This window comes from Virgisporangium aliadipatigenens, from assembly GCF_016863615.1.
In the GTDB taxonomy this organism is placed as follows: Bacteria; Actinomycetota; Actinomycetes; order Mycobacteriales; family Micromonosporaceae; genus Virgisporangium; species Virgisporangium aliadipatigenens.
This window is the reverse complement of record NZ_BOPF01000010.1, coordinates 1-56,092: the sequence shown is the minus strand read 5'-3', so window position 1 is coordinate 56,092 and position 56,092 is coordinate 1. Positions and strand designations below refer to the sequence as shown.

The 56,092-nt window shown below is 72.5% G+C and carries 52 protein-coding genes and 4 tRNA genes (1 of these 56 cut by a window edge); 29 read left to right on the top strand and 27 right to left on the bottom strand.

The window, feature by feature from the left end; translation table 11 throughout:
- From Val02_RS16070 to Val02_RS16060, 3 genes are all read right to left on the bottom strand, one after another.
- Nucleotides 1–621, bottom strand: partial view of a beta strand repeat-containing protein gene (locus Val02_RS16070; protein WP_203899879.1) — the start only. 2,484 nt of this gene lie to the left of the window's left edge; only the first 621 of its 3,105 coding nucleotides appear in the window; its start codon is at nucleotides 619–621; its stop codon lies off the left edge, out of view.
- A 51-nt stretch (nucleotides 622–672) separates the two neighbouring features.
- Nucleotides 673–1,485 (bottom strand): glycosyltransferase family 2 protein, encoded by an 813-nt coding sequence (locus Val02_RS16065; protein WP_203899878.1) that lies wholly within the window; start codon nucleotides 1,483–1,485, stop codon nucleotides 673–675.
- 283 nt (nucleotides 1,486–1,768) lie between these two features.
- Nucleotides 1,769–3,265: a non-reducing end alpha-L-arabinofuranosidase family hydrolase gene (locus tag Val02_RS16060; protein WP_203900077.1), complete on the bottom strand. Its 1,497-nt coding sequence runs from the start codon at nucleotides 3,263–3,265 to the stop codon at nucleotides 1,769–1,771.
- Nucleotides 3,266–3,675: 410 nt separating this feature from the next.
- Between Val02_RS16060 and lhgD the strand changes: the two genes are divergently transcribed.
- The gene (gene lhgD / locus Val02_RS16055) at nucleotides 3,676–4,869 is read left to right on the top strand and encodes an L-2-hydroxyglutarate dehydrogenase (protein ID WP_203899877.1); all 1,194 of its coding nucleotides are present in this window, start codon (nucleotides 3,676–3,678) and stop codon (nucleotides 4,867–4,869) included.
- 138 nt (nucleotides 4,870–5,007) lie between these two features.
- Nucleotides 5,008–5,487 (top strand): hypothetical protein, encoded by a 480-nt coding sequence (locus Val02_RS16050; protein ID WP_203899876.1) that lies wholly within the window; start codon nucleotides 5,008–5,010, stop codon nucleotides 5,485–5,487.
- A 37-nt stretch (nucleotides 5,488–5,524) separates the two neighbouring features.
- Here the strand turns inward: Val02_RS16050 and Val02_RS16045 are convergent, their stop codons facing one another.
- Nucleotides 5,525–6,412: a phytanoyl-CoA dioxygenase family protein gene (locus Val02_RS16045; RefSeq protein ID WP_203899875.1), complete on the bottom strand. Its 888-nt coding sequence runs from the start codon at nucleotides 6,410–6,412 to the stop codon at nucleotides 5,525–5,527.
- Nucleotides 6,413–6,626: 214 nt separating this feature from the next.
- Here Val02_RS16045 and Val02_RS16040 point away from each other — a divergent pair, with 214 nt between their 5' ends.
- Nucleotides 6,627–7,448, top strand: a complete 822-nt coding sequence (locus Val02_RS16040) for a discoidin domain-containing protein (RefSeq protein WP_203899874.1) — start codon at nucleotides 6,627–6,629, stop codon at nucleotides 7,446–7,448.
- On the opposite strand, the gene Val02_RS16035 is transcribed toward Val02_RS16040, so the two are convergent.
- Nucleotides 7,438–8,643: a TerD family protein gene (locus Val02_RS16035; protein ID WP_203899873.1), complete on the bottom strand. Its 1,206-nt coding sequence runs from the start codon at nucleotides 8,641–8,643 to the stop codon at nucleotides 7,438–7,440. The two genes, Val02_RS16040 and Val02_RS16035, sit on opposite strands and share 11 nt — an antisense overlap.
- A 41-nt stretch (nucleotides 8,644–8,684) precedes the next feature.
- Here Val02_RS16035 and Val02_RS16030 point away from each other — a divergent pair, with 41 nt between their 5' ends.
- Nucleotides 8,685–9,230, top strand: a complete 546-nt coding sequence (locus Val02_RS16030) for a SigE family RNA polymerase sigma factor (RefSeq protein WP_308440006.1) — start codon at nucleotides 8,685–8,687, stop codon at nucleotides 9,228–9,230.
- Nucleotides 9,227–10,396: a hypothetical protein gene (locus Val02_RS16025; protein WP_203899872.1), complete on the top strand. Its 1,170-nt coding sequence runs from the start codon at nucleotides 9,227–9,229 to the stop codon at nucleotides 10,394–10,396. Before Val02_RS16030 ends, Val02_RS16025 begins: the two co-directional genes overlap by 4 nt.
- Nucleotides 10,397–10,405: 9 nt before the next feature.
- Here Val02_RS16025 and Val02_RS16020 read toward each other — a convergent pair whose 3' ends face one another.
- Entirely contained in the window at nucleotides 10,406–10,921 is a 516-nt protein-coding gene (locus tag Val02_RS16020) for an ArsR/SmtB family transcription factor (protein WP_203899871.1), read from the bottom strand.
- Nucleotides 10,922–10,930: 9 nt separating this feature from the next.
- Entirely contained in the window at nucleotides 10,931–11,536 is a 606-nt protein-coding gene (locus Val02_RS16015; RefSeq protein ID WP_203899870.1) for a flavodoxin family protein, read from the bottom strand.
- Nucleotides 11,537–11,689: 153 nt separating this feature from the next.
- Between Val02_RS16015 and Val02_RS16010 the strand changes: the two genes are divergently transcribed.
- Genes Val02_RS16010 through Val02_RS16000 form a run of 3 tightly spaced genes read left to right on the top strand, consistent with a single transcriptional unit; the run spans nucleotide 11,690 to nucleotide 15,158 of the window.
- Nucleotides 11,690–13,156, top strand: a complete 1,467-nt coding sequence (locus tag Val02_RS16010) for a polysaccharide deacetylase family protein (RefSeq protein WP_203899869.1) — start codon at nucleotides 11,690–11,692, stop codon at nucleotides 13,154–13,156.
- Nucleotides 13,153–14,346, top strand: coding sequence for a twitch domain-containing radical SAM protein (locus Val02_RS16005; protein ID WP_203899868.1), 1,194 nt, complete (start codon nucleotides 13,153–13,155; stop codon nucleotides 14,344–14,346). Before Val02_RS16010 ends, Val02_RS16005 begins: the two co-directional genes overlap by 4 nt.
- Nucleotides 14,347–14,369: 23 nt before the next feature.
- Nucleotides 14,370–15,158: a phytanoyl-CoA dioxygenase family protein gene (locus Val02_RS16000; protein WP_203899867.1), complete on the top strand. Its 789-nt coding sequence runs from the start codon at nucleotides 14,370–14,372 to the stop codon at nucleotides 15,156–15,158.
- Here Val02_RS16000 and Val02_RS15995 read toward each other — a convergent pair.
- From Val02_RS15995 to Val02_RS15985, 3 genes are read right to left on the bottom strand one after another with little or no spacing between them, the layout of a single operon-like run.
- Complete coding sequence (locus Val02_RS15995) at nucleotides 15,155–15,760, bottom strand: hypothetical protein (protein ID WP_203899866.1); 606 nt, start codon at nucleotides 15,758–15,760, stop codon at nucleotides 15,155–15,157. The two genes, Val02_RS16000 and Val02_RS15995, sit on opposite strands and share 4 nt — an antisense overlap.
- 5 nt (nucleotides 15,761–15,765) lie before the next feature.
- Nucleotides 15,766–16,137, bottom strand: a complete 372-nt coding sequence (locus Val02_RS15990) for a VOC family protein (protein WP_203899865.1) — start codon at nucleotides 16,135–16,137, stop codon at nucleotides 15,766–15,768.
- The gene (locus Val02_RS15985) at nucleotides 16,134–16,952 is read right to left on the bottom strand and encodes a helix-turn-helix domain-containing protein (protein ID WP_239152982.1); all 819 of its coding nucleotides are present in this window, start codon (nucleotides 16,950–16,952) and stop codon (nucleotides 16,134–16,136) included. The genes Val02_RS15990 and Val02_RS15985 overlap by 4 nt, the downstream gene beginning before the upstream one ends.
- An 18-nt stretch (nucleotides 16,953–16,970) precedes the next feature.
- On the opposite strand from Val02_RS15985, the gene Val02_RS15980 reads away from it, so the two are divergent.
- Nucleotides 16,971–17,795 (top strand): aminoglycoside phosphotransferase family protein, encoded by an 825-nt coding sequence (locus tag Val02_RS15980; RefSeq protein ID WP_239152980.1) that lies wholly within the window; start codon nucleotides 16,971–16,973, stop codon nucleotides 17,793–17,795.
- 29 nt (nucleotides 17,796–17,824) lie between these two features.
- On the top strand, nucleotides 17,825–18,715 hold the full coding sequence (locus Val02_RS15975) for an ATP-grasp domain-containing protein (RefSeq protein WP_203899862.1): 891 nt from the start codon (nucleotides 17,825–17,827) through the stop codon (nucleotides 18,713–18,715).
- Between the two features lie 151 nt (nucleotides 18,716–18,866).
- On the opposite strand, the gene Val02_RS15970 is transcribed toward Val02_RS15975, so the two are convergent.
- Nucleotides 18,867–20,039 (bottom strand): hypothetical protein, encoded by a 1,173-nt coding sequence (locus Val02_RS15970; RefSeq protein ID WP_203899861.1) that lies wholly within the window; start codon nucleotides 20,037–20,039, stop codon nucleotides 18,867–18,869.
- 102 nt (nucleotides 20,040–20,141) lie between these two features.
- Between Val02_RS15970 and Val02_RS15965 the strand changes: the two genes are divergently transcribed.
- Nucleotides 20,142–20,912 carry a bestrophin-like domain gene (locus Val02_RS15965; protein WP_203899860.1) on the top strand — a complete coding sequence of 257 codons (771 nt, stop codon included), beginning with the start codon at nucleotides 20,142–20,144 and terminating at the stop codon, nucleotides 20,910–20,912.
- On the opposite strand, the gene Val02_RS15960 is transcribed toward Val02_RS15965, so the two are convergent.
- From Val02_RS15960 to Val02_RS15945, 4 genes are all read right to left on the bottom strand, one after another.
- A tRNA-Tyr gene (locus Val02_RS15960) sits at nucleotides 20,913–20,995 on the bottom strand. It abuts the gene before it with no gap.
- 5 nt (nucleotides 20,996–21,000) lie between these two features.
- A tRNA-His gene (locus Val02_RS15955) sits at nucleotides 21,001–21,070 on the bottom strand.
- Between the two features lie 14 nt (nucleotides 21,071–21,084).
- Nucleotides 21,085–21,170 (bottom strand) — tRNA-Ser (locus Val02_RS15950).
- 137 nt (nucleotides 21,171–21,307) lie between these two features.
- A tRNA-Trp gene (locus Val02_RS15945) sits at nucleotides 21,308–21,379 on the bottom strand.
- Between the two features lie 232 nt (nucleotides 21,380–21,611).
- Here Val02_RS15945 and Val02_RS15940 point away from each other — a divergent pair.
- Both Val02_RS15940 and Val02_RS15935 read left to right on the top strand, forming a co-directional pair.
- Entirely contained in the window at nucleotides 21,612–22,778 is a 1,167-nt protein-coding gene (locus tag Val02_RS15940) for a PP2C family protein-serine/threonine phosphatase (protein ID WP_203899859.1), read from the top strand.
- 70 nt (nucleotides 22,779–22,848) lie between these two features.
- Nucleotides 22,849–23,586 (top strand): HAD family hydrolase, encoded by a 738-nt coding sequence (locus tag Val02_RS15935; RefSeq protein WP_239152979.1) that lies wholly within the window; start codon nucleotides 22,849–22,851, stop codon nucleotides 23,584–23,586.
- 21 nt (nucleotides 23,587–23,607) lie between these two features.
- Here Val02_RS15935 and Val02_RS15930 read toward each other — a convergent pair whose 3' ends face one another.
- From Val02_RS15930 to Val02_RS15910, 5 genes are all read right to left on the bottom strand, one after another.
- Complete coding sequence (locus Val02_RS15930) at nucleotides 23,608–24,159, bottom strand: type 1 glutamine amidotransferase domain-containing protein (RefSeq protein WP_203899857.1); 552 nt, start codon at nucleotides 24,157–24,159, stop codon at nucleotides 23,608–23,610.
- 75 nt (nucleotides 24,160–24,234) lie between these two features.
- On the bottom strand, nucleotides 24,235–26,754 hold the full coding sequence (locus tag Val02_RS15925) for a Tex family protein (RefSeq protein WP_239152977.1): 2,520 nt from the start codon (nucleotides 26,752–26,754) through the stop codon (nucleotides 24,235–24,237).
- A gap of 298 nt (nucleotides 26,755–27,052) precedes the next feature.
- The gene (locus Val02_RS15920; RefSeq protein ID WP_203899855.1) at nucleotides 27,053–27,805 is read right to left on the bottom strand and encodes a LamB/YcsF family protein; all 753 of its coding nucleotides are present in this window, start codon (nucleotides 27,803–27,805) and stop codon (nucleotides 27,053–27,055) included.
- Complete coding sequence (locus tag Val02_RS15915) at nucleotides 27,796–28,641, bottom strand: 5-oxoprolinase subunit C family protein (RefSeq protein WP_203899854.1); 846 nt, start codon at nucleotides 28,639–28,641, stop codon at nucleotides 27,796–27,798. The genes Val02_RS15920 and Val02_RS15915 overlap by 10 nt, the downstream gene beginning before the upstream one ends.
- A 13-nt stretch (nucleotides 28,642–28,654) precedes the next feature.
- Nucleotides 28,655–29,275: a 5-oxoprolinase subunit B family protein gene (locus tag Val02_RS15910; RefSeq protein ID WP_203899853.1), complete on the bottom strand. Its 621-nt coding sequence runs from the start codon at nucleotides 29,273–29,275 to the stop codon at nucleotides 28,655–28,657.
- A gap of 95 nt (nucleotides 29,276–29,370) precedes the next feature.
- Here Val02_RS15910 and Val02_RS15905 point away from each other — a divergent pair, with 95 nt between their 5' ends.
- Complete coding sequence (locus tag Val02_RS15905) at nucleotides 29,371–30,144, top strand: putative hydro-lyase (RefSeq protein WP_203899852.1); 774 nt, start codon at nucleotides 29,371–29,373, stop codon at nucleotides 30,142–30,144.
- 65 nt (nucleotides 30,145–30,209) lie between these two features.
- Here Val02_RS15905 and Val02_RS15900 read toward each other — a convergent pair whose 3' ends face one another.
- Complete coding sequence (locus Val02_RS15900) at nucleotides 30,210–31,313, bottom strand: cellulose binding domain-containing protein (protein ID WP_203899851.1); 1,104 nt, start codon at nucleotides 31,311–31,313, stop codon at nucleotides 30,210–30,212.
- A 192-nt stretch (nucleotides 31,314–31,505) separates the two neighbouring features.
- On the opposite strand from Val02_RS15900, the gene Val02_RS15895 reads away from it, so the two are divergent.
- From Val02_RS15895 to Val02_RS15885, 3 genes are all read left to right on the top strand, one after another.
- Nucleotides 31,506–32,108 carry a hypothetical protein gene (locus Val02_RS15895; RefSeq protein WP_203899850.1) on the top strand — a complete coding sequence of 201 codons (603 nt, stop codon included), beginning with the start codon at nucleotides 31,506–31,508 and terminating at the stop codon, nucleotides 32,106–32,108.
- A gap of 119 nt (nucleotides 32,109–32,227) precedes the next feature.
- The gene (locus Val02_RS15890) at nucleotides 32,228–33,358 is read left to right on the top strand and encodes a lytic polysaccharide monooxygenase (RefSeq protein WP_203899849.1); all 1,131 of its coding nucleotides are present in this window, start codon (nucleotides 32,228–32,230) and stop codon (nucleotides 33,356–33,358) included.
- 117 nt (nucleotides 33,359–33,475) lie between these two features.
- Nucleotides 33,476–35,722: a helix-turn-helix domain-containing protein gene (locus Val02_RS15885; RefSeq protein ID WP_203899848.1), complete on the top strand. Its 2,247-nt coding sequence runs from the start codon at nucleotides 33,476–33,478 to the stop codon at nucleotides 35,720–35,722.
- A 36-nt stretch (nucleotides 35,723–35,758) separates the two neighbouring features.
- Here Val02_RS15885 and Val02_RS15880 read toward each other — a convergent pair whose 3' ends face one another.
- The 3 genes from Val02_RS15880 to Val02_RS15870 form a co-directional block, all read right to left on the bottom strand.
- Nucleotides 35,759–36,580, bottom strand: coding sequence for a helix-turn-helix transcriptional regulator (locus tag Val02_RS15880; RefSeq protein WP_203899847.1), 822 nt, complete (start codon nucleotides 36,578–36,580; stop codon nucleotides 35,759–35,761).
- 225 nt (nucleotides 36,581–36,805) lie between these two features.
- Nucleotides 36,806–38,587: a serine/threonine-protein kinase gene (locus Val02_RS15875; RefSeq protein ID WP_203899846.1), complete on the bottom strand. Its 1,782-nt coding sequence runs from the start codon at nucleotides 38,585–38,587 to the stop codon at nucleotides 36,806–36,808.
- 39 nt (nucleotides 38,588–38,626) lie between these two features.
- On the bottom strand, nucleotides 38,627–40,075 hold the full coding sequence (locus Val02_RS15870; protein WP_239152975.1) for a hypothetical protein: 1,449 nt from the start codon (nucleotides 40,073–40,075) through the stop codon (nucleotides 38,627–38,629).
- A 289-nt stretch (nucleotides 40,076–40,364) separates the two neighbouring features.
- Between Val02_RS15870 and Val02_RS15865 the strand changes: the two genes are divergently transcribed.
- From Val02_RS15865 to Val02_RS15820, 10 genes are all read left to right on the top strand, one after another.
- Entirely contained in the window at nucleotides 40,365–42,524 is a 2,160-nt protein-coding gene (locus Val02_RS15865; RefSeq protein WP_239152974.1) for a TRAP transporter permease, read from the top strand.
- A complete protein-coding gene (locus tag Val02_RS15860) occupies nucleotides 42,521–43,519 on the top strand; it encodes a TAXI family TRAP transporter solute-binding subunit (protein WP_203899845.1) in 999 nt (332 codons plus the stop codon). Before Val02_RS15865 ends, Val02_RS15860 begins: the two co-directional genes overlap by 4 nt.
- 93 nt (nucleotides 43,520–43,612) lie before the next feature.
- A complete protein-coding gene (locus tag Val02_RS15855) occupies nucleotides 43,613–46,159 on the top strand; it encodes a sensor histidine kinase (protein ID WP_203899844.1) in 2,547 nt (848 codons plus the stop codon).
- Nucleotides 46,160–46,189: 30 nt separating this feature from the next.
- Nucleotides 46,190–46,597 (top strand): roadblock/LC7 domain-containing protein, encoded by a 408-nt coding sequence (locus Val02_RS15850; protein WP_203899843.1) that lies wholly within the window; start codon nucleotides 46,190–46,192, stop codon nucleotides 46,595–46,597.
- On the top strand, nucleotides 46,594–47,562 hold the full coding sequence (locus tag Val02_RS15845) for a TAXI family TRAP transporter solute-binding subunit (RefSeq protein WP_203899842.1): 969 nt from the start codon (nucleotides 46,594–46,596) through the stop codon (nucleotides 47,560–47,562). The genes Val02_RS15850 and Val02_RS15845 overlap by 4 nt, the downstream gene beginning before the upstream one ends.
- Before the next feature lie 93 nt (nucleotides 47,563–47,655).
- On the top strand, nucleotides 47,656–48,825 hold the full coding sequence (locus tag Val02_RS15840) for an acyl-CoA dehydrogenase family protein (RefSeq protein ID WP_203899841.1): 1,170 nt from the start codon (nucleotides 47,656–47,658) through the stop codon (nucleotides 48,823–48,825).
- 11 nt (nucleotides 48,826–48,836) lie between these two features.
- Nucleotides 48,837–49,466, top strand: coding sequence for a TetR/AcrR family transcriptional regulator (locus Val02_RS15835; RefSeq protein ID WP_203899840.1), 630 nt, complete (start codon nucleotides 48,837–48,839; stop codon nucleotides 49,464–49,466).
- A gap of 142 nt (nucleotides 49,467–49,608) precedes the next feature.
- Nucleotides 49,609–51,090, top strand: coding sequence for a TIGR03560 family F420-dependent LLM class oxidoreductase (locus Val02_RS15830; RefSeq protein ID WP_203899839.1), 1,482 nt, complete (start codon nucleotides 49,609–49,611; stop codon nucleotides 51,088–51,090).
- A gap of 67 nt (nucleotides 51,091–51,157) precedes the next feature.
- On the top strand, nucleotides 51,158–52,552 hold the full coding sequence (locus Val02_RS15825) for a cation:dicarboxylate symporter family transporter (RefSeq protein ID WP_203899838.1): 1,395 nt from the start codon (nucleotides 51,158–51,160) through the stop codon (nucleotides 52,550–52,552).
- Between the two features lie 9 nt (nucleotides 52,553–52,561).
- Nucleotides 52,562–53,236 (top strand): 4'-phosphopantetheinyl transferase family protein, encoded by a 675-nt coding sequence (locus tag Val02_RS15820; RefSeq protein ID WP_203899837.1) that lies wholly within the window; start codon nucleotides 52,562–52,564, stop codon nucleotides 53,234–53,236.
- Here Val02_RS15820 and Val02_RS15815 read toward each other — a convergent pair.
- The gene (locus Val02_RS15815; protein ID WP_203899836.1) at nucleotides 53,222–53,605 is read right to left on the bottom strand and encodes a hypothetical protein; all 384 of its coding nucleotides are present in this window, start codon (nucleotides 53,603–53,605) and stop codon (nucleotides 53,222–53,224) included. The genes Val02_RS15820 and Val02_RS15815 overlap by 15 nt on opposite strands.
- Nucleotides 53,606–53,693: 88 nt before the next feature.
- Here Val02_RS15815 and Val02_RS15810 point away from each other — a divergent pair, with 88 nt between their 5' ends.
- Nucleotides 53,694–54,485 (top strand): helix-turn-helix domain-containing protein, encoded by a 792-nt coding sequence (locus Val02_RS15810; protein WP_203899835.1) that lies wholly within the window; start codon nucleotides 53,694–53,696, stop codon nucleotides 54,483–54,485.
- Here Val02_RS15810 and Val02_RS15805 read toward each other — a convergent pair.
- A complete protein-coding gene (locus Val02_RS15805) occupies nucleotides 54,470–55,096 on the bottom strand; it encodes an SRPBCC family protein (protein WP_203899834.1) in 627 nt (208 codons plus the stop codon). The two genes, Val02_RS15810 and Val02_RS15805, sit on opposite strands and share 16 nt — an antisense overlap.
- Before the next feature lie 131 nt (nucleotides 55,097–55,227).
- Between Val02_RS15805 and Val02_RS15800 the strand changes: the two genes are divergently transcribed.
- Nucleotides 55,228–55,788 (top strand): hypothetical protein, encoded by a 561-nt coding sequence (locus Val02_RS15800; RefSeq protein WP_203899833.1) that lies wholly within the window; start codon nucleotides 55,228–55,230, stop codon nucleotides 55,786–55,788.
- Between the two features lie 24 nt (nucleotides 55,789–55,812).
- Here the strand turns inward: Val02_RS15800 and Val02_RS15795 are convergent, their stop codons facing one another.
- A complete protein-coding gene (locus Val02_RS15795) occupies nucleotides 55,813–55,974 on the bottom strand; it encodes a hypothetical protein (RefSeq protein ID WP_203899832.1) in 162 nt (53 codons plus the stop codon).
- Nucleotides 55,975–56,092 lie beyond the last annotated feature (118 nt).

Below are 56,092 nucleotides of genomic sequence, written 5' to 3'. Positions count from 1 at the left end.
CGGCAGCACCGGCACCAGGTTGGTGGTCGGGCCGGGAACCTCGGTGAGGGTGCCGAAGTTGGTGCCGCCCACGCCGCGCGTGACGCCCGAGACGGTGACCGCGCCGGTGCTGCCGTCCAGGTAGAGCTGCCCGCTCGCGAGCGGCGTGTTGGCGGTCGGCCGCACGCCGACGGTGCCACCGGTCGCGCCGATCGTGACGATGCTCTCCGAGGTGGACAGGTCGCAGATGTAGAACGTGATCGCGGTCGCGGTCGGCGTGACCGACAACGACGACGAGCTCTTGCTGGTGCACGACGCGGACGCCGACAGCGTCGGCCGGCGGCTGCTGGTCGGGCCGCTCGACGTGACGGTCACGCTCGACGTCGTCCGGAACTCGAACCCGGCCGGCGCGTTGATCTGGAACCGGCCCTTGGAGATCTCTCCCGGGTTGTCCTCGTCGACGACCATGTTGCCCAGGGTGGTGTAGGTGCCGGTGGGGCCGGCGGTCGTGGCCGATATCGCGGTGCCCCCCGACGCCGCTGTCACAACGGCCGCGGCGAACGCCGGCGACGCCAGCGCGCCCGCGGCCAATGCCCCGGAGGCACCGGCGGCGAGCAGCCGCAGGAACGAACTTTTCTGCACGGGACCTTCTCTCATTCCGGATTCGTCGAAGGGTTTGCTGAGGGGCCGGGCTCAGGCCCAGGCGCGGATGCGACGGTCGGTGGAGTTGCGCACGCGGCGGCGGTCGGCCATGGCGGTGCGGCGTTCGACGTGCTTGGGGCGCAGCCGCTCGCGGGCGATGCTGCGCAGCACGCGCAGGCCGTCGGTGACGGCGTTCAGGTTGCTCTCGCCGTGCAGGCGGTCGCGTTCGTAGCTGGGCACCTCGGCGACGGAGAGGCCGGCCCGCGCGACGCGCACGTTGATGATGGTCTCGATCTCGAAGCCGTCGCCCCAGCGCATCTCGTCACCGGATGTTCCGGGAGTGAGGCCCAGGACGTCGAGGGTGCTGCGCCAGAAGGCGTTGTAGCCGTAGCAGAGGTCGGTGAAGCGGGTCCCGTTGAGGATGTTCGTGAGGACGTTGAGGCCCTTGTTGCCGGCCCGCCGCACACGGGTGATGTCGCTGCTGCCGCCGCCCTCGACGAAACGCGAGCCCTTGGCGAAGTCGGCGCCGGCCACCAGCGCGGCCACGAACGCCGGAATCTCGGCCGGATCCGTGGAGCCGTCCGCGTCGATCATCACGATGATGTCGCCGGTGCACGCGGCGAACCCGCACGCGAGGGCGTTCCCCTTGCCACGCCTGGTCTGGAGGACGACCTTGACGTCCGGGCGGAGCGCCCGCGCGACGGCGACCGTGTCGTCCGTCGAACGCCCGTCGACGAGCACCACCTCGTACAGGTCCTCGGGGAGACGGCCGAAGACGTGCGGCAGGTTGCGCGCCTCGTTGAGGGTGGGGATGACGACGCTGACGCGGGGACGCAGCGGCGCGGCGTTCAACGGTCCGGGCATACGGGGGCTCCAAGCCTCGAACTGATTCGGGCTCGGTTTCGCCTCTCGCTCCCCGCCGGGGCGGGTCCCTGTCCGGGGGACCCTGGGCGACCAGCATTCGCCCGGCGGTTCATCGCATCCCGGCAGCCCGGTCGGGCTGCTGCAACCACTTTGCGACCCGGACGGCAACCGTGCTGTCAGGCGGTCGGACCGAGAGTGACCACCTGACAGCAGGGCTTGCGTTTTCGTCGGATGCCTACCGCGCCACGGCTACCGCGGCGCGTCGTGCGTCAACCGGCGTCCGTCACCGCTGCCGGGTGAGCAGCCCGGGCCGGTACGGCAGCAGGCCGTAGTCGCCGCCGGAATTCGGCGAACGCCCCTGGTAGAGCAGCTGGAGGTTGCAGGGGTCCACGGTCATCGTCTGGTCCGGGCCGGTGCGCAGCAGCTCCCCGTGGCTGATGTCGTTGGTCCAGGTGGCGCCGCTGTTGGCCTTGCCGGCGAACGGGTTGCTCTCGGTGGCGGCGTTCGGGGTCCACGAGCCGTTCAGGCTGCTGGCCGTGAACGAGCGGAAGTAGCGCCCGTTCGCGCCGATCGCCTCGACGATCATCAGGTACTGGTTCTGCCCCTGCACCTTGTAGACCTGGGGCGCCTCGAACAGGTTGTTGGTGGAGTCGCTCATGACCACCGTCGAGGAGGTGCCGAAGTTACCGGGGAAGTTGCCGATGGGCATGCTGGCCCGGTAGATCTTGCCGTTGTCGCCGGCGAAGAAGAGGTACATGTTGGTGCCGTCGCCGATGAGGGTCTGGTCGATCGGGCCGGTGCTGGAGCCCGTGATGGTGCCGGAGAAGAGCGGTTGGGCCGCCGACCACCCGTTGGGGTTGGTGGGGTCGGTGGAGGTCCGGTAGGAGAACGCGGTCGCACCCCACTGGTAGGCCAGCACCCACAGGCTTCTCGGCGCGAAGTAGAACAGCGTCGGCGCGACGGCGGCGGAGGACATCGCGTTCTGGCTCGCCGATGCCATCTCCGACCAGTTGGTGAACGGGCTGAAGTTCATCGAGCCCCAGCGCGTTCCGGTGTCGTGGGTCGTCGCGTAGACGAGCTGCCGGCCGTTGTACGGAGCGACGGTGAAGTCCTTGAGCGAGACCCAGCCCGAGCGCGGATTGGCCAGCGACCCCGTCGAACTCCAGCGGTACGTCGACGGCAGCGTGCAGGCGCCGGGGTTGCCCGGGTTGGAGGAGCCGACCGGGACGAGTTGCCACTGCTGGTTTGCGCCGTTCCAGTCGGCGTACTGCACGACGTTTCCACCGTCGGCGGTGGAGGCGCCCTGAACCTCGACGGCCTTACCGCTGTTGCGGTTGATCAGCTGGATGTAGCCGTCGATGTCCTGGATGCTGAACTGCTGGTTGGCGGCATTGTTGTCGGTCCACTGCACGATCGCCGCACCGTCGGCGGTCGACCAGTTGTAGACGTCGAGGACCTTGCCGGACAACCGCGACTTGAGCCGGTAGTAGCCGCCGCCGGAGTCGACGAACTGCCACTGTTGCTGAAGCCCGTCGTTTCGGGTCCACTGCGTGATCCGCGCCCCGTCGCCGGTGGCGAGGTTGTAGACGTCGAGGGCCTTGCCGCTGTTGCGATTGACCAGGATGTACGACGCGTTGGGGTCGATCGTCGCCGCGGATGCCGCCGTCACGGTGGTCGCGACGGCGACGCCGGCGCCCAGGACGGTCAGGACCGCCAGGACGGCCGCCGACCACCGACGGCGGGCGGGCCGGCGGGGAGTCGAATCGGGATGGTCACCCATGAGGTGCACGGGATGCTCCTTAACGGACTGCTGGGGGTGCGCTCTCGTCCGATCCATCGGCGCCAAAGTCGAATGCAAATGTGAGCGTTAACATCAACTGGCGGAAGGCGTCGACGGCGAGGGCGGGAATGCGTTTGGGTCTGGCCATATTGGCAGACCGTTCGCGACCTTTCAAGGCCCCGAATTCACTTCCGGAAACGACTGAGATGGTCCCGGGAAAAGTGTTATCCGCCGCGATTCCGGCGGGTCGTTGCCGCGCATCACTGCGCTCGGCACCAATAGATTGTCCGACGTGAACGTCGAAACATAAAGCCGCCCTGCCGCCCGGCGGGAGCGACCGATTGAGCGACGCGGCCGTTCCGGGGCACTGTTAGGCTCCCGCCGCAGCCCATCTCCGAAAGGTCACCTTCATGTTGCCCAACGTGGTCGTCGGGGGCGGCATCGTCGGTCTCGCCACCGCTCGCGCGCTCCAGGAGCGGGAGCCGGACCGGCCGGTCGTGGTGCTGGAGAAGGAGGCGACGCTCGCCGCCCACCAGACCGGACGCAACTCCGGAGTGATCCACTCGGGGCTGTACTACGCGCCCGGTTCGCTCAAGGCCACGCTCGCCGTGCGCGGGGCGGAGGCGATGAAGGAGTGGTGCGCCGCGCGGGGCGTTCCCTACGACGTGCCGGGCAAGCTGGTCGTCGCGACGTCACCGGCCGAGCTTCCCCGCCTCCAGGCTCTGCGGGAACGCGGTAAGCGAAACGGCGTGCCCGTCCGGGAGGCCTCGCCCGACGAGATCCGCGAGCGGGAGCCGGCGCTGCGCGCCGTCGCCGGGCTGGTCGTGGAGTCCACCGGGCGAGTCGACTACAGCCGGGTCTGCGCCGTCCTCGGCGAGGAACTGACCGCCGCCGGCGGCACCATCCGGCTGAGCGAAGCGGTCAGCGGCATCGCCGCACGGGCCGGCGAGGTGCGGCTGACGACCGCGAAGGAGACGTTCGCCGCGCACCGGGTCGCGGTCTGCGGCGGCCTGCAGTCCGACCGGCTCGCCCGGATGACCGGCGCCGACCCGGGTGTGCGCATCATGCCGTTCCGCGGCGAGTACCGCGAGCTGGTCCCCGAACGCGAGCACCTGGTGCGCGGCCTCGTCTACCCGGTGCCCGACCCGGACCTGCCGTTCCTCGGCGTGCACCTGACGCGCGGGCTCGACGGCCACGTGCACCTCGGCCCGAACGCCGTTCCGGCCTTCGCCCGGGAGGGCTACCGGCGGCGCGACATCTCCCCCCGGGACCTCGCCGACTCGCTGCGCTACCCCGGCGCCTGGCGGATGGCCCGCAGGTACGGCAGGGTCGGCGCCGGCGAACTGTTGCGCTCCTTCGTGGCGCGGTCGTTCGTGGCGGCGGTGCGGCGCATGCTGCCCGACGTGCGGGCCGAGGATCTGCGGCCGGCGCCGGCGGGAGTGCGCGCGCAGGCCGTCGGACGGGACGGCAGGCTGGTCGACGACTTCCTGTTCCGGCGCACCGGTGCGGTCCTGCACGTGCTCAACGCGCCGTCCCCCGCCGCGACGGCGTCGCTGCTCATCGGCCGCCGCATCGCCGACGAACTGCTCACCGAGTCGGACTGATCGGCCCGGGTCGCCGGCCACCGCCCGTTGCCGCAGCTCGGTAACGTATCGCCGCATGAGCGCACGCTTGCGGGAGCGAATCATGAAGCACTGGGCGCTCGAGTCTCATGGCGCCGGGGAGCGAAGCGAGTCGGCGGCATGAGCGGCGGTGCGGAGCGGGAGCAGTGGGGGACGCTTCCGGGACAAGCGGTCTCCGGGGAGATCGTCCCGGCGCCCCGCGACCCGCGCACGGTCTCCGGCCGGGAGGTGGCGGCCCGCTACCCCGGCGCGGAGAACCAGGTCTTTCCCTACCCCGCCGAGCGGCTCCCCCGGCTCCCGTCGCCCCCGCCGGTGGGACCGCCGTTCAACCCGGCCGCGGCGGTGGCCATGGCCGTCGCCGTGATCTTCCCGCCGGCCGGCCTCGGCCTGGCGAAGTCCGCGCGCCGCGAGTGCCTGGCGCACGGGTCCCGCGGCGCCGGCCTGGCGCTGGCGGCACACCTGGTCGCGGCGATCGGCACCCTGCTGTGGACCCTGGTCACGCTCGCCATCTGCGCGGCCGGTGTCTGGGGCATCAACGTCGCCGCCGATGCCCTGCACACGATCGGGGATTTCCTGGAGAAGGTCGGCTCGCTCTTCTGAGCCGACCTGTCCCGAGGGCCTACGCGTCGAGAACGCGTCAGGGCTGGAGCGGCGGGTACGACGGGTCGAGCAGGTTGTTCTCCTTCAGGTACCCGTGCAGCGGCACGTCCTCGGGGAAGTGGCCCCACGCGTGGTCGCCGCTCAGCTCCGGGTCGAGCACCGTCTTCGCGTCGAGCATGTCGAAGAGCTGCCGCTGGATCGGGGTGTACTCCGCCGACTCGGCGGGAACCTCGTCGCGCCGGGCGACCCAGCGGTAGGTGTAGCCGAAGAAGGCGGCCTTGCGGGTGATGTCGGAGTAGTTGAACGAGCGCGCGTGCCAGATACGGCGGTCGAAGAAGACCACGTCGCCGGGGTTGGCGCAGACCTCGATCGCGCCCTCCGGAGCCGGCCACTGCATGTCCCGGCGCGGCGGGCCGTCGATCCGGTTCGTCAGGTGGCTGCCCGGCACGACCTGGAAGTTGCCGCGCCCGGGCTGCGACACGTCCGAGAGCCAGAACGCCAGCTTCACGGACAGCCGCGGGCGCGGGTTCGTCTCCAGTTCGCGGTTCTGGCGGCCGCCGTCCTGGTGCCACTCGAACCGGTAAGGCGTACGCTCCGTGACCGTGGGATGCACGTCGAGGTGCGAGTGGTAGATGTGCACGTTCCACCCGAGGATCGACCAGACCAGCGGGAACACGGTCGGGTGCGAGGCGAGACCGGCGAGCGGCGGGCACGAGGCGACCGCGCTGAGCTTGTGCAGCTGGCCGTCCGGGCCGAGTGCGCCGGCGGCCTTGTGCGCCGCGTACACCTCGTCGATGGCGGCCGTGTAGTGCGCGACCTCCTCGGTGGAGAGAACGTTCCGAACGATGATGTAGCCGTCACGTTCGAAGTCGGCGCGCTGCTCCGCCGTGATGCCGGCCGGAATCGCGGTCGTGGAAGTGGTCAACCTGGTCCCCCTTGGTGAACGCGCAGCTGCTACGGAGAGTCAGCTGCGTCAGCTACGGAACAGACGCGAAAGACGTTCCTCTTGGTTGCGGAGGCAAAGATCACTGCAACCGATCGATGTCCGGTGGCGTCCGCGCGCGCGAGGGCGGCACAGGCGGACGCATCGGTACAGGGCGGACTGGCGTTCGGTGGCGGTTCTGGAGACAATCACCGGCATGGCTGATCACCGTGACCCCGGACGGCCCGTCCGCGCGACGACACTGGTGGTCACCCGTAGCGGCGGACAGGTTCCGGCCCCGGCGCCGGAGATGGTGGAGTACACGCCGTTCCCGGCCCGGGACCCGTTCGGCACGTCGGTGCTGCGGCGGCGGCGCACGCTGATCCTCGCGGTGCTGGTGGCGATGCTCTCCGTCGCGGCGTACGCGTTCGGACCCGTTCGTCCGCCCCGTAACCGGCCGGTGGCGCCACCGGCCGCACAGCAGACCGGTCCGCAACTGGCACCCGACGGCACCACCGACCAGCCGGCCACCGAAGAGGGGGTCGCCGGTGCCGGTAGCGCGTCGGCCAGTGCCTCGCCGGCCCCGTCGAAGGCGTCGCCGACGGCGGCTTCCGCGGCACCGGCCGTCGGCAACACGGCTCCCGCCGGGCCGCGCAACGTGGCGGCGGGCGCCGCCGTCGAGGCCTCCAGCGTCGAGGCGCCGCACCTGGCTCCGTCCAACGCCATCGACGGCAACGGCGAGACGCGGTGGGGCAGCGGGTTCGCCGACCCCCAGTGGATCAAGCTCGATCTCGGCAACCAGTACCCGCTGGGCCGTGTCGCCATCACCTGGGAACGCGCCTACGCCACCCGGTTCCAGGTGGAGGTCTCCGGGGACGGCAACGCCTGGAAGAAGGTCTACGAGACCGCCAACGGCAACGGCGGGACGACCGTGTTCTTCGCGACCGGCAACACGTCCCGCTACGTGAAGATCACCGGCCTCGCCCGGATCAGCGAGTACGGCTACTCGATCATCGACATCGCGGTGTTCACCGCCTAGGGCCCGCAAACGGCGGCACCGCCCGAAACGCGTCCGCCACCCGCACGGTCGGGATCAGCCGCGCCAGCAGCCGCCGGCAGCGCGACAGCGGATGGTCCGGGAACGTCGCGTCGTAGGCCGGGTCGTCGGCCACGTTGGTCGGCAGCCCACCGAGTGCGCGCAGGTCGACGTCGGGCGCGTACCGGCTCGGCGGGAACGCCCCGTCGATCCCCACCCGCGCCACGATCATGGCCTCCCGCATGCCGGTGGTGCCCTGTTCGGGGCACTGCACCTTGAGCACCACGCTGCAGGTGGCCCGCGGGATCAGCAGCGAACCGATGAACACCAGGCCGGTCGGCTGGTGCGGATGCTTGATCTTGATGATCTGGCGCATCGCGGGCAGCCCGTCGACGGTGATCACTTCGCCCTCGACCAGCCCCGCACCGCTCTGCGCGTCCTTGATCGCCACCGCGCGGAACAGCGCCGCGGGCTCCGACAGGGCCGCGGGCAGGTCCGGGACGAGGTCGATCGGCACCACGACGGCCACGTCGCCGTTCGGGTCCTGCCAGGCCCTGGGGTCGATCTGGGTCATCCCGCCGACGTCGAACGAGATCGGCAGCCCGGGAAGCGGTGCCGGCCCGGGCGCCGGAGGCCGCGCGGGAGCGGGCGGCGGAGCGGGAGCAGCGGGCGGGGCGTCGTCCACCGTGATGCCGAAGTGCGTCGCCAATCCGGCGAGCCCGGCGTCGTACCCCTGCCCCACCGCGCGGAACTTCCACGCCCCGTCGCGCCGGTACAGCTCCCCCAGCACGTACGCCGTCTCGGTGGTGGCGTCGTGGCTGTCGTAGCGCGCCAGTTCCGCGCCGGTGCCGGCGTCGAGCAGCCGCACGTGCAGCCCCGGCACCCGCCCGAACGTGCCGCCGTCGGCCGAGGCCGCGAGCACGACCCGTTCGACCGAGGGCTCCACTGTGGACAGATCGACCAGGACCGTGTCGGTGACCTCGCCCCCGGCGGACGCCTTGCCCTCGTGGCGCACCGCGCCCGAGCCGTGCACAGGCTGGTTGTAGAAGACGAAGTCGGCGTCGTCGCGCACCCGTCCCCCGGCCAGCAGCAGCGCGGAGAAGTCCGCGTCGGGCACCCCCGCCCCGCCGCGCCAGCCCATGACCGCCCGCACAGCCCCCGTCGGCACCGGTACGTTGGCGCCCTTCCGCAACGACATTCGACAAACTCTAGAGGGGTGTCATCACTTCGCGTCGCTCGATGCGTTTCGAGGCAGACCATTCGACGGAGGGGACGCTCGTGACGTTCGAGGAGTTCGTATCGAGCCGGCTCGGCGCACTCGTGCGCTACGCCACGGTGGTGACCTGGGACCCGCATCTGGCGGAGGACATCACCCAGAACGTGCTCGTGCGAGCACAGGCGCGCTGGCGACGGATCGGCCGGATGGACGCTCCGGAGCTGTACGTCAAACGCATGGTGCTCAACGAGTTCCTGTCGTGGCGCCGGCGCCGGGCCGCCCGCCTGGTGCCGCTGTCGCGGGACTCGATGGACCTCGTCGTGGCGCCGGTGCCGGACCCGACCGGGGCCCGGGACGAGCGGGACGCCCTCATGCGCCTCATCGCCGGGCTGCCGCCGCGCCAGCGGGCCGTCATCGCGCTGCGCTTCTACGAGGACCTGACGGTCGATCAGATCGCCGACCTCCTCCAGTGTCGAACGGTCACCGTCCGAACCCACCTTTCCCGGGCCCTGGCGACGCTGCGCGCCGCCGTTCCGGGATCGCTGATCACCACCGGGGAGCAGAAGTGACCGACCATCTCGAGGACCTGATCCGCCGCGCCCAGGAGCGGCGGGCGGCCGACACCGTCGACCCGGACCGGATCCGTCGGGCGCTTCCGGCCCGTGCCGCGCACCGCACGAGGCAGCTGCGTCTGGGCGGGGCCGCGCTGGCACTTGCCCTCGCGGCCACCGTCTCCCTCCCCTACTTCCTCGGGGGAACAGGCACCGGCGAGGACTCCGCCGCACCGAGCGCGAGCGCCACCGCGGCCCCCTTGCAGGACCTCACCGTCGGGCTGCTGTACCGCCCCACGTGGCTGCCCGACGGCCTGACCGAACGCTCCCGACTGTTCACCTCGAAGACGGAGACCGGCCCGTTCGGGGTCCAGCGGATCTACACCAACAGCTCCGTGGAGCCGGACGGCGCAAAGGGCGGCCTCTCCTTCACGCTCAACCGCGACGCCGACCCGGCCCACCCGGAAGCCAACGAGGGTACGCCCGTCGACATCGACGGCAGGCCGGGCTTCTACCACGGCAGAGAGGGCGGCGCCGATAAGTCCTACCTGGAGTGGCGGATCGACCCCGACCACATCGCGACCGTGTCCGAGGGCCGGCTCGGCCTCTCCCGGGACGACCTGCTGCGGGTGGCCCGCGGGGTGCGGCCGGACGGGCGCGCAATAACCCTGCAGGACGTTCCCACGCACAACGTCATGCCGGCCGGCATCGTGCTGGACCGCTACGAGGTTTACGGCGACACGCCGTCCGGCATGACGATCCGCATGGGCGGCCGGGGCCCGGAGAGGCCCGCGATCCCCGAGCCGGCCGTCAGCCTGTCGCGGCCCGGCCCGTCCGCGTCCGCACTGCCCGGCGGCGGGAAGAACGCCGACACCGCGCAGCAGGACAAGGACGCGCAGGTGAAGAAAGGCCCGGCGACGCTCAGCGTCGAGATCGGTCCGCGCACGAGCGCCCCCGAGGGCGGTCGGCAGCTGACGGTCGCCGGCCGGCCGGCCCGGGCGGTCGAGCGCACGGACGGGTCGGCGCCGATGCGGTACCTGGTGGTCGACCTCGGCGGCGGCCGCTTCCTGACGGTGACCGGCATCGAACCGCCGGGCAGCCGGATCACCTTCGAGGACCTCACCGTGGTGGCGGAGGGGTCGACGGCGGTGGCGGTCGACGGAGCCTGGATCGGCACCCGCTAGGAGCAGCTCTCAGGGGCCCGCATCGGTGTCCGGTGCGGGCTCCGCCTGCTGGTAGAGCGCGACCAGGAGGCCGTGGCGGGGCTGGTCCGGCGTGTCGGGTGCCGCGGCGACGATCTCCTCCAGGGCCTCGGTGAGCCGGGCCGCCTGCTCGGCGGAGAGCCGCACGTGGCGCAGCGTCAGAACGTGCTCGGCGGGGCTGCGTTCGATCTCGGTGGCGATCGCGCCCAGCAGCGCGGCGGCCGTCCCGGGCACTGCCGTCGGGGCGACGACGCGGGCGGCGGCGCGGGCGAAGTAGCGTTCGGTGCCGCCGCGCACGGTGCGGGTGCCGGCGTCGCGCACCAGTCCCGCCTCGCGCAGCACCTTGAGATGGTGCGAGACGTTGCCCTTGAGCGCGTCCAGCGCGACGGCGAGCTGGCTGATCGTGGCCGGCCGTTCGCCGAGGGCGAAGAGCAGGCGCTGGCGGAACGGGTGCGCCAGCGCCTTGAACTGTGCCGGGGTCTCCGCCTCGAACGCGTCGTCGCTCACGCAGGGACCCTATGCCGGCGGGACCGGCATCGCCCCGTGCGACAGCGCCTTCGCCACCCCGATGAGGTTCGCGGCCATCGCCCGGCCGGTCTTTGCCGACCAGTCGTGCCCGGTCGGGTCGTCGATGTAGTCCGGTCCGGCGCCCGGCCCGCGGTGCCAGTACGTCCACGCCTGCCCGGGAACGGTGAACCCGATGTCGATCAGCGCCCCGCAGATCTCGGTGATGACGTGGTGCGCCCCGTCCTCGTTGCCGGTGTTCACCACTCCCGCGACCCGGTTGTACGCCACGGGACGGCCGCTGTCGTCGGTCTCCGACAGCATGGCGTCCATCCGTTCGAGCACCCGCTGGGTCACCGACGAGGGCTTGCCGAGCCAGGTGGGTGTCGCGACGATCAGGATGTCCGAGTCGAGGATCTTCGAACGGATGGCCGGCCATGCGTCCCCGTCGCCCATGTCGCTCTCCACGCCCGGCTTGATGTCGTGGTCGACGGCGCGGACCCAATCGACGACCACGCCCTCCGACGTCAGCGCGGCGGCCACCACGTTGGCGAGCGCCTCCGTGTTGGAGGTCTGCGGCGACGGTTTCAACGTGCAATTGACGATCAGTGCCTTCATGGGAACGGTCTATCCGCCCCACCCCGGTCCAAACCAGAATGTGCGCACGGGGCACCGATAGATCGCTATGCTTCGTTGGTCAACCGTCCACGGGGGAGGTCACGGTGACACTGGCTGCCAGCGCATTCTCCGGCCCGACACGCTAGTCCGGCCGTGTCCGAGACCACGGTGATCGTGACCGCGGTGGCCGGCGCTCCGGTGCGGAGCACCCTGCGGGCGCCGGGCGTCGAGGAGCTCGACGGTCGGGTTCCGCTGCTCGTGGCGGGCGACCCGGGGGCCGAGCCGGAGGCCCGCGCGGCCGGGTACCCGTTCCTGGCGGTCGGCCGACCCGGACGCGCCGCCGCGCGCAACGCCGCGCTGGCCGCCGCGCAGACCGACCTGATCGTCTACGTCGACGGCGGGAGCCGACCCGGGCGGGGCTGGTTACGCCACCTGACCTCCGCACGCCGCGGGCACGCCGCCGTTCTCGGGCGCACCCGGGTGCTCGACGCGCAGGGGCGGGAACGGCCGACACCGACCCGCGCCGCGGTGCACAACGGCCGCGTCGGTCCCGTCGTGTCGCCGTTCGGCGGCAGCGCGCTCTTCGACCGCCGGCTGCTGCGCGAGGTGGGCGCGTTCAACCCGGCCGTGCGGCGCTGGGACGACCTCTACATCACCGGCCGGCTGATCGGCTACGGCGCCTCGCTGGCCCTGGCCGAGGAGGCCGTCGTCGACGTCGTCGTGCCGGCGCGCTGGCGGGACCCGGCGCGGCTGGTCGCCGACGGGTTCCGGCTGGAGGACCTGCACCGCGCGGCGGTGCGCGAATCGCGGTTCCCGCGGGCGATCCACCGCCCGGCCGGCTGCGGGCACCTGCACGCCGGCGCGCTCGCCGCGGGCCGGCTCGCGCGCGGGCTCACGCCCGCCCGGCTGCTGCGCGGCAGGCGGGTGCCGGTGCGCACCCGGTACCCCTCCCGGGCCGTGTACCTGACCATCGACGACGGCCCGAGCCGCAACACGCCCGAGCTGCTGGCCGTCCTGCGGCGGCACGGCGCCACGGCGACGTTCTTCGTGGTGGGAAAGGCCGTCCGCGAGCATCCCGCCCGGCTCGCCGAGATCGTCCGCGCGGGCCATCCGGTGCACGGGCACTCGTTCACGCACCGCCAGTTCGACATGTTGAGCCGGGAGGAGGTGATCCGCGAACTCGACGACACGCAGCGCCTGCTGGACGGCGTCGCCCGGCCGGGTCCGACCCGGGTGCGACTGCCGTTCGGCGCCGGTGACGAGGACAGCCACGTGCACGACGCCGTGCGGCGGTGGCGGCCGGACTGCGAACTCGTTCAATGGAGTCACGACACCGAGGACTGGAAGCACTGGCCGCAGTGCCGGAGCACGGCGGACGTCGATCGATCGGCCGCCCGGGCGGCGGAGCGCGTCCTCGACACCGACGACCTGGCCGGTGGCGTGGTCCTGCTGCACGACTCCGCGCTCGGCACCGACGACCCGCTGGCGGACCGGTTCGCCCGCGTCCTGCTCGAACGGCTGCTGACCGGCATCGCCGCGCGCGGCCTGACGACGGCGGCCCTGCCGGGCGACGGCACAGGCGGCGATCGACCCAACCGACGGGACAGGAGAACGAGATGACCGAAGCACCCGACCCCCAGGGCATCGACAAGGTTTTCTGCCACCTGCCGTGGACCCACCTGTGCGCCCATGTCGACGGGGTCTACTCCCGCTGCTGCGTCGACACCAGCGCCCAGCAGAACTGGCCCCAGTACCGCGGCAGCCGCCCGGAACGCATGGTGCTGCGCGAGGACGCCGTCGGGTGCACCGCCAACTCGACGTTCGCGGCCGACAACCCGGACATGGTCATGTCGCTCGACGAGGCGTTCAACAGTCCGCGGCTGCGGGCGACCCGGCTGGCCATGCTCGCCGGTGAGCCGACCCCCGCCTGCCGCGACTGCTACACCCGCGAACGGCTGGCCGGCGACTCGCTGCGCCTGCAGATGCTGCGGCAGGGCACCCCGGTCCCCTCCGTGCAGGAGTGCCGCGAACGCACCGCCGAGGACGGTTCGGTCGACGGCTTCCCCAGCTATCTCGACCTGCGGCTGGGCAACCACTGCAACCTGCGGTGCGTGATGTGCGACGTGCCGACGAGTTCCTCGCTGGTGCGCCATCACCCGGACACCTGGCTCAAGCGCTCGCTCGACCCGTACTCGGAGGATCCCGGGTTCTGGCGGGCGCTGGAGGAGAACCTGCCGGCGATCACGTCGATGTACTTCGCCGGCGGCGAGCCGCTGCTGCTGCGCGCGCACCGGCCGCTGCTGCGGCTGTTCGTCGAGTCGGGGCGGGCCGCGGAGGTCGACCTCACCTACGCCACCAACCTGACCGCGCTGCCGGCCGACATCCTGGAGCTGTGGCGGGCGTTCAAGCGGGTCTCGCTGGAGGCCTCCTGCGACGGCGTCGGGCCGGTCTTCGAACAGGTCCGCATCGGCGGCCGGTGGGCCGACTTCGAGCGCAACGCGGATCGGGTCCGGGACGTCGTGCGGCTCTCGATCCACGCCGCACCGCAGCGCGACAACGTGTTCGACCTGGAGAACGTCGTCGACTGGGCGCTCGGCCGCGGGCTGCCCGTGCACCTGAGCAACACCGTGCGCGAGCCGGAGGAGCTGTCGATCCGCAACCTGCCCAGCGCGGCCAAGCGCGAGGCGCAGGCCTATCTGGTGCCGCTCGCCGCGCGGCTGGAGGCGGACGGCTATCCCATGGTGGCGCGCGACGTTCGCGGCGTGACGAGTTACCTCATGTCGCCGCCGACCCTCACGACCGTCAACTGACCTGCTCCGACGGGGAGGCACACATGACGCTCAGCGACACCGCGCCGCCGGTCCTCGACGACGAACAGGTCGCCCGGTTCGAGGAGGACGGCTTCGTCAAGGTGGCGGGCGCCATACCGCGCGAACTGGCCGACGAGTGCCGGGCCCTCGCCTGGCGGCACATCAACGCCGATCCCGACGACCGTTCGACCTGGACCGAGGCCGTGGAGTTCATCTTCGACGCGCCCGATCCGCTGTTCGTGCGGGCCGGCAACACGCCGACGCTGCACGCGGCGTACGACCGCCTCGCCGGCCGGGGACGGTGGCACCCGCTGCGCAACCTCGGTTGGTTCGTCGTCCGGCTGCCGGGCCTGCCGGAGCCGAGCGACACGGGATGGCACGTCGACGGCAGCTATCCCCTGGGCGAGGGCCGGTACGGGCTCAACCTGTGGTCGCGCAACCGTTCGCTGCTCGTGCTGATGCTCTTCAGCGACGTCGGTTCCGCGGACGCGCCGACCCGGATCCGGGTGGGTTCGCACCTGGACGTGCCGCGGCTGCTCGCGCCGGCCGGGCGGGCGGGCACCTCGGACGCGGAGCTGTTCCGGCTGCTCGGCCCGACCGAGTCCCGCCCGGTCGCGCTGGCCACGGGCAACGCCGGCGACGTCTACCTGTGCCACCCGTTCCTGGTGCACGCCGGCCAGGCACACCGCGGCAGCGTGCCCCGGTTCCTGGCCCAGCCGCCGCTGACGTCGGTCGGCGAGCTCAACCTCGATCCGGCGAATCCCGCGCCGACCCCGGTCGAACGCGCCGTCCTACGCGGCCTCGCCGCCTAGGACACGCTTTGGACGCTCGCCGGAGCCCGGTGCCACCAGCGGTCGACGACGACGGCACAGGCGGGCGGCACGGCCACGATCACGTCACCGAGGACGGTGATGTGCCGGTCGTGCCGCGCCCGCAGCACGTCGATCGTCTCCAGCAGGGTGGGCCAGTAGCGCGGGTGCTTCTGCCCGGGCGGCATCGGCGGCGGGCTGAGGAAGATGTCCGCGTCGTCGATCAGGAGGCACGACCCGGCGCCGTGTCCGGCCGCGTCGATCGCCGCGATCTCGGTGAGGATCGGGCAGTCGGTCCCGGAACCCGCCGTGCCCGGGCCGGCGTAGTGCGCGTCGAGCCAGTACAGCGCGGGTCCGGCCGCGGCCGCCACCGAGCCGATGAGGTCCTGCGTGGGCCCGTGCACGAGGCGGACGTTGTCCAGGTCGGCGAGGCTGACCCGGGCCCGGTCGACCAGCTCGGCCGACCACTCGATGCTCCACACCCGGGCGAACGTCCCGGCCAGCAGGCGGGTCGACGCGCCCTCGAAGGTGCCGGTCTCGACGGCGGCCTGCAGCCCGAGCGCGTCGCGCAGCCCGACGGCCAGCTCTGTGGGAACGGTGCTCACCGGCCTCAGTCTAGAGCGAAGATCATCCATTGGTGGCCCCACGGGTCCTGGATCCGGCCGCCCCGGCCGTAGGCGTGGTCGTTCACCGGGTGGAGCACCGTCGCGCCGGCGCGCACGGCGGATTCCACCAGCGCGTCGGGGTCGTCGACGGTCAGCGTGAGGATCACCGGTGTGCCACCCAGCGTTCGCGGCGACGGGTCGCCGTGCCCCTCGTCCTTCACGGCCAGCGTGGTGCCGGCGAGGGAGAGCGTGGCGTTGACGATCTTTCCGTCGTCGGTGTGGCGTTCGCGTTCGGTCGCGCCGAGGACGTTCCCGTAGAACGCGATCGCGGCGGCCGCGTCGGTGACGACCAGGCGGGGATGCAGGTTCCGGATCATGCCTCCGATGATCGGCCGGAACCCTCCGGCGGTATTGGAGAAAGCGGCACGTGATTGCGGGCGGCCGGGTCGCGCGGCCGGTAGGCGCCCGGCGTCAGCCCCGACAGGTCACGGAACTCGTTCACCAGATGCGCCTGGTCGTAGTACCCGCACTCGACGGCGAGCCTTGCCCAGTCCGGAGCGCCGCCCGCCGTGACCGCCCGCAGCAGCCGCTGGAACCGCCGCACCCGCCCGAACCGCTTCGGCGCCAACCCGATCCCGGCGGCGAACCGGCGGCCGAGGTGCCGCGTGGTCCAGCCCAGCCGGTCGGCGGTCGCCGCCACGCTCGCCCCGTCGTGCAGCGCACGTGCCGCGGCGACGAGCGCCGGGTCGGGTCCCCTGAGCAGCCGCCCGGTCAGCACCCGCTCGAGGGCGCGCACGGGGTCGGCCGCGGACAGCAGCCGTTCGCGCAGGGTCGCGCCGTCCCGCCCCCACACGTCGGCCAGGTCGACCAGCCCGTCGCGGAGTTCGTGCGCCCCGCCCGGCAGGAACGCCGCCGCCCCACCGGCGCGGAACAGCACCCACACGGTGTCGCGCTGCTGCGCGGGATCGATCACCGCCGGCCCGCCGGACGGACCCACGAACCCCGCCCCGCCGACCCGCATCGGCGCCGCACCCCAGCGCGACAGCGCGTCCTCGGCGAGGTTGACGGTCAACTGCACGGCACCGGTCGGCAGCGACAGTTCGCGCCCGGGCGGATGGTCCCCCCGGTACCGGCCCATCCGGGCCACGAACGGCGCCAGCGCGGCACCCGGCCGCAGTTCGACAGCCGCCATGCCGCGATCATTGCACGCATGACGCCCACCTTCCGCGAACCCGATCCCGCGGCCGCCGAGGTGCCGCTGCTCGGCGGCGACGTCACGGAAGGGCTGGTGCGCATCGGCGACACGGTGCGCCGCCCGCCCGGCCCGCACAGCGAACCCGTTCGCCACCTGCTGCTGCACCTGGAGAACGTGGGCTTCGAGGCGGCCCCGCGCTGGCTCGGCGTCGACGCGCGCGGGCGCGACGTGCTGACGTTCGTGCCCGGGGAGATGGGCGGCCGGCCGATCCACCCGTGGGCCGCCGACGAGGAACTCCTGGTCGGGATCGCCCGGCTGCAGCGGCGGCTGCACGACGCGTGCGAGGGGTTCACGCTGCCGGACGGGGTGCACTGGCCCGAACGCGCGCCGGTGCCCGAGGCGCCGATGCCGTTCGCGGCCCCGGAGTTGGTGTGCCACAACGACCTCACCGTCGAGAACGTCATCTGCCGCGACGGCCGGCCGGTCGGGTTCATCGACTTCGACCTCGCGCGGCCGTCGACGCGGCTGTTCGACATCGTGACGACGCTGCGCTACTGGGCGCCGATGAGCCCGCCGGTCGACCGGGATCCGGCGTTCCGGGATCTCGACGCGGGCGGGCGGATCCGGCTGTTCTGCGACGCGTACGGGCTCGACGACGAACGGCGGGCGGACTTTCTCGGGATGGCGGACCGGCGCTGGCACCGTTCGTACTTCGCGATGAAGCGCGCGGCGGTCGAACGCGGCGGCGGCTGGGCGCGCATGTGGGCCGAGGGCGTCGGCGACCAGATCCTGCGCGACCGCGCGTGGGCCCGGGAGAACGTGGCCGACCTCCGGCCCTGAACCTCCCGTCGGGCGACTACGCTGCCCCGATGGGAACCGCCGTGCTCTTCTGCGCGGATCCGTTGCGACCGCGCAGTCCCGACGCGCACTTCGCCCGCGAGGCGGAGGCGGTGGCCGCGTTCGACGGCACCGTCGCCCTGGTCGACCACGACGCGCTGCTGCGCGGGGACGCCGCGGCGGCCGTCCGTCGGGTCCCCGAGGGTCTGGGCCCGGCCTGGTACCGCGGCTGGATGATCCCGTCGGCCCGCTACGCGCAGCTGGAGGAGGCGCTGCACGGCCGGGGCGCCGCCCTGGTCGTGACCGCCGAGGAGTACCGGCGCGCGCACGAGTTCCCCGGCTGGTACGAAATCTTCGTGGACGTGACGCCCGCGTCGGTCTGGCTGCCGACGCGGCCCGGGGTGCCGCCGACGCCGGCCGCGCTCGCCGCCGCGACGGCCGCGATCGGCGGCGGCCCCGGCATCGTCAAGGACTACGTCAAGTCCCGCAAGCACGAGTGGGACGAGGCCTGCTACATCCCCAACCTCTTCGACGTCGCCGCCCTGCACGCCGTGGTCTCCACCTTCGTCGAACGCCAGGAGGAGGACCTCGCCGGCGGCGTGGTCCTGCGCCGCTTCGAGCCGTACCTGCGGCGGCCGGGGCACGCCGACGAGATCCGGGTGTGGTGGTTCGACGGGGCGCCGATGCTGGTAACCGCCCACCCGGACGCGCCGGGCGAGGTGGGGGCGCCGGACCTGACCCGGATCGCGCCGCCGGTGGCGCGGCTGGGCTGCCAGCTCGTCACGACGGATCTGGCGCTGCGCGCGGACGGCCGCTGGCGGGTCGTCGAGGTCGGCGACGGCCAGGTGAGCGATCTCCCCCGGGAGACGGATCCGTCCCTGCTCCTGGAGCGCCTGGTCCGGAGCGACGATCCGATCGCGTGACGACGAGTGCTTCATGTCGCACGTCTGCCGCCGGCCCCCGATCTCCGTCCCCCGTCCGTGCGCCGTCCGCGCTGGGCGCCAGGCATCCTAGGAGGCTAGGCTCCTTGCCTTCGGCGTGGAGTACCCCGGCGCGCGAGTGCTACCGGGGATGTCAGCGGGGGCGGCGGATGGTGCGGGCCAGACGGGTCGTCACGGCGGCGATCATCATGAGCGCGCTGACCACCGGCAGGGCCCGCTTGCTCAGCAGCGAGGGCTGCTCGGGCGGGGCGGCCACGGGCTGCGGCGTGCGGCGGGGCCGGCGCTTCGACGGGACCGGCACGGGTGCGGGTTCGGTCGCCGGCGGCGCCGCGGTGGACAGCGGCGGGATCAGCACGCGCGCCACCGGCGGCAGGGCTCCGGACGACCCGGGAAGCGCGGGCGACGGCGGAAGCGAAGGCGACGCAGACGGCGGCGGCGAAGGGGAAGGCGACGGCTGCGGGGCCGGTGAAGGGGCCGGTGATGGGGCCGGCTCCTCGGGCGGGATCGCCTGGGGCGTGGCCCGCTCCACCGGGCACATCGCCGCGTCGGTGGAGACCGCCGGGTCGAGCCGGGCGACCTCCACCGCCCGCTCGGGCGCCCGCAGCGGCACGCGGTACAGCACGCTCGCGCGCTCGGCGTGGTGGTACAGGGCGTACAGCGCCTCGGCGGCGGAATCCAGCGCCACCCCGCCGTACGCGCGGCCGCCCGGCAGGTGCGGGATGCGGGCGCGGTCGACCGCGCGGCCGGCCGCGTCGATGCGGATCAGTTCGGCGCCGCGCCGTCGGGCACCGGCCACGGACCAGAGGTTCCCGTCGGCGTCGGCGTCCCAGTCCCCCAGGTAGGGCAGGTCGGGCAGGCGGGCGGTGCGCTCCTGGCGGGGGCGTTCGAGGGTGAGCTCGCGCAGCTCGCCGTCGGTGCGCACGACGAGGCGTTCGCCGCGGAACGTGGCCGCATAGCCGGTGGCGAGCCCGTAGCGGCGCAGCCCGCGCACCCGCCCGAGCGGCGTGGCCGTCCCGTCGGGTTCGACGCGCACGGGTCGCGGGCCGCCGCCGAACCCGTCACCCAGGCCGTACACGGTGCCGTCCGCGGCGCAGCCGATGGCGTTCATCGGGTAGGGCAGGCGCTGGCGGGTGACGCGGCCGTCGGCGCCGACGCGGTGCAGCACCGACGTTCCGGCTCCGGGTGGCGTGGCGACCCAGACCAGCCCCTCGGGCAGCACGTCAACGGGCGCCGCGGACGCGGGTGCGGGCACCGCCACCAGCACGGCGAGGAGCACGGTCGAACGGACGAACAGGGGGGTGAGCACGGCCGGTGACGTCCCTCGCAAACTCCGTCGAACGCCGGACCGCACGGCCCACGCGCTGCTTAGATTTGGTGCAAATCAGACACTAGCGGGCGGGGACGGCGCGTGAACGTGGAAACGATCGTCGGGGGGCTGGCCGCCGTTCTCGTCGTGACGGGTCTGGTCGTCGCGGCCGGGATCGTGGTGCAGAAGTACGTGCCCGTAGCCGTGCGGGTGGAGAACAACGACGTGGCGGGGCTGGCGTTCGCCATCATCGGCGTGCTCTACGCGATCCTGCTGACGTTCGTGGTGTTGAGCGTCTGGGAGGCGAACGACGCCGCGCAGGACAACAGCCGCCAGGAGGCCCGCGCCGTCGTCGAACTGCGCCGCTACGCGGACACGCTCCCCGACGACCAGCGCACCCGGCTGCGCGGCCTGACCGACCGCTACATCGACGTCGTGGCCCACGACGAGTGGCCGAAGATGGCCTCCGGCAAGGCATTGGGCGCGGCCGGCCCGACGACGGTGAACGACATCTGGCAGGTCGTCGACGGCACCGACCCGGCGGACGACAACCGGGCGAGCCGGCAGGCGGAGGCGCGCACGACCCTGCGCGAACTGGCCGCCGCGCGGGACGCCCGGATCGCGGCCTCCGACGAGGGGCTGCCCGGCGTGATGTGGCTCGCGCTCGTCATCGGCTCGCTGATCACCCTGGGGAACGCCCTGCTCTTCGGCGTGCGCGGCCGGGCCGAGTACCTCGCCCTGAACGGCATGCTCGGCGCGATGTCGGCGCTGCTGCTCTTCTCGGTGTACCAGCTGGAGTATCCGTACCAGCGCGGCGAACGGGTCGACGCCGCCGTCTTCCTCGACGCGATCGGCGCCCTTGCGCAAAGGTGATGCGGGTGGAGGGATTCGAACCCCCTGAGCGCAAGGCACCTGGGTTACAGCCAGGCCCGACTCTCCTACGTCGGCGCACCCGCGGGAGGGCGTCTGGGGGAATCGAACCCTCGTCACCGGAACCACAATCCGGCGCTCTGCCACTGAGCTACAGACACCACGGTGATGCAAGCGGAGAGAGCGGGAGTCGAACCCGCACGGGAGTCACCCCAGACCGTTTTCGAGACGGGTGCCGGCGCCACATCGGCTGGCCTCTCCGAGAGTGCCCGGGGCCCCGCCGTTCACACCGGCGGGCCCCGGGCTCCACGGCGCCGTAAGGTGTCGGCGCCGGGGCGATCGGCGCCAGCGACGGGCACCGATCATTTCTAACCATCCACTGTGGAGTTTTGGATACGCACGGGCGGAGGGATTCGAACCCCCACCTTCCGGTTTTGGAGACCGACGCTCTTCCGTTGAGCTACACCCATAGGGCTACAGAAAACGTAGGGAGACACAGAAAACCCCGCGTCCGACGGGTGCGGAGGCGGGGCGACGGGAGCGCTTGTGGACGCGCTAGTCGCTTCGCCTGCCGGCATATGAGCCGTGGTGCTGCCACATGAGATGCTCCCGTTTGGTTTGCCTGCCCGGGTGGTACGACGACTACGGTAAGAGCCGGGCGCGACCCCGCGCAAACGAATAAAGCACGGCGGGAGACGCCTGGTGGCACACGGTTCCGCAGCGGTGCAGGACCTGCTCCTGTCCGCTCAGGAGTCCGTCCCGACGCGGATGCCCGCCCTGCTCATGGAGGCCGCGGCGGCGCTCGGCACCGACGCGCTCGTCGCCTACCTCGCCGACTACGGGCAGGAGCGGCTGACGCCGTTCCTCGGGGACGGGTCGCCGCCGCGGGAGACCGTGCCGATCGACGGGACGCTGGCCGGGCGGGCCTACGCGTTGGGCGTTCCGGTCGAGGGCGACGGCGGGTCCCGGCTGTGGCTGCCGATCAGCGACGCCGGGCACCGCATCGGTGTGCTGGAGGTCGACGCGAAGGTGCCGCCCGACGCCGGGGTGCGGGCCGCGTCCGCCGCGCTCGCCTCGGCCGTCGCGGGGCTGCTCAGCAGCCGGTGGCGCTATGCCGACGCCGTCGAGCGCCTGCGCCGCGGTTCGGCCATGCAGGTCGCCACGGAGATCATCTGGAACCTGCTGCCGCCGCTCACGTTCAGCGCCACCGCCGTGGGGGTCTCCGGCATCCTGGAGCCCTGCTACGACGTCGGCGGGGACGCGTTCGACTACGCGATCGACGGCGGCAAGCTGCACCTGGCGATCTTCGACGGCGTGGGCCACGGCATCACGGCGAGCACGCTCACCACCGTCGCGCTGAACGCCTACCGCAACGCCCGCCGCTGCGGCCTCGACCTGCTCGACACGGTGCGTTCGGTCGACAAGTGGGTCAACGCGCAGTTCCCGGACCTCTTCGTCACCGGGACGCTGGCCGAGCTGACCCTGGACGAGGGGCTGCTGCGCTGGGTGTCGGCCGGCCATCCCGGCGGGCTGCTGCTGCGCAACAACCAGCTGGTCCGCGACCTGCCCGCGCCGACCGCGCTGCCGCTCGGCCTCGGCCGGATCGACGGCCCGCCGGAGATCGCCGAGGAGCAACTCGAACCGGAGGACCGGGTCCTCTTCTACACCGACGGCGTCATCGAGGCCCGCGACATCCACGGCCACTTCTTCGGCCGGGACCGGCTCGTCGACTTCGTCGGCCGCACCCTCACCGACGAGGTGTCGCCGGCCGAGACGATGCGCCGCCTCGTCAAGGCGATCCTGGAGCACCAGCACGAACAGCTCCAGGACGACGCCACCGCCCTCCTCCTGCACTGGTCCGGCACGTAAGCAGATTCCACGCTTCGGGAATGGGCGCGTTCGGTGTCCCACGGCCCACGGGGCTGGCACCATGTGGACCGTGACCACCGAAACGGCCACCCGGCAGCGTCGTGGCCTGCCGGGACCTCCCCCGGCAGGGGTCGTGATCGATCTCGACGACACGCTCTACCCGCACGTCTCGTACCTCGACGGCGCCGCTGCCGCCGTGGGCGAGGCGGCCGCCGCGAGCGGGCTCAACGCCGCGGCGATCACCACCGCGCTGCGGACGCAGCTGCACGCCGGTTCCGACCGGGGCGGCACCATCGACCGGGCGCTCACGTCGTGCGGCATCCCGCGGGAGGCCGTCGCGGCGGTGCTTCCCCGGCTGCTCGCGGCGTTCGTGGCGTACCAGCCGACCGTGCTGCCGCTGTACCCGGGCACCCGGGAGGCGCTCGTCGCGCTGCGCGGGCGTTACCCGCTGGTGTGCCTCACCGACGGTTCGCCCGTGTTGCAGCGGGCGAAGCTGGCGGCGGCCGGGCTCACCGAGGCGTTCGACGCGATCGTCATCACCGACGAGCTGGGCGGGCGGCCGTCCCGTAAGCCGCACCCCAGCGGGCTGCGTCACGCGGCGGAGCTGATCGGCTGTCCCGTCGAGGAGCTCGTCGTGGTCGGCGACCGGCCGGGCAAGGACGTGGCGATCGCCGTCGCCGCGGGGGCCCGTTCGATCCGCGTCACCACCGGCGAGTACGCCGACGCCCCGGACTCGCCGACGGCGACGGCGGTGGCCGACTCGTTCGCCACCGCCGCCGAGTTGCTGCTCTCGTCGCCGTCCGGCTGAGGACCGGAGAGCGGACCGGGCTCAGTCCTTGCCGACCTGGGCCACCAGCTCCTGGCAGAACGCCGGGAGGTCGTCCGGCTTGCGGCTGCTGATCAACGGGTGGCCGCCCGCGTTGTCGACGACGAGCTGTTCGTCGACCCACTCGGCGCCGGCGTTGCGGAAGTCCACGGCCATGCTGGGCCACGACGTGAGGCGGCGGCCGCGCACGCCGTCCACGTCGATCAGGATCCAGCCGCCGTGGCAGATGACGGCGACCGGCCGCCCCGTGGCGAGGAACCCGCGCACGAACTGCCGGGCGGAATCCTGCCAGCGCAGCAGGTCGCCGTTGGCGACGCCGCCGGGGAGCACGAGCGCGTGGTAGGCGTTCGGGTCGGCGTCGGCCGCGGTCACGTCCACGGGGAACGTGTCCGCCGGGTCCAGGTGGTTGAACCCCTGGACCGTTCCGGCCTCCGGCGAGATCAGTTGTGGCGTGCCGCCCGCTTCCTCGACGGCCTTCCACGGCTCCGTGAGCTCGACCTGTTCGATCCCCTCCTTGCTGACAAGGAAGGCGACTTTACGACCTGCAATGGTCATGACCGGTTCCTTTCGGGCTGAACGGATACCTACCGCCTACCCGAACGGAACCCCGCGGAACGTGGAACCCGCGGCCTACCGCCGGCGGCCGTCCCGACCGCCGCCGCTGCCCTGGTCGCCACCGCCGGCGAGCCCGGCCCGGCGCAGGGCCTCGGCCATCGCGTCGTTGCCGAACGAGCCGCCGCCCGACGAACCACCGCCGCCGCGCCGGTCGCCGCCACCGCCGGTGCGCTGGCTCCCGCCGGAGCGCTGGCCGCCACCCGGGCGACCCCCGCCGCCGGAACGCTCGCCGCGCGGCCCACCACCGCCGCCGCGCTGACCGCCATCGCCGCGCTGACCACCGCCGCCGCGCTGACCACCCGGCTGCCCGGAGCCGCGGTCGCCGCCACGAGAGCGCGCACCTGGCTGCGCCGTTCCCCCGGAAGCTTCTTCCTCGAGACGGAGGGTGAGGGAGATCCGCTTGCGCGGGATGTCCACCTCGAGGACCTTGACCTTGACGATGTCACCCGGCTTGACCACGTCGCGCGGGTCCTTGACGAACGTCCGCGACATCGCCGAGACGTGGACCAGCCCGTCCTGGTGGACGCCGATGTCGACGAACGCCCCGAACGCGGCCACGTTGGTGACGACGCCCTCGAGCACCATCCCCGAGGCGAGGTCGCTCAGCTTCTCCACCCCGTCGGCGAACGTCGCCGTCTTGAACGCCGGCCGCGGGTCCCGCCCCGGCTTCTCCAGCTCGGACAGGATGTCGGTGACGGTCGGCAGCCCGAACGTGTCGTCGACGAACTTCTCCGGCTTCAGCGTGCGCAGCACCGCCCGGTTGCCGATCAGCTCCTTCAGCTCGGTGCCGGCCTCGGCGAGCATCCGCCGCACGACCGGGTAAGCCTCCGGGTGCACGCTCGACGCGTCCAGCGGGTCGTCCCCGCCGGGGATGCGCAGGAAGCCCGCGCACTGCTCGAACGCCTTCGGCCCGAGCCGCGGCACCTCCTTGAGCGCGGCCCGCGACCGGAACGGCCCGTTGGCGTCGCGGTGCGCGACGATGTTCGCGGCGAGGCCGGAACCGATGCCGGAGACGCGGGTCAGCAGCGGCACCGAGGCGGTGTTGAGGTCGACGCCGACGCCGTTGACGCAGTCCTCCACGACGGCGTCGAGGCTGCGCGACAGCTTCCCCTCGGCGAGGTCGTGCTGGTACTGGCCGACGCCGATGGACTTCGGGTCGATCTTCACGAGCTCGGCGAGTGGGTCCTGGAGCCGGCGCGCGATGCTCACCGCGCCGCGCAGCGACACGTCGAGCTCGGGCAGTTCCTGGGAGGCGTAGGCGGAGGCCGAGTAGACGGAGGCGCCGGCCTCGGAGACCACGATCTTCGTGAGGTTGAGCTCCGGGTGGCGCTTGATCAGGTCGGCGGCGAGCCTGTCGGTCTCCCGGGAGGCGGTGCCGTTGCCGATCGCGATCAGGTCGACGCTGTGCGCCTTGGCGAGCGCGGCCAGGATGTGGATCGACTCGTCCCACTTGTTCTGCGGCACGTGCGGGTAGATCGTGTGCGTCGCGACGACCTTCCCGGTCGCGTCCACGACGGCCACCTTCACGCCGGTGCGGAAGCCCGGGTCGAGGCCCATCGTCGTGCGGGTGCCGGCCGGGGCCGCCAGGAGCAGGTCCCGCAGGTTGGCCGCGAACACCTTCACGGCCTCCTCCTCGGCCGCCTGCCACAGGCGCATCCGCAGGTCGATGCCGAGATGCACGAGGATGCGCGTGCGCCACGCCCACCGGACGGTGTCGTTGAGCCACTTGTCGGCGGGCCGCTGGTCGTCGCGGATCCCGAATCGCGCGGCGATGCGCTGTTCGTAGACGGACGGCGACGGGGCGTCCTCGACATCGGGGTTCAGCGAGAGGTCGAGGATCTCCTCCTTCTCGCCGCGGAACAGCGCCAGGACCCGGTGCGACGGCAGCTTCGTGAACGGCTCGCTGAACGCGAAGTAGTCCGAGAACTTCGCCCCGGCCTCCTCCTTGCCCTCGCGCACGGTCGACGCGACGGTGCCGCGTTCCCACATCGTCTCGCGCAGCGCGCCGATGAGGTCGGCGTCCTCGGCGAAGCGTTCGACCAGGATGGCCCGCGCGCCGTCGAGGGCGTTCTGCACCTCGGGCACGCCCTTCTCCGCGTCGACGTACGGGGCGGCGGTGGCCGTCGGGTCCAATGTCGGGTCGCCCAGCAGCGCGTCGGCGAGCGGTTCGAGGCCCGCCTCGCGCGCGATCTGCGCCTTGGTGCGCCGCTTCGGCTTGTACGGGAGGTAGATGTCCTCCAGCCGGGCCTTCGAGTCGGCCTCCATGATCTGCGCGCGCAGGGCGTCGTCGAGCTTGCCCTGGGAGTCGATCGACTCGAGGATCGCGGAGCGGCGTTCCTCCAGCTCGCGCAGGTAGCGCAGGCGTTCCTCGAGGGTGCGCAGCTGGGCGTCGTCGAGCGCGCCGGTCACCTCCTTGCGGTACCGCGCGATGAACGGCACCGTCGCTCCACCGTCGAGCAGCCCGACGGCGGACTCGACCTGACCGGGGCGTACGCCCAGCTCCTCGGCGATCCGCTGGGGGATGGGGACCGTCACGTCAGTGCTCCTTCGCTCGCCGTACCGGGGACATTCTGCCGGTGCGGCTATTTTTATGTCGCACCGCGGGGGTATCGGCGCGTCGCCGTCTTTTTCTAAAAGCTTCATGTCGCACCCGCGTCTGGGGCGCGACCGTAGTTCAAGAGGGGGCGAACGCTCCCGGCCGACTCGCTTCGCGTCGTCGGCCGCTCCGCTTCCGCGTTCGCGTGCAGCAGGGGCGCCGGGTCGTGCGGACCGTGACACGTCCGCGGTGGGACTTCGCGTCCTAGGAGGCTAGGTTTCTTGGCCCGCTCCCCGGTCATGCCGCGAAGGGGGCCACCTCCACGCCGGCGTCGACCAGGGCCTCGCGAACCTGGCGGGCGAGGTCCACCGCAGCAGGTGTGTCGCCGTGGACGCACATCGACTCGGCGTGCACCTCGACCACCGTGCCGTCCGCCGCCTCCACGACGCCCTCCCTGGCCAGGCGCACCGCTCGTGCCGTCACCACCCGCGCGTCGTGGATCACGGCGCCCTCCTGGGTGCGGGGTACGAGGCCGCCTTCCCGGGTGTAGGCCCGGTCGAGAAAGGCCTCCGCCACCACGCGCGTGCCGGCCTCGGCGGCGGCCTTCGCGAGTCGGGAGCCGGGGAGGGTGAGCAGCGCCAGGGTGGGGTCGTAGTCGCGGACGGCGTCGAGGACGGCGTTCGCCTGGGCGGGTTCCGCGGCGGCGGCGTGGTAGAGGGCGCCGTGCGGCTTGACGTAGGCGACCCGGGTGCCGGCGGCGCGGGCGATGCCGTCGAGCGCGGCGAGCTGGTACAGGACGTCGGCCGTCAGTTCGGCGCGTTCGTAGGCGATGTACCGCCGGCCGAACCCGGCCAGGTCCCGATAGGACACCTGCGCCCCCACCGCCACTCCCCGGGCGGCCGCCGAGGCGCACACCCGCCGCATCGTCAGCGGATCCCCGGCGTGGAACCCGCAGGCGACGTTCGCGCTGGTGACGACGTCGAGCAGGGCATCGTCCTCGGTCAGGCGCCACTGGCCGAAGCCCTCACCGAGGTCGGCGTTCAGGTCCATGCGCCCTCCCGGAGGAATCTGACGGGTGTGCCCGGGCGGCTCTGCGCCAGCGCCGGCAGGTCGGCGGGATCCACGACCCCGATCACCGGATACCCCCCGGTGGTGGGATGGTCGGCGAGAAACACCAGCGGCTCCCCGGCCGCCGGCACCTGCACCGCGCCGAGCACGAGTCCTTCGCTGGCGAGTTCGCCGCCGGTCCGGCGTTCCAGCGCGGGCCCGGTGAGGCGCGCGGCGACCCGGTTGGAACGCGGCGACACCGCGTACTCCGCCGCGAAGATCGCCTCCGGCGCCGCGAACCAGTCGACCCGCGGGCCGGGCCAGAGCCGCAGCGCGACTGGCCGGGTGACGGCGGCCGGCACGGAGAACCACACCGGCGCCGGTTCGCCACTCGCCGGGCCGACCGGCAGCACGTCGCCGTCGCGCAGCGGCGCGGGCCCGAGCCCCGACAGCGTGTCCGTCGCGCGGCTGCCGAGCGTGGGCGGCACGTCGAGCCCACCCGCCACGGCCAGGTAGGTGCGCACCCCCGTGCCGGCCGGGCCGATCTCCAGCAGCCCCCGCGCGGGAACGACGAACGGCACCCCGAAGTCCCCGCCGCGCACCCGCGTCGGAACGGCCCCCGTCACGGCCACCACGGCGGCCCGTTCGAAGCGCAGGGCGCACCCGGTGACGGTGATCTCCAGTCCGGCCGCCTCGGGCGGGTTGCCCACCAGCCGGTTGGCCAGCGCGAGGGCCGGCGGGTCGACCGCTCCCGCGGCCGGGATGCCGAGGTGCGCCCAACCCGGCCGGCCGAGGTCCTGCACGGTCGTCAGCGCACCGGCCCGCCGCACAGTGATCATGACGACACCGCGATCATGACGACACCGCCGCGAACCGCACACGCGTCCCGGGCGTCAGCGTCGCCGGCGGCGTCCCGTCGAGGTCGAACAGCGTCAGCGAGGTGCGCCCGATCAGCCGCCACCCGCCGGGCGACGCGGCCGGGTAGACGGCCGCGTACTCCCCCGCCAGGGCCACCGAGCCCGCGGGCACCCTGGTGCGCGGTTCGTCCCGCCGGGGCACGTGCAGCTCGGCCGGCAGCCCGGTCAGGTAGGCGAACCCGGGCGCGAACCCGCAGAACGCCGCCCGGAACTCGATCCCGGTGTGCCGGCGCACGGCCGCCTCGCGCGACATGCCCCAGCGTTCGGCCACGTCGTCGAGGTCTTCGCCGTCGTAGACGGTCGGCACGGTGACCAGTCCCCCGGTGTGCTCGTCGACGTCCGGCGGCGGTGGGCAGCCGCGCAGCAGCCGCACCAGCCGTTCGGGTTCGTCGACCCGGTCCAGGAGCACGGTCCGCGCCGCGGGCACCACGTCGAGCGCCGCGAACTCCCCCGCGTCGCGCCGCGCGAGGAGCCAGGCGTACCAGGCGGGTACCCGCTCCGGGGCCACGTCGAGGAGCACCGCGGAGGGCCCTACGCGCACCACCCGCCGTTTCATCAGCCACCTCTCAGCCGTGTGAACGAACCATCCCCGAATCGGCAGATGACGTCAAGGGATTGCCGGATCGTTCAACAATCCTTACATTCAAGCACATGACCGTGTCAGAACCGGCCGCGGCACGGGCCCGATTCCGCGCCGGCGAGCGCCGGCCCACCGCGGGATGGGCTCCGGGCTACGCGCAGGCCAACCTCATCGCCGTTCCCCGGGACCTCGCTTATGATCTGCTGCTCTTCGCGCAGCGCAACCCACGCCCCTGCCCCGTCCTCGACGTGAGCGAGGTGGGCGCACCGACCACGGTCCTCGCGCCCGGGGCGGACCTGCGCACCGACCTGCCCGCCTACCGGATCTGGGAACACGGCGAGTGCGTCGCGGAGGTCGGCGACGCGACCGCCTACTGGCGCGACGACCTGGTGGCGGTGCTGATCGGCTGCAGCTTCACCTTCGAACGCGCGCTCCTCGACGCCGGCGTCCCCGTGCGTCACCTGGAGGAGGGCCGGAACGTCCCGATGTACCGCACGTCGGTCGCGTGCCGACCCGCGGGACGGCTCGCCGGGCCGATGGTGGTGTCGATGCGGCCGGTCCCCGCCCCGCTCGTGCCGACCGCCGTCCTGGTCAGCGGCCGCTTCCCGGCGGTGCACGGCGCGCCGGTGCACATCGGCGACCCGGCCGCGCTGGGGATCACCGACCTGTCGCGGCCGGACTTCGGCGACGCCGTGACCGTGGAGGACAGCGACGTGCCGGTCTTCTGGGCCTGCGGCGTGACGCCCCAGGCGGCGGTGATGGCGTCGAAGCCCGCGTTCGCGATAAGCCACGCGCCCGGGCACATGCTGGTCACGGACGTCCGCGACGCCGCGTACGCCGCCTGACCTCATGATCGCGCCTCCTGTGACGCGACACGCCGGTGGAGGTGTCACAGGAGGCGCAAGGATCTTCAGCCGGCGCGGCAGGTCACCGCGGGCGCCGCGCCCGGCGTGCCGTTGCCGAGCAGGCCGAAGGTCGTCGCCCCGCCCGCCGGCACGGCGCCGTTCCAGTCCACATTGGACGCCGTCACGTCCTGACCCGACTGGGTGAGCCGGGCGTTCCAGGTCTGGGTCACCGTCACCCCGCTCGGCAGGCGGAACGTCACGGTCCAGCCGCGCAGCGCCGCCGTTCCCGGGTTGCGCACCGCGATCTCGCCCTGGAAGCCGCCCGGCCACGACCCGACCACCGTGAACTCCGCCGCGCAGCCACCCGTCGCCGGCGAGCCGGTCGGCGAGGCCGAGGCCGAACGCGACGCCGACGGCGTGGCCGAGGGGCTGCGCGACGCGCTGGGCGACGCCGACGGGAGCCCGCCGTCCAGCACCGTCCGCAGCGGCGGGTACCACCTGTCCGACATCTTCTGGTCGCCGGACGCGTTCGGGTGGACGCCGTCGTAGGTGTCCGTGGCGGTGCTGAACCCGCTCCACTGGTCGACGACCACGATCGGGGACCGCGCGGTGGACAGCCCCGCCGCCCACGCCGGGATCGCCGCGTTGAACGCCACCGTGCGCGCGCCGCACTCCGCACACGTGGCCGGGTTCATCGGAATGATCTGCGCGACGAGGACGCGCATGTCGGGATTGGCGGCCCGCATCTGGTTCACCAGCGTGGTGAACGCGCTCAGGATCGCGGCCGGCGCGATGTTGCTCCAGACGTCGTTCGTGCCGAGGTGCATGAGCACGACGTCGGGGTCGGTGGCGGAGAGCCAGCCGGGGAGCAGGTTCTGGTTGGCGATGTTCGTGGCGAGGTAGCCGCCGTGCCCCTCGTTGTCGCCGTCGTGGGCGACGCCGCAGCCCTGGGGCGGCAGGGTGCCGACGAAGTCCGCTCCGGTGTACCCGGCCGACTGGAGGCGGTTCCACAAAAGGGCCCGCCAGCAGCCCGGTGACCCGGTGATGGAGTCCCCGAGCGGCACGATCCGCACGGGGTCGGTGGGCGCCGTGCGGGCCGGCGCGGCGATCAGCAGTCCCGCCGCGAGCATGACGAACACGGCGAGCAGGGCCTTCACATAATGCTTCATCTGGGGGTGGCCTTCCGCGAAAAGGCGCGGCGACCATAGGGCGCCACCGATCCGTCAAGCGACCGCAAAGCGGCCCGCACCCGCTCCGACCAGCGCCGCCGCCGCGAAACTTTCACGCACGCGACGGGTGCGACCTCCGTCGGGCGGCCGCGCCCTCGCGTCCGCGGCGCGCGGGAGCGCACACTCCCCCGCATGTCCGTCACCGCAGAGGCTCCCTCGCGTCCGCCGTCCCAGGGCCGGCGCTGGCTCGCGGTCGGCGCGGCCGTGCTCGCCGCGATCGTCGTCGTGGGCGTTCTCTATTCCTTGAGCGAACGGTCACCGGCCCCCACCGCCGGCCCCGGACCGTCCACATTGAACGAGCGCCTCGCCGCACAGATCGCGCAGACGCTGGAGCGCTCGACGCCGGCCCAGCATCAGGCGCACGGCCACCACGAGATCGCCTCCGCGCCGCCGGCCGACGGCAAGCCCGACCCGGTGTACTGCACGGCCGAGGTCTACGGCTTCGAGCCCGCGTCGGCGGCGTCGACCGAGGAGGTCACCAAGGTCTACGGCTACTACCTGTGCGCCGTCCAGCAGGAGAACCGCCCCTGGGACTACGCGCCCAAGCTCGTCGGCCCGATCGTCTACGAACCCCGCCTCGACCCCCCGGGCGTGCACGTCATCGAGGGCGGCGACGGCTACCAGGAACGCCTGCGCGCCCTGCTGCCCGAGGAGTACCGGAAGCGGGCCACGGTCGGCTTCAGCGACGGCCGCAACATCAACGACGTAAGGACCCGCTACCAGGCCGCGTCCTGAAAACTTGCACTCCCGAGATGCCTCCCACCAGCGCAAACAGTTAGCGAATGCGGCGCGCCCTGGCGCGGCGGCTGAGTCGAATCGACCATTCTGCTCACCCGCCCTAAGGAGAAACATCGATGCGAAGAACGCTGAAAGCGGCGCTTTCGGCCGCCGTCATCCTGGCCGCGACCGGGGCGGTGGCCGTTCTCACCCCGTCGCCGGCCCTGGCGCACGGCGCCATGATGGCGCCCGGCTCCCGCACCTACAACTGTTGGCGGGACGGCCTGTCCAACAGCAACGGCAACATCGTGCCGCACAACCCGGCCTGCAGCGCGGCCGTCGCGCAGGGCGGCGCCAACCCGCTCTACAACTGGTTCTCGGTGCTGCGCTCGGACGGCGCCGGCCGCACGGTCGGGTTCGTCCCGGACGGCTCGCTGTGCAGCGGCGGCAACTCGACCTTCGCGGCGTACAACCTGGCCCGCGACGACTGGCCGCAGACGCACCTCACCTCGGGCGCGAGCTTCAACTGGCGGTACAGCAACTGGGCGCACCACCCGGGCACGTTCTACATGTACGTGACCAAGGACAGCTGGAGCCCGACCCGCGCGCTGGCGTGGAGCGACCTCGAGTCGACGCCGTTCCTCCAGGTGACCAACCCGCCGCAGAACGGCGCCGTCGGCACCAACGACGGGCACTACTACTGGACCGGCAACCTGCCCTCCGGCAAGAGCGGCAAGCACATCATCTACTCGGTGTGGAGCCGTTCGGACAGCCAGGAGACCTTCTACGGCTGCTCGGACGTGACGTTCGACGGCGGCAACGGCGAGGTCACCGGCATCGGCCCGGGTGGCAACTCGCCCGGCCCGTCCTCGCCGGCCCCGTCCTCGCCGCGTCCCTCGTCGGCCGCCCCGTCGTCGGCGCGCCCGTCCTCGGCGGCTCCGTCGAGCAACTCCCCGCAGCCCGGCGGCGGTTGCGCGGCCACGTTCCGGGTGACCGGTTCGTGGAACGGCGGCTTCCAGGGCGAGGTGACCGTGCGCAACTCCGGAACGGCCGCGATCGCGGGATGGACCGCCTCGTACGCCTTCGGCGAGGGGCAGCAGGTGACCCAGGTGTGGAGCGGTAAGTACACCCAGAGCGGCACACTGGTGACCGTCACGAACGAGACCTGGAACGGCGCGCTGAACGCCGGCCAGTCGACGACGTTCGGCCTCCTGGGCAACGGCACCGCGCCGGCCGCGGCACCCGTCGTCGGATGCCAGTCCCGCTAGTTCGACTGCTCGCTAGTTTGACTGCTTGTGCACGGTGGCCGGTTACACCGGGTGGAAAACCCCACGTAACCGGCCACCACCGTTCCCTTCTGCGGAACCATCTGTGACCATCGCAGCGTGGACGATGTCGCCATTCACTTCGGTGAGCTGTTGCACCAGCACCGGCGGGCGGCTGGACGGACACAGGAGGAGTTGGCCGCGGCGGCGGGGCTGTCGGTGCGCACCGTCCGCAATCTCGAACTGGGCCAGGTGAGTCGTCCCCGCCGGCACACGGTGGAGGAGCTGGCCCAGGCGCTCGGGCTGGGCGACCACGACCGCGGCCAGCTGTTGCGCGCGGCGCGTGCCGAGCCCGCGGCGGCGGACCGGGTGCAGTGCCTGCCGCCGGACGTGCGCGACTTCACCGGACGCCGTTCGGAGTTGGACGCGCTCACCGCACTTGTCGACACGGCCGGCCCGGCCGGCGCGGTGCTCGTGGTGCACGGCCCGCCCGGCGTGGGCAAGACGAGCCTGCTGGTGCGGGCGGCCCACCGGATCGCCGCCGACACGGAGTTCCCGGCGGCCGGCTACACCGACACGTGTTTCGTGGACCTGCGCGGCGTGGACGATCCGCCGCTCGGCGTCGACGAGGCGCTGGACCAGCTGTTGACGGCGCTCGGCGATCCGGACACGCAGCTGCCGGCGTCGACCGGGGCCCGGCTGGCGCGGTACCGGATGATCAGTGCGCGGCGCTCGGGGCTGCTGGTGCTGGACAACGCCGCGAGCGAGGCACAGGTGCGCCCGCTGCTGCCCACCGGCCCGAACTGGCTGGTGCTGGTCTCCTCCCGCCACGCGCTCACCGGCCTGTCCGGGGTGCGCCGGATGCGCCTGGACGTGCTGGCGCCGGACGAGGCGCAGGACCTGCTCGCCGACATCGTCGGGCCGCAGCGCACCGCCGCCGACCCCGCGGCCGCCGCCCGGTTGGCCGCGCTCTGCGGGCATCTGCCGTTGGCGCTGCGGGTGGCGGGCAACCGGCTGGCCGACCGTCCACAGTGGCCGATCGGCACGTTCACCGCGCAGCTCGACGACGAGCAGCGGCGGCTGGACCTGTTGCGGGCCGGGGACGTGCAGGTGCGCAGCGCGTTCGCGGTGTCGTACGCCCAGTTGCCCGAACGCGGCCGCCGGCTGCTGCGCCGCCTCCCCCTGCTGCGCTGGCGGCAGTATCCGCTGGAGGTGGCGGCGCTGCTGCTCGGGCCGGAGACGGACGACGCCGTGGAGGTCTTCGAGGGGCTGGTCGACGCGGGGCTGCTGGCACCGGGCACCGTTCCGGACCGGTACGTGCTGCACGACCTGACCGCGGTCTTCGCCGCCGAACGCCTGGCCGCCGAGGAGGAGCCCGCGACGGCCGCGCAGGCGCGCACGCGGGTCGTCGACCGGCTGCTCGACACCGTGGACGCCGCCGGCGCGTGGCTCGACATGGACGGCCCCGCCGATCCCCGCAACGCGTTCAGCACCGGCGTCGCCGCCCTGGCCTGGCTCGGCGCCCAGCGGGAGCAGTGGTGGTGGGCCATCCGGCAGGCCGCCGCCGACGGCCGGCACGCGCGGGTGCTCGCGGCCAACCGTTCCCTCTACTGGTACTCCGACCGGCACTTCGGCGCGGTGCCCTGGGCCGAGGTGTACGCGCTCGGCGTCGCGGCGGCGCAGGCGCTGGGTGACCCGGTGGCCGAGGCCGGGCAGCGCAACAGCCTCGGCTGGGTGATGCACGTGGTGTTCGGCCGGCCGGACGAGGGCGCGACGCAGTTCCGGCGGGCGATCGAACTGGCCCGCGCGCACGGCGACCTGCACCAGGAGGCGTGGGGCCTGGCGCACCTGGGCGGGGTGGCGATGCGCCGCAAGCCGCCGGACGTGGCGGCCGCCGCCGAGTTCTTCGCCACCGCGCGGGAGCTGTTCACCCGGGTCGGCTACCGCGTGGGCCGGGTCGTGACGACGTACTTCCACGCCGACACGAAGATCGCCGAGGGCGACGTCGAGGCCGCGATCTCGTTGCTGACGGTGGCCGCGAAGGAGTGGCAGGAGGACGGGCTGGCCCTGCCGACCCGCAACTCGATCGACGGGTACATCGAGGTCCGGCTCGGCAACGCCTACGCGCACACCGGGCGACTGACCGACGCGATCGACGCCTACGACCGCGCGCTGCGTTACTTCGGCTACGCGGGCGACCTGACCGGCAGCGGCCGGGCGCTGGTGGATCTGGCGACGGCGCTCGCCCAGGTCGGCCATCCGCGCACCGGCGAGGTGATCGACCTCGCCATCAGCACGTTCGAACGCCACCACGACGAGGCGCGGCTGTCGAAGGTTCTCGCGCTACGCGACGCGCGAGTCACGTAGAGCGCTCTCCGAGCCAAAAACGATCGGCCGTCGGCATCAACCGGCAGCGGAGTGCGGGCGGACGTAGCCCAGCTCGATCGCCCGGCGGGTCAGCTCCGCCTTGTTTCCCACGTGCAGCTTGGAGCGGATCCGCTTCACGTACGTGTTGACCGTCGCCTCGGTGAGCCCCAGCTCGCGGGCCGCCGCGGCGTGCGTGAGCCCGCGCGCGATCAGCTGCAGCGTCTGCACCTCGCGCGGCGCCAGCGCCATCGAACGCTGCCACGGCGCGCTCTGCTCGTCCGCCGCCGGCGGGAAGACCGTCTGGCGCCCGGTGGGAGCCGGCGGCTGGGCCGGAACGGAGACCGGCCGGCCCGTCACTGGCTTGCGCGCGGCGACGACGCCGCTGTGTCGCGGCGTGCCGGTGCCGGTGGCGCGGGTCGGCGCCCCCCGGCGCACCGCCGAGGCACCACCGGTCGAGCGGGCGAGCAGCTGCGAGACGGAACGGCCGAGGTACATGCCGCCCGTGGCGACCACGTCGAGCGCGGAACGCATCTCGGCCGGGTCGGTCTCGGTGCCGAGCACGCCGCGCACGCCCGCGCGGATGACGTTGACCACGGGGGCCAGCGCCACGTCGGACAGGAGCGTGAGAGTGCGCCAGCGGGACGCGATGGTGACCAGCGCCTCGACGGGCGGGTCGACGATCACGAGAACGGCCGACGCGGCGCGTGCGGTCGGCACCTCGGCCACGGAGCGGTACAGGCTGACGGACGCCACCCGGGGCGAGCCGACGAGAAGGTAGCGCACACCCAACCGGGCCAGCGGGTCGGCCACGACGACGCAGACGTCGTACGGACCCGTCGAACGGGCCGGTACGGCCATGGTCTCTCCCGGGGGTCGGGGACGTATGGACGGCGACCGAAGAGACGGCCGCACGGTGTGAGTCAATCCGCCGACAGGTCGGCAGACCAGGAAACTTCACCGGCAATTTCGCGCGTACGCTACCGGCTCAAGTGCTTCCTAAGGAATACCTTAGGCATTCGAACGCAAGGGAATTGCCGTCCGATCACTGTCCACTGTGGACGTTTACGGAGCCGGACACCAAGGCTACAAACGGGAATCCGTCACGGGAACGTCCGGAGCCGGATCGGCCGGCACGGTCGGCGACGAAGCGGGCGGCTCCTCCGTCGCAGGTGGGCCGGGGTGGCTCGGCTCGACGGGCGGCTCGGGCGACGGCGCCGCGGGTGACGGGCTCGTCGCCGGCGGCACCGGAGCGGCCGGCGCCGGCACATCGTCACCGTTCGATCGCGGGCCGTTACCGCGCGGGCCGGTGCGGGAGTCGTTCCGGGTGGTGTCGGTGCCCTCCTCCGTGTCACCGCCGTTGCCGCCGGGCACACCCGGCGCCGTGCCGCGCAGGTCCGAACTCGTGTGCTCGCAGGGCACCCCGCCGAGCATGAACCGGCTCGGCGCGACCGGGCGGTCCGCGTAGGTGCCGACGAGGGTGAGCGTCAGCTGCGAACCGGCGGCGAGGCGTTCCTCACCGGTGAGCCGGACGGTCGTGCCGTCCTGCGCCACGCTCGCCCCGTGCGCGTCGGTCACCTTCTGCCCGTCCGGCACCGCGAAGTCCAACTGCCAGCGGTCCAGCGTGGCGCCGCCGGTGTTCACCAGCACCAGGTCGGCCGTGAACGAACCGCCCGGCACGTAGTCGCCGCTGAAGCGCGCCTCGCAGTGCCCGGCCGGGCGCGGGCCGGCCGTCGCGGGCACCACGGCCGCGTCGCTCGGCCCGAACTGCATCGCCGTGACGGCCAGCCCGGCCGCGAGCACCCCCATCGCCCCGAACGCCGCGTACGCCCGCCGTCGCCGCGGGTACGCACCACCGCTGCGAACGGGTGTCGGCGCGGCCGGCTCCGTCTCGGGCTCCAGCGCCGGCGGTACCCAGCCGGCCGTCGCGTCGTCCGGGTCGTCCAGCGGCACCGCCGCCGTCCGGGTCTCCTCGCGGGCCGTGGAACGCCCGGGCGCCGGCGCGGCGAGCACGGAGTCGGCGTCGCCCACCTGCGGCAGGATCAGCGAGACGCCGGCCGCCTCGGCCAGCACCAGTGCGGCGTAGAGGCTCGACGGGCGTTCCTCGGGCGGCTTGCGCAGGCACTGGTCGACCAGTTCCACGACGTCGGCGGGCAGGCCGTCGATGTGCGGCAGCGGACGCGGTGGCAGTTCGCGGTGCGCGGTCAGGAACTCCGTCGCCGTCTCCGCCGCCCAGGGGAGCCGTCCCGCGAGGCACTGGTACAGGACGACGCCGAGCGCGTACACGTCGGTCGCCGGCAGGGACTCGCCGTCGAACCGCTCCGGCGCCACGTACGCGGGCGTTCCCAGCAGCAGGCCGTGGTTGTCCTCCAGGGCGCCGGCCGCGGCGGCGATCCCGAAGTCGACCACCTTGACGCCGGTGCGCGCCAGCATGACGTTCCCCGGCTTGATGTCCCGGTGGACGACGCCGCGGGCGTGGGCGGCGGCGAGCGCGGCGGCCACCTCGGCGGCGATGCACACGGCGGTGCGCCAGTGCGGGGTGCCGCCGCGCAGCCGCTCGGCGAGCGTGGGCCCGTCGACCAGTTCCATCACGATGTAGGGAATCTTGCGACGGCCCCGGCGCGACTCCCCGAAGTCGTAGACCCCCGCGACGTTGGGGTGGGTGAGTCGGGCGGCGACCTTCGCCTCGGCCCGGATCCGCTCGCGGGAGGCGCGGTCGGCGAGGCGCGGGGTCAGCAGCTTGACGGCGACCGAACGGCCGAGCACGACGTCGTGCCCGCGCCAGACCGCCGCCATGCCACCGGCGCCCAGCGGGGATTCCAGTCGGTACCGACCGCCGAGCGCCCGCATGACCCAGGCCGTACCCATCTCACCGGGGCGGAAACATCAACAGAGCACTCCGGCGGGCTACCCGCGCGCGCTGCCCCACCCGAGCAGGGCGGCCAGGCCGAGCGCGCTGCGCGGCGCGTACGGACAGGTCCACAACCCGCCGTGCGCGGCCGTGTACGACTCGTCGAGCCACGGGTGCTCGCGCGGCGCCAGACTCGCGTGCAGGTCGTGCACGAGGAGCGCGGCCATGAGCGTGTTGCTGGTCGCCGGTTCGAAGATCTCGACCCCGAACCGGTGCGCGCCGGCGTACGCGGCCGCGAGCGCCCGGTTGCGGGTCACGCTGCGGGTGCGCGTCGCCGGCGCGACGTGCAGGGAGACCGGGATCCCCGCGGCGCGTGCGGCGGTGGCCCGCCAGCGCTGCAGGCGTTTCGCCAGCGCGTAGTTGGGCCCCTGCTGCGGGACGAGGCTGTCGTTGATCCCCGGATCGGCCTCCGGCGGGTAGTTGCGCCGCAGGAGGTTCCCGGCGCTGAGCCAGCGGACCGGCCGGGCCAGCCGCCGGGCCGCCACGTACCGGCGGGTGGACTCCGCCACCGTCGCGGCCGGCACGGCGAAGGTGTCCGTCGGCGTCGCGAGGAACGCCAGCGTCAGTCCGTCGCGGCGATCCAGCAGCCGCGCCGTGAGCGCGTCGACCGCCGCGGAGACCCGCACGTTGGTGCCGCCGTCGGCGTAGACGTAGTTGCCGAGCACCAGCGGCCCGTCGAACCCGTCGATCCAGGCCGTCACGCGGCGCAGTTCGTGCAGCACGTCGGCGCCGGCGCGCTGCTCCAGCGGGGCGTCGCCGGCCGAACGCACGGGCACGTGCACGCGGCCGGCGTAGCGGCGCGCGGTGGTCAGCACCCGTTCCCACAGGGCCTGTCGGGGAAGGTCGACCGCGACGACCTCGGCGCCCCAGCGCAACAGCGCGGTCAGCGGACCCATCTCGGCGCCCGCGCCGAGCACCACCACCTTGCGGTCGCCCAGGTCTGTCCACTGTGGATTGTCGTGGACCGCCCGAACGGCCGCCGCGCAGCCGGGCTCCATGACGCCGGCCTTCACCCAGGTGTCGAGCTGGCGGCACAGGTCGTCGCCGCGCAGCCGCTGCCCGCGGTACGGCACGACGAGCCCGCGCTGGGCGGCGGCCGTCCCCTCGACGGTCTCCGTGCCGAGCGGCTCCCCTTCCTCCGGCGCGAGAAAGGCCTCCGCCAAGGGAACTTCCCGATCTCCATCGACGTATTTCATATTTGCGTGGACGGATGCGACACCGGCGCGGGCGATCTCGACGGCCGCCGCGGGGGTGTCCAGTCCGGCCTCCAGCAGGCGCCGGAAATGCACCAGATAGTCGTTGCGCCAGTTGGTCTCGCCCTCGGCGGCCCGGGCCCCGACGGGATCGGTCGCGCGTAAGGCGTCGGCTACTATCCGTCGACCTAGCGCGGACGTGCTACGGGCACCACGCACCGTAGGGAAGACGACTCCGGTGGGCTCGGGCACGGCGGCTCCTGCGAAAGTTTCAGGGGGGTGGTTCGATGCGTCGGGCACCATGATCTTAAGATCACCAACGGCGAGACCGAACCGTGACAGATGATCTGCGCTCGGTGACGACGCGCGGGGAAAACTGCCGATTTCGTGACGCAAAGCAACAGCTACTGCGACCCGCTTCTGTCGGGTATCGTACGCGGTCGTGTATTCAGCCGCACCAATTGACGGCTCGGATGCCGTTGATTCCGCGAGCGGTGCTGCTCAACCAGAATCGCGATCGGGCAACACATCCGAGGTTCCTGTGAGCCTCCGGGAGGACGACCGGAACGGCCTCCCCGCGGCGGCGGACGAACCCGTACAACCAAGCACACACGACCACACCATCAGCGAGTTCGGCACGCCGCCGGAGATCGTCGTCGACGACGAGGAGAAGCCGGGCCGGGTCCTCACCGGCATACCCGCGATCCTTGTCACCATCGGTGCGATCAGCTCCGGACTGTTCGCTCTTTGGCAATTGTTCAGACCTTTGGCGCAGGGCAGCCAGTATTACTTGATACTTTTCCTGGCAACGGTCCTGCCGCTGATTTTCCTGTGTTATTCCATCGAGTTCCGTTTGCCGGGGCGTGCCAAGCCGATCGGAGCCGACCGCGTCGACGGCCGACCCCGGGCGTGGGACTGGGTCCTGGCTCTTTTGGCACTCGTGACCTGCCTTTATCCAGTGCTGCCGATCTCGTTCGGCGCGGATGAGGGCGGAGGATACAACGCTTTCCTTGATCGTCAGGGCCTGCTCGCGCCGGCCGACGTCGTCATGGGCGGCATCCTGCTCCTCCTCGTCCTGGAGGCCTGCCGCCGGACCACCGGCTGGATCCTGCCCGCGGTGTGCCTGCTCTTCCTCGCGTACGGCTACTACGGCGGGTACATCCCGCAGACGTGGGACATCGCTCACGCCGGCATGGACATGTCGGAGATCATCGACGGGCTGTACAACTCGGGCAGCGGCTTCTACGGCACCCCGCTCGACGTGGCCGCCACGTACATCGTGCTGTTCACGATCTACGGCGGGGTGCTGCAACTCGCCGGCGCCGGCAAGTTCTTCGTGGACCTGTCCGTCGCGGCGTTCCGCGGCTCGCGCAGCGCGCCCGGGCGCACCGCCGTCTCGGCCGGCTTCCTCCTCGGCACGGTCTCCGGATCGGGTGCCGCGACGACGGTGAGCATCGGCGCCGTCACCTGGCCGATCCTGAAGAAGGCCGGCTACCCCGCCGAACGCGCGGGCGGCATGCTCGCCGCGGCCGGCGTCGGCGCGATCCTCTCGCCGCCCACGCTCGGCGCGGCGGCGTTCATCATCGCGGAGTACCTCGGGGTCTCGTACCTCAAGGTGCTGGGCTGGGCGACGATCCCCACGGTCCTCTACTACCTGGGCATCCTGCTGGCCGTCGAGATCGACGCGCGGCGCTCGGGGACCAGGGCGGTCGAGCTGGACACGCCCTCTCCGCTGCGGCTCCTGGCCCGCTTCGGGTACCACTTCCTCTCGCTGTTCATCATCATTGGTCTGCTGGCGTACGGATTCACGGCCACCCGCGCGGTGGTGTACGCGACGCTGTTCGCGCTGGCCGGCTGGGTCATCGAGGGACTGGTCCGCTTCTCCCGCGGCGACGACCGCAACGTGGGCCGGGCGGCCCTGAGCGCGGTCCGGCAGGTGCTGATGTCCCTCGCCGAGGGCGTGCGCAGCGTGCTTCCGGTGGTGGCGGTCTGCGCCGCGGCCGGCATCATCGCGGTCAACACCACCAAGACCGGGCTCGGCCCGCAGGCCGCGAACCTGCTGATCAAGGGTGGCCAGGCGCTCGCCGACGACCCCACCCTGGTCCGGTTGTTCACCGCACTGTTCGCCGCGATCGCGCTGACCCTCCTCGGGCTGGCCGTCCCGGTGACCGCGTCGTTCATCATCGGCTGGGTCATCATCGGCCCCGCCCTGCTCGACCTCGGGGCGTCCGAGGCGGCCGTCGCGATGTTCGTCTTCTACTTCGCGGTGCTGTCCGAGGCCACTCCCCCCACCGCCCTCGCATCGGTCGCCGCGGCGGCCGTCACGGGCGGGCGCATCGTCCCCACCATGTGGCAGACGCTGCGGTACGCGCTGCCCGCCTACGCGGTGCCCATCGCGTTCGTGGCCGCTCCCGCCGGAAACGGGCTGCTCGGCCTCGGACCCGCCGGCGAGATCGTCTACGCGTTGCTCGCCTCCGCCGTCTCCGTCGCGGCACTCGCCGTGGCCACCGGCGGCTGGATCCCCGGCATCGGCCGGGCGGGCACACCCGAACGGATCGTCGCCGCCGTCGCGGGCGTGCTGCTGCTCTGGCTCAGCCCGGTCAGCACGGCCGTCGGCGTCGGGGTGGCGCTCCTCGCCACGTTCCTCGTTTTTGTGCGGCGCCGGCGTGGCGTCGCGACCCCCGAAGGAGAACTCTCATGAGAAAGACCTTGCTCGGTGCCGTGGCGCTGGTGGTCGCTGTCGCGGCCACCGGCGGCTGTGGTGGCCGCAAGGATGCCGACACGACGGCCGGCAGCGCGGATGCCCCGATCACCTGCGAGCCGCCGGCCGACACCCGGCTGAGCATCGCGACGGGCAACCAGACCGGCGTCTACTTCGCGCTCGGCAACGCCTACGCGACGCAGATCGGTGAGGCCACCGGCAAGAAGATCACCGCCACGGCCGCCGAGACCGGCGCGTCGGTGCAGAACATCCAGCTCCTGGTGGCCGGAACCCACCAGGTCGCGTTCTCGCTGATCGACACCGCGTCGGACGCCGTGAACGGCAAGGAGTCGTTCACCAGCCCGCAGCCGGTGAAGGCGCTCGCGCGCATCTACGACAACTACACGCACGTCATCGTGCGCTCGGGGGCCAACATCAACTCGGTCGCCGACATGAAGGGCAAGCGGATCTCCGTCGGTTCGGCCAAGTCCGGCACCGAGGTCATCGCGCTGCGCATGCTCAAGGCCGCCGGCCTCGACCCGGAGAAGGACATCAGCCCCCAGCGGCTGGACCTGACCAAGACGGTCGACGGCATGAAGGACGGCACGATCGACGGCTTCTTCTGGTCCGGCGGCCTGCCGACCGGCGGCATCACCGATCTGTTCACCTCGCTGAAGGACGGCGCGAAGTTCATCGACCCGACGCCGCTCCTGCCGAAGCTCCAGGAGATCAGCCCGGCCTACTCGGCCGGTAAGATTCCTGCGGCGACCTACAAGCAGACGGCCGACGCGCAGAGCATCGTGGTGCCGAACGTCCTGCTGGTCAAGGATGACATCGACCCCAACATCGCCTGCGCCCTGACGAAGACCCTGCTGGACAAGAAGGCCGAACTCGTCAAGGTGAACAAGGCGGCCGAGGGCATCGACAAGGCGATCGCCGGCAACACCACCCCGGTGCAGCTGCACCGCGGCTCGGCGTACGCACTCGGCAAGTAGCACGTTCCGGGCTCAGCTGAATCGTCCCGGGCCGGTGGCCGTGAATCCTTTCACACCACCGGCCCGGGACGCACCGAATCACCTGGAGAGACAATGGCGCTCGCGTCCGGTCCCCGCACCACGGTGGACGCCTCCGTCACCGGTCACCGCTATCGGCCGGGCGGACGGGGACAACTGTGGTCGGTGCGCACGCAGTTGCTCACCCCCATCATCGTCGCGCTGCTGGCGTTCGTAGCGCTGGGCGTCGTGCAGACCCGCGAGGCGATCGGAGCCGCCACCGACGCGGCCCGCGCCCGGGTCCTCGCCGGGACGGCCACCGCCACGGCCCGGCTGGTGCACGAGCTCGAACGCGAGAACGCCGAGGCCGCCGCGCTGAAAGACCGTGGCGGCAAGTCCGGTGAGAAGCTGGTTTCCGCGCAGCGGAGCCGGGTCGACCAGGCGATGAAGGACTTCCGCGACAGCGCGGCCGACACCCGGACCGCCGCCCCGGAGCTGCGCGCCGCGCTCGACGCCGCCGAGGCGCAACTCAACAGCCTGAACAACGCCCGTACCGCCACCGAGCAGGCCCGCGCCGCCGTGGTGTACCGGGACATCACCACCAGCCTGCTGGCCGTCGCCGACGCGCTCGCGCCGCAGATCCTGGACCCCGACCTCGCCGCCGCCGCGCGTGAGGTCGCCACCATCGTGGGTATCGAGCAGCTCGCCTCGCTCGAACGCGACCTCCTGCGCGCCGTGTTCGGCCGCAAGAGCCTGCAGAACGGCGAGCAGGCCCAACTGGCCCTCCTGCACGGCGCCCGGGACCAGCGCGAGGCGGACTTCACCCGGGTCGCCAGCGGCCCCTCGCGCGAGGCGTACCAGCGGCTGATCTCCGGCAGCGACGTCGAGAACGCCGACAAGCTGATCCTCGGCGTCCTGGAGAGCACCACCCCCGACGGCGATGCGGTGAAGAAGGACGCCGACGCCTGGTACGTGGCGCAGAGTAATACGATCCGCCGCCTCAACCAGCTGAGCCTCACCCTGTCGGACAGCCTCGACGAGGAGGCCGACAACACGGCGACGGCCACCACCCGCACGGCCATCGCGACGGGAGCGCTCACCGCGGCCGTCGCCGTGCTGGTGCTCTCCGTGGCGACCTATCTCGCGGTGCGCATCTCGCGCCGTCTGCGCCGGCTGCGCGCGGCGGCGTTCACGGTGGCGCGCCACGAACTGCCGAACGCCATCAACGCCGTCTCCCTCGGCGCCAAGCCGGAGAACGTCGTCCGGGAGAGCGCTGCCCAGGTGCTCACCCAGCGGCTGTCGTCCGACGGCGACGAGGTCGGTGAGGTGGCGGAGGCGTTCGTCACGGTGCACCGCGCCGCGCTGCGCCTCGCCGCCGAGCAGGCCGAACTGCGCGTGGACCTGTCCCGCATGGCCGAGGTGCTCGCCCGCCGCATCCGCACCCTGGTCGAACGCCAGCTGCGGCTGCTGGACGAGTTCGAGCGCACCGAGACCGACCCCGCCGAGCTGGCGCGCCTGTTCTCCCTGGACCACCTGGCCGCGCGCATGCGCCGCAACGGCGAGAACCTGCTGGTCCTCGCGGGCGGTGAGCCGAGCCGCGGCGCCACCGGCGAGTACCCGCTGGGCGTGGTCGTGACGGCCGCGGCCGGTGAGATCGAGCACTACGCCCGCGTCCAGGTGAACGTCGAGCAGGTGCAGCTGTCCAGCGCGGTCATCGGCGACCTCATGCACCTGCTGGCGGAGTTGCTGGAGAACGCCACGAACTTCTCGCCGCCGGAGACGCAGGTGTACGTCGACGCGCGGCGCACCCTGGACGGCGTGACGGTCCGGGTGCACGACCGGGGTGTGGGTATCTCGCCCGGCCGGTTGGACCAGATCAACGCGCGGCTGGCCCGCCCGGCGGCGCTGTCCAGTGCCGCGGCCGGCACGATGGGCCTGCACGTGGTCTCCCGCCTGGCCGCCCGGCACGGGTTCCAGGTGGAGCTGATGGCCACCGGTGACGGCACCGTCGCCTACGTGTACCTGCCGCGTACCGCCCTGGCCGGCGGCGACGGCCTGCCCCGCGCGCTGTCGGCCGAGGCGCAGCGCCCGCCGGCGCCGCAGCAGCAGCTGCCGGAGGTGTCGCTGGCGGCGGGGCCGCCGACGTTGGAGATCCGGCCGTTCGTGCGGTCGCGTCAGGCGGAGGTCGCCGCGGCGAGCCCGGTCGGCGCCGGTGCCGCGCGGGGCAACGGCATGGTGACGGATCCGGGGCGGGGCAACGGCTTCCCGGGTTCGCTGCCGGAGCCGCCACGGCCGGCGGAGATCGGTGCGGGCCGGCGGACGCCGGTGTCCGTCTCCGCGCAGCCGAACGATCAGACGCAGCAGATCCCGGCCGTTCAGACGGGGCCGGGGCGTACCCCGCTCGGCCCGGTGCCGGTCGCGCCGGCCGTTCCACCGCAGCAGCCGGACGGCCTGCTGCCCAAGCGGCGGCCCGGCTCGGCGTACGACCCGTCGGCCGATCCGGCGGCGCCGCCGGAGCCCGCGGCGGCCGTGCAGCCCGGTGCTCCCACGTCCGGCCTCATCGACCCGAACTCCGTGCGGGCGCGGCTGTCCGCGCTCTCCGAAGGCGTCACCGCCGCGCAGCGTCGCAGCGGCAACCGATAAGTACACCTCCCGCACCGAAGGACCACTGATATGCAGCCTCACAACAACGGCACCGGCCCGCTCGACTGGCTGATGACGCAGTTCGTCCAGCAGGTGCCGGACGCCGTCCAGGCGCTGACGGTCTCCGGCGACGGCCTTCGCCTGGCGACCTCCCAGGATCTCTCCGCGGACCTCGCCGACCAGCTGGCGGCGGTGATCAGCGGTCTGGCGAGCCTCACCTCCGGTGCGGCGCGCTGCCTGTCGACGGGACTGGTGCGCCAGACCATCGTCGACATGGACGGCGGCGTGATGCTGATCATGGCCGTGGGCAACCGCGCCCTGGTCGGCGTGCTCGGGGCACCCGGCTGCGACCTGGGCCAGGTGGGTTACGAGACAGCGATGCTCGTGCATCGCGTGGCGGATGCGTTGGAACCGGCGACACGGGCGGGAGTGCGATGACCAGACTGGGACGACGCTCGTTCCTCACCATCGGCACACTGGGTGCGCTGGCGGCGTGCTCGTCGCCGGACACGCCGAAGCGGTGGCACGACGGGCGGCTGTTCATCGCGACGGGTAACACCACGGGCGTGTTCTACCAGCTCGGCGGCGGCCTGGCCGACGTGATCGAACGCCACCTGCCGGGCTACTCGGCGCGTGCCGAGCCGACCGGCGCCTCCGGCGAGAACATCCAGCGGGTCACCTCGGGCGACATGGACGTGGCGTTCACGCTGGCCGACAGCGCCGCCGACGCGTTCCGCGGCCAGAACGCCTTCAAGGACAAGCCGCAGCAGATCCGCGCGCTGTCGCGGGTCTACCGCAACTACACGCACGTCGTGGCGCGCACCGGGCTCGGCATCAAGTCGTTGAAGGACCTGGCCGGCAAGAAGGTCTCGACGAGTTCGCCGAACTCCGGTACGGACGTGCTCGCCGGCCGGCTGCTCAAGGCGGCGGGGGTGGACCCGGACACCGGCATGACGCGGCAGCGGCTGTCGCTGCCGGAGACGACGAAGGGCATGAAGGCCGGCACGACGGATGCGATGTTCTTCTCCGGTGGCCTGCCGACGCCGGGTATCACCGACCTGTTGACGGGCCCGGACAAGGCGAAGTTCGAGCTGGTGAAGTCGGACGAGGTGCTGGAGCCGCTGCGCCAGCAGTACGGGTCGGCGTACAGCGTCGGCCAGATCGAGAAGGGCGTCTACGACCAGCTGACGCCGGTCGCGTCGATCTGCGTGTCGATCCTGCTGGTGGTGGACCAGTCGATGCCGGAGAACCTGGCCTACGACCTGACGAAGATCCTCTACGAGCGCCAGCAGGAGCTGATCGAGGTGCACCCGGAGGCCGGCAACTACGACCGGACCTCGGGCCCGGACACGGACCCGGTGCCGCTGCACCCGGGCGCGGCGCGTTACCTGGGCAAGGCCTGACGGGAGGGGCCGCGGGCGGGCGCTTGTACGACGGAAACTACCACTGATAGTTTTACGTCGGCTCGCCCGCCCACCCCATCCCGGAGGCACCCCGTGGACTTCTCCCTCACCGACGAGCAGCAGGCCATCCGTGAGACGGCGCGCGCGTTCATCACCCGCGAGGTGATGCCGCTGGAGGACGAGGTGCTCCGCCGGGAACGCCGCGGCGAGCCCGGATTCACCCGCGACGAGCTGCGCACCCTCCAGCAGAAGGCGAAGACGTTCGGCTTCTGGGGGCTCGGCACCCCCGAGGAGTACGGCGGGATGGCGCTGCCGGCCGTCACGCAGTCGCTCGTGTGGACCGAGCTCGGGCGCACCTTCGTGCCGTTCCGCTTCGGTGGCGAGGCCGACAACATCCTGTACTACGCCAACGAGGAGCAGAAGCGCGAGTACCTGATCCCCACCATCGCCGGTGACCGGATCTCCTGCTTCGCCATCACCGAACCGGGTGCGGGCTCCGACCCCTCGGCCATCCGGATGACCGCCCGCCGCGACGGCGAGGACTGGGTGCTCTCCGGCGAGAAGACGTTCATCACCAACGGCAACGACGCGGACTTCGCCATCGTCGTCGCGCGCACCGACCGGGACAAGAAGGCGCACGAGGGCTCGACGGCGTTCCTGGTCGACCGGTCGATGGGCTGGAAGTCGGAGTTCATCCAGACGATGGGCGAGGGCGGGCCGGCGTCGCTGGTCTTCGAGGACGTGCGGGTCCCCGCGCGCAACGTGCTCGGCGAGGTCGGCCAGGGGTTCACGCTCGGCATGCAGTGGATCGGCCGGGGCCGCTACATCATCCCGTCGGGCGCCCTCGGCATCGCCGAACGCACCCTGCAGATGGCCATCGACCACGCCCGCTCGCGGGTCACGTTCGGCAAGCCGCTGTCGGAACGCCAGGCCATCCAGTGGATGATCGCCGACGCGGAGGTCGAACTGGAGGCCGCGCGCTGGCTGGTCCTGCACGCCGCCTGGACCGTCGACCAGGGCCGCGACCCGCGCCACGCCTCCTCGATCGCCAAGCTGTACGGCGCCAACATGGTCAACGACGTGGTCGACAAGGTCCTGCAGATCCACGGCGGCATGGGCTACACGCGCGAGCTGCCGATCGAACGCTGGTACCGCCAGGTGCGCCTGCTGCGCATCTACGAGGGCAGCGACGAGATGCAGCGGCTGATCATCTCGCGCGACCTGCTCCGGGGCTACACCTCGGTCGGCGGCCACCTCGCGTAGGGTGTGACGCCATGGCCAGACCTCGCCTTCCCCTGCTCGACCGGGGACGCATCGTCGAACGGGCCATCGCGATCATCGACGCCGACGGGCTCGACGCGCTCTCCACCCGACGGCTCGCCCAGGAGCTCAACGTTCGCGCGCCGTCGCTGTACAACCACTTCGCGACGAAGGAGGAGATCCTCGACGCGGCGGCCGACGCCATCATCGCCGAGGTGGATCTCAGCATGTTCGGGCAGGCGCCGTGGCCGGAGGCGCTCACCCGGTGGGCCCGGGCGTACCGGGCGGCGCTCGCGGCGCATCCGCACGCGGTGCCGTTCCTGGCGCACGGGCCGGCCCGCCGTCCGGCCGCGCTGCGGCTCGCGGCAGCGGTCTACGGGGCGCTGGTCGACGCCGGCTGGCCGCCGCGCGAGGCGACGCACATCGGCGCGATGATGCGCTACTTCGTGGCCGGGTCGGCGCTGGGGTCGTTCGCCCAGGGGTTCCCGGACGACCCGGCCGTCTACGCGCAGCAGTACCCGACGCTGTCGGGCGCGCACCGGCTGCGCGAGCACGGCGAAAAGGTGGATGAGGGCGCGTTCGAGATGGGGCTCTCCGCGATCGTTGCGGGCCTCGAGATCAAATTCCAAGAGCTCAAAGCGTAAAGAGCTTCATTGCGACGGTCCGTCGGGGGCGCGACCGCTGCTCCCGCCGCACCGCTCCGGGTCGATCCGCCTTCGGCGTGATCGACCGCTCCGCTGCCGCGTCCGCGTACAGTCGCCTCGCGGTCCGGGCGACACTGGCCTGATGTCGGTCGAAGCGGTGCACCTGCCGGATCCCTGTGTCGTCGTGCTCGTCGGCCCGGGCGCGTCGGGAAAGTCCTCCTGGGCGGCCGCGCACTTTCCGGCCGCGGCCGTCGTGTCGAGTGACGCGCTGCGGGCGGCCGTCGGGACGGGCCCCGACGATCTGGCGGCCAGTGCGGATGCGTTCGAGCTGCTGGAAATGGTGGTCGCGAAACGGATCGCGCGGGGGTTGACGACCGTCGTGGACACGCTCGGTACGGATCGGGAGCGGCGGGCGGGGTGGCTCGCGGCGGCGCGGCGGCGGGGGCTGCCGTGCGTGGCGGTCGCGTTCGACACGCCGGCCGCGCAGTGCCGCGAACGCAACCGGGCCCGCGACCGGCGCATCCCCGCCGAGGTGCTCACCGCGCAGCTGCGCGCCTGGCCGGCGATCCGCGATGGGCTGGCCGGCGAGGGCTTCGACCGGGTCCTGACCGAACGGCCGGTACGCGTCGTGCCCCGGGCGTTCGTCTCGGCGAACGAGTCGGCGCGGCGCCAGCGGGACACCCCGACCGGCCTGCGCTTCGGGCTGCACATCGGCGAGTTCGGGTTCGACCGGCCGGCACCGGAGGCGCTGCGGGACATCGCGAACGCCGCGGAGGAGGTCGGCTTCGACGCGATCTACGTGATGGACCACTTCCGCCAGATCCCGCAGATCGGCCGGCCGTTCGAGGACTTCCTGGAGAGCTGGACGACCCTCGCGTGGCTCGCGGCCGGCACGTCACGCGTGCGCCTGGGCACCCTGGTCAGCGGCGTCACCTACCGCAACGTCGCGCACCTCGGCAAGATCGTCGCCACCCTGGACGTGCTCAGCGCCGGGCGGGCGGTGTGCGGGCTCGGGCTGGCCTGGTTCGCGGCCGAGCACAAGGCGTACGGCTGGGAGTTCCCGCCGGTCGGCGACCGGTACGCGCTGCTGGAGGATGCGCTGCGGGTGCTGCCGCTGATCTGGGGCAAGGGCGCGCCGGCGTTCTCCGGGCGGGCGTTGGAGGTGCCCGAGGCGCTGTGCTACCCGAGACCGGTGCAGGAACGCGTGCCGCTGATCGTCGGCGGCTCCGGGGAGAAGCGGACCCTGCGCCTCGCGGCCCGCTACGCCGACGCGGCGAACGTCTTCGGCGACCGGGAAACGGTGCGGCGCAAGGCACGCGTGCTGCGCGAACACTGCGAAGCGGCCGGCCGCGACCCGGCGGAGGTGGCGCTCACCCACCTGTCGACGGCTCTCGTGGCACCGGACGACGCGACGCTCGCCCGTGAGATCGAACGCCTCCGTCCCCGCCGGACGAGCGCGGCCCGCTTCGCCGCCGACGTCAACGCCGGCACCGTGAACGACCACATAGGACGATTCCGGGAACTGGCGGACGAAGGCGTCGCAGAGGTGACGGTTCGATTGCCCGCGTTGCGTTCGTCCGATCAGGTGGTGCCGTTCAGCGCAGTGATCAACGCCTTCCGTTGACGCGTGATGCCGGTCACGGTAGGGATGGCATTCAATACCCCAGGTTCAGTGAACAGGAGAAACCTCCATGTCTCCCACCGCCGCCACGCCGGAGTCCCCGGCCCCGCCGCGCCGTCGCGACCGGACACATTGGCTGTACATCGCCGTCATCGTGGCGGTCGTGCTCGGCGTGGTCGTCGGCCTCGTCGCGCCGAAGTTCGCCGTCGAGTTGAAGCCGCTCGGCGACGGGTTCATCGCGCTGATCAAGATGATGATCAGTCCGATCATCTTCTGCACGATCGTGCTCGGCATCGGTTCGGTCCGCCAGGCCGCCCGGGTCGGCAAGGTGGGTGGGCTCGCGCTCGGCTACTTCCTGGTCATGTCCACGATCGCGCTGATCATCGGCCTCGTGGTCGGCAACATCCTGCACCCCGGCACCGGCCTGGACATCACCGGCAAGGCCCCGGCCGCACCGAAGACCGGCACCGCCGACTTCCTGCTCGGGATCATCCCGACCACGCTCGTCTCCTCGCTGACCAGCGGCCAGGTGCTCCAGACGCTGCTGGTGGCGCTGCTGACCGGGTTCGCGGTGCAGGCGATGGGGCGGGCGGGCGAGCCGATCCTGCGGGGTATCGGGCACATCCAGCGGCTGGTGTTCCGCATCCTGGCGATGATCATGTGGGTGGCTCCGATCGGTGCCTTCGGCGCCATCGCCAACGTCGTGGGCGCCACCGGCTGGGACGCCGTCATCGGCCTGCTGCAGATCATGGCGGCGTTCTACCTGACCTGCGCGATCTTCGTGTTCGTGATCCTGTTCGCGCTGCTGCGCATGGTCACCGGGCTCAACCTGTTCCTGGTGCTGAAGTACCTGGCGCGGGAGTTCCTGCTGATCGTCTCCACGTCGTCGTCGGAGTCCGCGCTGCCGCGCCTCATCGCGAAGATGGAACACATCGGCGTCTCCCGGGGCGTCGTCGGCATCACCGTGCCGACCGGCTACTCGTTCAACCTCGACGGCACCGCCATCTACCTGACGATGGCCTCGCTGTTCATCGCCGACGCGCTCGACAAGCCGCTCTCGCTCGGCAACCAGATCGGGCTGCTGCTGTTCATGATCGTGGCGTCGAAGGGCGCGGCCGGCGTCACGGGTGCGGGCCTCGCCACCCTCGCCGGCGGGCTCCAGTCGCACCGCCCCGAACTCGTCGAGGGCGTCGGCCTCATCGTCGGCATCGACCGGTTCATGTCCGAGGCGCGTGCCCTGACGAACTTCGCCGGCAACGCGGTCGCCACGCTCCTCGTGGGCACCTGGTCAAACGAGTTCGACCGGGAGAAGGCGCACCGGGTGCTGGCCGGCGAGGACCCGTTCGACGAGGCGACCATGCTCGACGAGGACGACCACGGGGCGCCGGTCGAGGTCGGCGAGAAGCCCGACACCGCCCCGGTTCCGGCCGTCGCGGCACAGCGGGAGCCGGACCGCACCGCATAGTGTGAGGCGGTGATCGACGCCGATACCTGCACCGTCTGGTGGGCCACCCCGGAGGCCCCCCACGACGCGCTCGCGACGCTGCTCGACCCGGCCGAGAAGGCCCGGGTCGAGCAGCTGCGCCGCCCCGCCGACCGGGTCCGGCGACTGCTCGGGACGGCGGTCCTTCGCCTGGCGGCCGGGGCCGCGACCGGCACGGCACCGACCGCCGTCCGGATCGAACGCCACTGCCCCACCTGCCCGCTGCCGCACGGCAAGCCGACGCTGCCCGGCACCGGCCTGCACGCCTCGGTCTCGCACTCCGGCGACCGGATCGCGGTGGCGCTGACCGCCGCGGGACCGGTCGGCGTCGACGTCGAACAGGTCCACGACGTGGACGTGGCGGCACTGGCCCCGACCGTGCTGCACCCGTCCGAACGCGCCACCGACCTCGCCGGGTTCTTCCGCTACTGGACCCGTAAGGAGGCCACGGTGAAGGCCACCGGCGACGGCATCACCCTCGGCCTGCACCGCCTGCACGTCAGCGCGCCCGACACGGAGCCGGCGCTCATCGCCTACCCGGACCGCCCCGGCCTGGCGGCACAGCTCCGCGACCTGGCCCCCGACCCGGGCTACGCCGCGGCGCTGGCCGTCCTGTCCACCGCCCCGCCACGGGTGCGCGAACGCCCGGCGTCAGACCTGCTGTAGCCGCCGCAGCCCGATCCACTGCAGCTCGACCAGGACGAGCACCGTGACCGCCTGCACGATCATGAACGCCACCCCGAGGCCGGTGAGCGGAAAGACCCCGGCGACCAGGGCCACCACGGTCTCCAGGACCCACAGCACGTTGACCACCAGCACCGCCCACACCGGGCCGGGCCGGATCGACGGCCGACCCGCGAGCGCCAGCAACAGCGGTGCCCAGAGCGCCAGAAAGAGCCCCAGCACGCGCTGGGTCCCGGCCGAGAGTCCCAGCGGCCCGTCGAGAACCGGCGCCGCGAGCAGCAGCGCCAGTCCGACACCGCCGGAGGCGAGAGCGTCGAGTCGTAGGGCCAGCCGGATCAATGTGTCATTCATGGCCGAAACTGTGGCCGCCCGGGGTGCACCACGTCGATTACCTCGGGAGTAATGGCCGCGGGGCAGCGGGATCGCTACCGTCGGTGCGGTGACCGCATCGTTGTCCAGCCCGGTGGGGACCCAGCTCCGCGCCTGGCGCGAACGCCGCCGCCTCAGCCAGCTCGAACTGGCGATCGAGGCCGACGTGTCGACCCGGCACCTGAGCTTCGTCGAGACCGGCCGCTCCCGCCCGAGCCGCGAGATGGTCCTGCACCTGGCCGAACGCCTCGACGTCCCGCTGCGCGACCGCAACCACCTGCTGCTGGCGGCCGGGTATGCGCCGGCGTTCCGGGAGGGCGGGCTCGACTCGCCCCCGCTGGCGCCGGTCGCGGCGGCCGTCCGGCAGGTGCTCAAGGGCCACGAGCCCTACCCGGCGGTGGTGCACAACGTCCGCGGCGACCTGCTCGACGCGAACGCCAGCGCGGGACTGTTCCTGTCCACGGTCGCGCCACATCTGCTGCGGCCGCCGGTGAACACCCTGCGGGTCAGCCTGCACCCGGAGGGCATGGCGCCCCGCATCGTCAACCTGCCGCAGTGGCGCCGGCACCTGCTCGACCGGCTGCGCCGGCACGTGGCCGGGACGGCCGATCCGGCGATCTCCGCGCTGTACGAGGAGGTGGCCGCCTACCCCGGGGGCGAGTCCGCGGAGGAACCCGACCCCGGGACGGAGGTGGCCGTGCCGCTGGTCTACCGGCACGACGGCCGCGAACTGCGCTTCGTCAGCATCGTGGCGACGTTCGGCGCGCCGCTGGACGTGACGGTGTCGGAGCTGGCGATCGAGGCGTTCTACCCGGCCGACGAGGAGACCGCGAAGGTGCTGCGGGATCAGGCGCCCGTGTAGAACGCCGTGGTCCGGTCCGCCGCCGCCCGCGCGTCCGCCTCGGGTGTGCCGGCGGCGACGCTGGCGTCGTACCAGCGTTCGCCGCTCAGGGTCACGTACTCCTTGCCCTCGTCCGAGGCGGCCCACGCCTCCTCGTCGAACGCGTCCCGCGCCGCCGGGTCGGACAGGTGCAGGCTCAGCCCGAGGAAACCCAGGTCCCAACCGACGCCGGTGGCGCCCGGCCCGTATTGGAGCCAGCGTTCGTCGTCGACGTGGGCGATGTGCTGCAGTTCGACCCGGGTGCCGCCGGGCACCTCGCTGAGGCGCACCTCGATCCAGCTCACCTCGCCGCCGAACTCCCACGTGGCGTCGAAGCCGCGCGGCGGTTCGCAGCGCTGGACGGTGCCGGAGGCGTTGCCCTTGATCGCGTACTGCCCACCCTCGCGCAGCTCACCGGAGACGGGGGCGAACCAGCGGGCCAGCCGTTCGGGGGTGGTGATCGCCTCCCACACGTCCTCCGGCTCCGCGTTGTAGGTGCGGATGAGGGTCCCGACCCGGGCCTCGCCGGCGTCGAGCGTGCGCGTGCCGACCTGCCGGCTGACGGCGTTGATCTCGTACTTCACATCGACCATGGCGCCCACCTTATATAAGCCGCCACTGAATTAGCAACACTTCCGAGTGTCGGAATCGGAAAAAACGGACATCGAGCGGGGTGGCTCCGCCACGATGGACCGGTCCGAACCACCACATAAAGGTGCACCGCGTGAACCTCGATGCCACACCCCGCCGGCGCGTCCCGGTCGACATCATCGTGGCCGTCGTCGCTGTCCTGGCGCTGCTCACCGGCGTCGCCGTCGTGACCCGGCACCTGGACAGCGGCGGCACCGAGTCCGCGGCGGCGCTCGCGAGCGGGTACCCCTCGCCCGCGGCGAGCCCGTCCGGCTCCCCCGCACCCACCGCCCCCTCGACGCCTGCCGCCCGCGCCGCTGCCGCCGCATCCGCCGCGAGCCTCCGCCGGGCACCCGCCTCCCCCGCCCGCCACCAGGAGACCACCCCCGCCGGCGGCACGATCACCTACGAGGTCACCGGCGCCGGCCACGTCAGCCTCCGCTGGATCGGGCCCGACGGGCAGGCCGGCGAGGACCCGGACGTCGCCCTCCCCTGGCGCAAGACCTTCACCGACCGGGGGAACGGCATGAGCCTCAGCGCGCGCCGCCTCTCCACCGACGAGGACGGCATCAACTGCCGCATCCTCGACCGCGGCCGGGTCGCCTCCATGAGCAAGGCCGCCGGCCCCCACGCCCGCGTCGGCTGCATGCTGTAAGGCTTGGCTTGGAGCCGGCACCATTCAGTCGGGCGGCTCCACGGCCGCCTCACGTGTGGTGTCGGCCTTGCGATTCGGATCGGCCGAACCACCCGGCTCCTTGTCCTCAGCCGAGGCAACCCGATCCGGATCGCCGCTGATCGGATCGCCCGGATCCTGGGTCCGCGGCGCCTGCTCTTGCGTCATAAGCCCCGACGTACCCGCGACACCTGCGGTCCAACCCGGCAGTCGGAGTGGACGCGGACGTGGCAGCGGAGGGGTCGATCATGCGAAGCGGATCGACCCGGAGCGGTGCGGCCGGGAG

Bases quoted from the DNA above. Each gene is read 5' to 3' on its own strand.
- Val02_RS16065 (WP_203899878.1), bottom strand. From the start codon at position 1,485: ATGCCCGGACCGTTGAACGCCGCGCCGCTGCGTCCCCGCGTCAGCGTC.
- Val02_RS16060 (WP_203900077.1), bottom strand. From the start codon at position 3,265: ATGGGTGACCATCCCGATTCGACTCCCCGCCGGCCCGCCCGCCGTCGG.
- lhgD (WP_203899877.1), top strand. From the start codon at position 3,676: ATGTTGCCCAACGTGGTCGTCGGGGGCGGCATCGTCGGTCTCGCCACC.
- Val02_RS16050 (WP_203899876.1), top strand. From the start codon at position 5,008: ATGAGCGGCGGTGCGGAGCGGGAGCAGTGGGGGACGCTTCCGGGACAA.
- Val02_RS16040 (WP_203899874.1), top strand. From the start codon at position 6,627: ATGGCTGATCACCGTGACCCCGGACGGCCCGTCCGCGCGACGACACTG.
- Val02_RS16035 (WP_203899873.1), bottom strand. From the start codon at position 8,643: ATGTCGTTGCGGAAGGGCGCCAACGTACCGGTGCCGACGGGGGCTGTG.
- Val02_RS16030 (WP_308440006.1), top strand. From the start codon at position 8,685: ATGCGTTTCGAGGCAGACCATTCGACGGAGGGGACGCTCGTGACGTTC.
- Val02_RS16015 (WP_203899870.1), bottom strand. From the start codon at position 11,536: ATGAAGGCACTGATCGTCAATTGCACGTTGAAACCGTCGCCGCAGACC.
- Val02_RS16005 (WP_203899868.1), top strand. From the start codon at position 13,153: ATGACCGAAGCACCCGACCCCCAGGGCATCGACAAGGTTTTCTGCCAC.
- Val02_RS16000 (WP_203899867.1), top strand. From the start codon at position 14,370: ATGACGCTCAGCGACACCGCGCCGCCGGTCCTCGACGACGAACAGGTC.
- Val02_RS15990 (WP_203899865.1), bottom strand. From the start codon at position 16,137: ATGATCCGGAACCTGCATCCCCGCCTGGTCGTCACCGACGCGGCCGCC.
- Val02_RS15985 (WP_239152982.1), bottom strand. From the start codon at position 16,952: ATGGCGGCTGTCGAACTGCGGCCGGGTGCCGCGCTGGCGCCGTTCGTG.
- Val02_RS15980 (WP_239152980.1), top strand. From the start codon at position 16,971: ATGACGCCCACCTTCCGCGAACCCGATCCCGCGGCCGCCGAGGTGCCG.
- Val02_RS15975 (WP_203899862.1), top strand. From the start codon at position 17,825: ATGGGAACCGCCGTGCTCTTCTGCGCGGATCCGTTGCGACCGCGCAGT.
- Val02_RS15930 (WP_203899857.1), bottom strand. From the start codon at position 24,159: ATGACCATTGCAGGTCGTAAAGTCGCCTTCCTTGTCAGCAAGGAGGGG.
- Val02_RS15920 (WP_203899855.1), bottom strand. From the start codon at position 27,805: ATGGACCTGAACGCCGACCTCGGTGAGGGCTTCGGCCAGTGGCGCCTG.
- Val02_RS15915 (WP_203899854.1), bottom strand. From the start codon at position 28,641: ATGATCACTGTGCGGCGGGCCGGTGCGCTGACGACCGTGCAGGACCTC.
- Val02_RS15910 (WP_203899853.1), bottom strand. From the start codon at position 29,275: ATGAAACGGCGGGTGGTGCGCGTAGGGCCCTCCGCGGTGCTCCTCGAC.
- Val02_RS15905 (WP_203899852.1), top strand. From the start codon at position 29,371: ATGACCGTGTCAGAACCGGCCGCGGCACGGGCCCGATTCCGCGCCGGC.
- Val02_RS15900 (WP_203899851.1), bottom strand. From the start codon at position 31,313: ATGAAGCATTATGTGAAGGCCCTGCTCGCCGTGTTCGTCATGCTCGCG.
- Val02_RS15895 (WP_203899850.1), top strand. From the start codon at position 31,506: ATGTCCGTCACCGCAGAGGCTCCCTCGCGTCCGCCGTCCCAGGGCCGG.
- Val02_RS15890 (WP_203899849.1), top strand. From the start codon at position 32,228: ATGCGAAGAACGCTGAAAGCGGCGCTTTCGGCCGCCGTCATCCTGGCC.
- Val02_RS15880 (WP_203899847.1), bottom strand. From the start codon at position 36,580: ATGGCCGTACCGGCCCGTTCGACGGGTCCGTACGACGTCTGCGTCGTC.
- Val02_RS15875 (WP_203899846.1), bottom strand. From the start codon at position 38,587: ATGGGTACGGCCTGGGTCATGCGGGCGCTCGGCGGTCGGTACCGACTG.
- Val02_RS15860 (WP_203899845.1), top strand. From the start codon at position 42,521: ATGAGAAAGACCTTGCTCGGTGCCGTGGCGCTGGTGGTCGCTGTCGCG.
- Val02_RS15855 (WP_203899844.1), top strand. From the start codon at position 43,613: ATGGCGCTCGCGTCCGGTCCCCGCACCACGGTGGACGCCTCCGTCACC.
- Val02_RS15850 (WP_203899843.1), top strand. From the start codon at position 46,190: ATGCAGCCTCACAACAACGGCACCGGCCCGCTCGACTGGCTGATGACG.
- Val02_RS15845 (WP_203899842.1), top strand. From the start codon at position 46,594: ATGACCAGACTGGGACGACGCTCGTTCCTCACCATCGGCACACTGGGT.
- Val02_RS15835 (WP_203899840.1), top strand. From the start codon at position 48,837: ATGGCCAGACCTCGCCTTCCCCTGCTCGACCGGGGACGCATCGTCGAA.
- Val02_RS15830 (WP_203899839.1), top strand. From the start codon at position 49,609: ATGTCGGTCGAAGCGGTGCACCTGCCGGATCCCTGTGTCGTCGTGCTC.
- Val02_RS15825 (WP_203899838.1), top strand. From the start codon at position 51,158: ATGTCTCCCACCGCCGCCACGCCGGAGTCCCCGGCCCCGCCGCGCCGT.
- Val02_RS15815 (WP_203899836.1), bottom strand. From the start codon at position 53,605: ATGAATGACACATTGATCCGGCTGGCCCTACGACTCGACGCTCTCGCC.
- Val02_RS15805 (WP_203899834.1), bottom strand. From the start codon at position 55,096: ATGGTCGATGTGAAGTACGAGATCAACGCCGTCAGCCGGCAGGTCGGC.
- Val02_RS15795 (WP_203899832.1), bottom strand. From the start codon at position 55,974: ATGACGCAAGAGCAGGCGCCGCGGACCCAGGATCCGGGCGATCCGATC.